The organism is Deinococcus arboris, from assembly GCF_009755355.1.
Classification (GTDB): domain Bacteria; phylum Deinococcota; class Deinococci; order Deinococcales; family Deinococcaceae; genus Deinococcus; species Deinococcus betulae.
In genome coordinates, this window is the sequence record NZ_WQLB01000010.1 from 1 (window position 1) to 55,668 (window position 55,668).

The window sequence follows — 55,668 nt, forward strand, 5'->3', positions numbered from 1 at the left end:
CTCATGCTCAGCGCCCGCTCCAGAAAGGCGTAAAGGTCAGCGGCCTGTTCAATGACCAGCGCTGTGGGCTTACCGGCCCCGTGCCCCGCGCGGGTCTGAATGCGCAGCAGGGTTGGGGCGGGGCCGCCCTGCGCCCGCTGCAAGGCCGCCCCGAACTTGAAGGAATGGGCCGGCACCACCCGGTCGTCGTGGTCGCCGGTCGTAATCAGGGTGGCGGGGTAGCGCTCGCCTTCTTTCAGGGTGTGCAGCGGTGAATAGGCGCGCAGCACGTCGAACATGGCCGGATCGTCGCTGCGGCCGTAGTCGCTGGCCCAGGCCCAGCCGATGGTAAAGAGGTGGTAACGCAGCATGTCCAGCACGCCGACATCCGGCAGGGCCGCTGCGAACAGGTCTGGCCGCTGGGTCAGACAGGCGCCCACCAGCAGGCCGCCGTTGCTGCCGCCCTGAATCGCCAGCCGCTGCGGCGAGGTCCAACCTGTGGCCCCCAGGTGTTCGGCACAGGCGATAAAGTCGTCAAAGACATTCTGCTTGCGTTCCCTGGTCCCGGCCAGATGCCACTCCTCGCCGTATTCGGCGCCGCCGCGCAGGTTGGCCTGCACATACACCCCGCCGCGCTCCAGCCACGCCAGCCGCGACACACTGAAAGTCGGGGTCAGACTGACGTTAAACCCGCCGTAGCCGTACAGCAGCGTGGGGTGGGTGCCGTCCCTGGGCAGGCCGCGCCGCGCCACGATAAACAGGGGCACGCGCGTGCCGTCCGGGCTGGTGGCAAAGTCCTGGGTGACCTCATAGGGCGAGGAGTCAAAGGGCAGGGTCGGCTCGGCCAGCGGCTCAAGGTCGCCGTCCGGCAGGGTCAGGCGGTAGGGGGTCGTGGGAGCCAGAAAAGACGTGAAGGTGGCGTAGACCTCCGGGTCATCCGGGTGGGTGTTCAGGGCCAGGGTGCCGAAGGTGGGCAGAGCGATCTCGCGCTGCAGCGTGCCTTCGCGGCCGTACAGGTGCAGGCGGTGGCTGGCATCCCGCAGGGTCACCGTCAGCAGGCCGCCGGACACCACGTGCACGGCTTCCAGGGTGTCGGGTCCCTGGGGAATCAAGGTGCGGCGCTCGCCCGTCACGGCGTTCCAGGCCAGCAGTTGCCCGCGTGGGGCGTCCTCGTCGGTCTGCACGAACAGGGTGTCGCCGTCACTGCCGACCATCCAGTAGGCGGCCCGGAACTCGGAAACCAGTTCGGTGAAGGGGCCGTCCGAGGCCAGAGGGCGCACCCACAACAGCCTGCGCGGGTCGGTCCCCAGCCAGACCTGAACCACCAGATACCGCGCGTCCTCGGTGACGGTCGCTCCAAACCCCCAGTCCGGCTGGTCGGGGCGGGCCAGGATCAGTTGATCCTCAGCCTGAGGGGTGCCTAGGCGGTGAAACATCAGGCGCTGGCCCCTATTGGTGCCGGTCAGGGCTTCGCCGGCGACGGGGGCGTCGTAGGCGCTGTAATAAAAGCCGCTGCCGTCGGGGTGCCAGGCCGCGCCGCTGAACTTGCTCCAGTCCAGCCTCTCGGCGCTGTCCTGGCCGCTGTCAATGTCCCGCACCTGCCAGCGCTGCCAGTCGCTGCCGCCGCTCTGGGTGGCGTAGGCCAGCTGGCGCCCGTCGCGGCTGACCGAGGCGCCCGCCAGCGCCACTGTGCCGTCCCCGCTGAGGGTGTTGGGGTCCAGCAGGGAGCGCCACGGGCCGGTGGGGGCCGGCGCCGTTTCCAGCACCGGCTGGTTCAGGAGGCCAGGGTTATATATCCGGAAAGACCGCCCGCCGCGCGTCCAGGGCGCACCCGGCTTGGCGTAGTCCCACAGGGCGCTCAGGCGCTGGCGGTAGTGGGCACGAGCGGGCAGGGCCGCCAGAAACGCCTCGGTGACCTCGTTTTGCTCGGCCACCCAGGCGCGGGTCTGGTCACTGTCAGGGTCTTCCAACCAGCGGTATGGGTCCGGCACCGGCACGGCCTCGCCGCGCGCGTTCGTGTACACGTCTACGTGGTCGCCCCGGAGAGAAACCGGAACGGGCCGTGGGTGGGTTGAGGTCACGCCCGCATTGTTTCAGGTGTGGCGGAGGCGCGCATCAGCATGTTCGCAGAGCTACTCGAAGGGCCACGCCTTCTGAACGACGTGGCTCCTCTTCGGCTCCTTTTTTTATTCCCTATACGCGCCCAGTTTGCGGAAGCGGGCCGCACGGCTGGTCTTCAGGACCTCAGGAGTCTGCGCCATCAGGTCGCGCAGGTGACGGCTGACCGCCTCGCCCACCGCTTCGGCTGCCGCGTCGGCGTTGCCGTGGGCGCCGCCCAGCGGCTCGGGAATAACCTCTTCCACGATGCCCAGGGCCAGCAGGTCGGGGGCGGTCAGTTTCAGGGCCTCGGCGGCCAGAGGGGCCTTGCTGGCGTCTTTCCAGATGATGCTGGCCGCGCCTTCAGGCGAAATCACCGAGTACCAGGCATTTTCCTGAATCAGGACGCGGTTACCCACACCCACCGCCAGCGCCCCGCCACTGCCGCCCTCGCCAATCACCACATTGATGACAGGCACGCGCAGGGTCAGCATGCGGCGAATGCTCTCGGCAATGGCCCAGCCCTGGCCGCGCTCCTCGGCCTCCAGGCCGGGGTAGGCGCCCTGGGTGTCTACCAACGCCACCACCGGCAGGCCAAATTTGTCGGCCAGGTCCATCAGGCGCACGGCCTTGCGGTAGCCTTCAGGGTTGGCGCTGCCAAAGCGGCGCTTGATTTTGCTCTTGGTGTCGCGGCCCTTTTGTTGCAGCAGCAGCATGACCGGTACGCCCTGCCAGCGCGCCGGCCCGCCAATCAGGGCGGGGTCGTCGCCGTAGCGGCGGTCACCGTGCAGCTCGGTGAATTCGGTGCACAGGCGGTCTACATAGTCCAGGGCGGTGGGGCGGCCCTGGGCGCGGGCCAGCTGCACCCGCTCCCAGCGGCTGACCGGCTGCTGGGCCTGCTCGGTTTGCAGGCGCTGCACCTCGGCGCGCAGGGGATGAATGGCGGCGTCCAGATTCTGACCGGTCTTCTGCGCGGTGGCTTCCAGGTCGCGCACCCGCGCCTCCAATTCCCGCAGGGTGTCTTTCAGGGCGGTCATGCACTGGCCTCGCGTCTGGTGAGCAGCCCCAGCAGAGAGGCCAGGTAACTGCGCTGTTCACGCCGGTCCACCACGGCGTCCACCATGCCGTGTTCCAGTAGAAACTCGGCGCGCTGAAAGCCCTCAGGCAGATTCTGGCGGATGGTCTGCTGAATGACGCGCGGCCCTGCGAAACCAATCAGGGCGCCCGGCTCGGCCACAATCACGTCAGCAATCGTGGCGAAACTGGCGGTCACGCCCCCGGTCGTGGGGTCGGTCAAGATGCTGACATACGGCAGGCCACGCTCGGCCAGGGTTTCTAGCGCCACGGTGGTCTTGGCCATCTGCATCAGGGACAGGGCGCTTTCCTGCATGCGGGCGCCGCCGCTGGCGGTCACGATCAGCAGCGGCGTACCGGCTTCAGCAGCGTATTCGGCCGCGCGGGCAATCTCCTCGCCCACCACGCTGCCCATGCTGCCGCCCGAAAAGGCAAAGTCCATCACGGCGACGGTGACTGCCTGCCCCAGCAGGGTGCCGCGCCCAGTCAGGATGGCGTCGGGACGGCCCGTCTTTTTCTGCGCGCGGCGTAGACGCTCAAGGTAGCTCTCGGTGTCTACAAAGTTCAGGGCATCGGTGGGCTGAACCCGGCCCGAGTGCTGGACAAAGCTGCCCTCATCCAGCAGGACGCTGACGCGCTGCGCGGCGTCCAGCCGCAGGTGATGGCCGCACTTGGGGCACACAAAGGCGCTGGCTTCCAGCTCACGGTTATACAGCCCTTCTTTGCAGGCGGGGCACTGGGTCCACAGATCAGGCAGGTCGGTGCCCGGCTGCACTTGCGGGCGGCGACGGCGAAAGAAACGGTCAAGGGCCATGCGGTCAAACTCCTCGTCAGAAGGGTGAAAAACAGCGGCTGTGTGTCAAACAGTGCCGGTACAGGTGAAAACACAGACTTCCGGTGTGGCTTGTCCTGGCGCACCCGCCAGGCCGAACTTCCTACCCGCGCATTCTAGGGTGCCCCCTGCGGCTGCATTGCACCGGGTTCAAGGCGCGCGCCTAGCCCAGCTTGCCTTTCAGGTAGTCGTCCAGCTGCGCCAGTTGCAGGTTCAGGTCGCGGCTCAGGGCGTCCACACGCGCACTCAGGGCCGCCACCTCGCCGGCATTCTGGCCTGGTCCCAGGGTGTGAAACCGGGCGTCCAGATGCTCCTGCAATTGGGCAAAGCGGCTGCCTTCCTGGCTGTCCAGGCTGACCCGCAGGGCTTCCATATCGCGCAGCAGCCGAGCGCTGTCGGCCTGGGCCCGCAGACCCGCAATTCCCGCCCAGGCGTAAAACAGCACCATCAGCAGGGTGCCCAGAATGAGCAGAATCAGCCCCATCGGCACGCCCTGATAGGTCACGAAGCCCAGGCTCAGGGTGTGCGGAAACATCAGCGCGTTGGTGTTCAGCAGGGCAAACAGCCCGAGCAGCACCAGTAGAACAATCAGGACCACCGTCCGCATAGGGGGCAGCCTACCTTGCAGCACCCCTGCCGCCACTTGTGGGAACGTTCACGCACCCTCTGCTCCTCATGCCGCCCCGGCGTATGCTGCACTTCTTATGTCACTTGTCGTGCTGGTCACCCTTCCCCCGGAACGGGCGCTGGATTTGGCCCGGATTCTCGTCAGTGAACACCTGGCTGGTTGCGTCAATATCGTGCCGGGTCTGCAAAGCGTCTACCGCTGGCACGGCGACGTGGCCGAGGACCCTGAAAGTCTGCTGCTGATTAAAACCAGCGGCGAGCAGTACCCCGACCTTGAGGCCCGAATCAAGGCCCTGCACCCCTATGAGGTCCCCGAGATTATTGCCCTGCAATACGACCGCGCCCTGCCCGAATTTCAGGCGTGGCTGCGCGGCGCCCTGGAACCGGGTTCAAGGTAAAGCCCAGGCAAAAAAGAGTCCCCCGGCCAGGTAGCCGGGGGGTTTTTGTTGGAAACCTCTTTCAGGAAAAGTCGGACAAGATGACCTTGGGGTTCTTGACCTTGAAGGAGATGGTGCAGCCGGCCAGGCTGTCCTTATCGGCGGTAATTTCAGCAGTGACGCTGGCCTGGTTGGGGCCGCCCTGGGTCAGCACCCGGATAAAAGCGTCGGTGTCGGCAGCGCCCGCTTTCACGCTGGCCACTGTGTCGGACACGGCGTAGGTGCCGGTCGCGCCCTGACGGGTCAGCGTAAAAACCGTGCCCGGCGCGGCGCTGAACATGGCCTTGCCCGAGGCGTCACTGACCTCGACCTTGAGCGACTTGAGGGTCACAGCTGCGGTGGCCGGCGCCGTCAGCAGGCAGGTCCCTGCCAGCGTGGCCTCACTGAAACCGGCCTGGAACTCCAGGGCGTGCGGGCGGATATCAAACGGCACGTCCTTGGGATAGGCGATGTCTGCAAAGGTTTCGCCGCGCGTGGAGTAACTGACGCTGCCCTTGACGGCGGCGGGTTGCAGCGCCGAGTCCGAGGTCAGGGTCTTGCCTTCCAGGCCAGCCGGGTTGGTCACGGTTTGCGGCGGCACGAAAGCGCCGACCACCTTGCCGCAGCTGGCAAGGGCGGCCATCAGGCTCAGAAGAGCAACGGTCTGGGACAGCTTGTTCATAGGGACTCCTTGCGAGGGACAGGGTCACGGAACTGACCTCTTGTCCATAAAGTTTAGCCAAAGCGGCCTCTCATGTCATCGGTCACGGTTCATGGAGGTCTTGAGGTTTCCGGGCACAGTCAGCTGCAAGAGTTCTGTCAGAGACGAGACCTGCACTCACTGTGGCCCCAGAGGCGAGCGGAGCCATGCAGTCGGACACACCGGCGATTCTCTGACATTGAGGTGGAGCTGCACCGCCTTCAAAGCAGCGCACAACCGCTGTCAGGCGCTTCCTCTTACTCTTCCAGATTCACGCTGGCCTTGGGCACCAGGACCACTCGCGTTTCGCGGAGTTCCTCGCCGCGCTGGTAGGTCAGGGTGACCGTGTCGCCCACAGCTAAGCGGCGCACCGCCTGAATGACGGCGTTGGCGTCGCGGGTTCGCTGACCATTGACCCGGACAATCACGTCGCCCAGGCTGACCAGCTTCCCCTGACCGTCACGCACGTTGCCGCGTAGCCCCGCCCGCTCCGCAGGACTGCGGCGGGCCACGCCGTCGATGACGCCGCCCGCCAGCTCGGTGCGGCCACTGTGGACCGTATCGAAAATCAGCCCCACCACCGGCACATCTTTCGTTTCTCCGGCTCTCAACGAGGCAATCAGGGCGTTGCCCTCAGTGACAGGCACGGCGTAGCTGCGCCGGGTCTGGCCGCTGACATCCACGCTGATGTAACTGACCACCCCGATGGCCTGTCCATTGCCGTCAATGATGGGGCCGCCGCTGTCCCCAGGCGCCAGCGGCGCCGTCATTTCGAGGGTGCCCTGCGGGAACGTCACGTCGCTGGACGGCGTGTCCAGGCCCAGCAGTTGCCCGCGCCGGGGCTGCAGGAAGTCACCCCCACTGTTGCCCACCGCCAGCACCGTTTCGCCCACGCGTGGCGGACGGGTGGCCAGCTTGAGGTAAGGAAAGGGGCCGCGCCCCCGCACCTGGAGCAGCGCCACGTCCGCGCTGGCGTCAAAGGCCGTCACCTGCGCCGAATACGAGCGCCCCGAGAGCGTGCTGACCTGAAATAGGCGGCCCCCGCTGACCACGTGGTAGGCGGTCAGGACCTGCCCGGTCTCGCTGATGAAAAAGCCCGTGCCGATGCCCGCGTTGCGGGTGCTGGGGTTCACGCTTTCCACGCGCACGCTGGCCGGGCGGCTTTTCTCGAAGAGGGCGCGTGTGGCGGCCGGAAGTTGATTGGGCAGGGCTGGGGCCGCAGACGGGCCGGGCACCGTGACCACCGGCGCCGGCTGAAACGGCAGCCGCAGGTCGGGCAGCAGGTAGGCGGCCAGCGCCAGCAGCAGCAAAACAGGAAGCCAGGGCGAAGCGCGCACGCAGTCAGTGTAGAGCGCCGGCCAAGCGGCGACGGTGGCGAAGGGCACGGGGTCAGCCAGGGCCACATCCTTAGTTGACAAGGTAGTGGGCGTTCACTACCTTGTGATGCAAGAGACTGCGGGAGGCCCCTGATGAACCCACTGAAATCTGGCACGCTTGACCTGGCCCTACTGGCCGCTTTGCAGGATCAGCCCCGCTACGGCCTGGACATTCTGAAACACGTCAACGGGCGCAGCGGCGGCCTGTTTGACCTGAAAGAAGGCAGCCTGTACCCGGCGCTGCACCGCCTGGTAAAAGCAGGCTGGGTCCAGAGCGAATGGCAGCCCAGCGACCGGGGCGGGGCGCCGCGCAAGGTCTACCGCCTGACTGAGGACGGCCGGCGCGCCCTGCACGCCAAGCGCCAGGAGTGGCAGACCTTACGCGGCGCGCTGGACGCCCTGCTGCTAGGGCGGCTGGCATGAGGGCCGCCCGCACACCCCGCCCGGCGCGCCGCGCCGCCCTGACCCTGGAAGCCTACCTGCGCCGCGCCACCCGTGGCCTGCCCGCCGCCGAGCGCCTGGACGCCGCCGCCGAACTCCGCACGCACCTGCTGGGCCGCGTGGCCGAACACCAGGCTCAGGGCTTTTCCCGTGAGGAAGCCGAGTTTCTGGCGGTGCGGGCGATGGGTGACCCACAGCCGGTCAACCGGGGCTTGCTGGGCCACGCCTTCACGCACCGCGCCGGCTGGTTGACCCTGGGCGCGCTGCTGCTGAGCGGCCTGGGCTGGGTGACCTACCGGGAGTGGCTGCCCCCACGTGAAGGCGCGCGGTTTGAGGCTGTCAATCAGCAGGATGTTGCCGCTCTTTTCGCCGCTTCGGATGCTCCGCGGGGCATTTATCAGGCTGTGACTCTGACCTTACCGAAGGGCACACAGTCGGTCATCTTCGCCCACCTCTCCGGGTCGGCTGGGGGCCGTCAGGACAACCTGATGGTCAACACCTATCCCGCCGCCAAAGTGACTGCTCAAAACATCCGGGGCCGCATTCCAGGCAGTTACCGCGACCAGCTTCGCCTGCTGCTGACCACACAGCGCCTGACTTGCGGGGGGCAGCCGCAGGCCAGGCTCTACGCAGCAGAGCGCCCCTGGCCTTCTCCTTTCTGGAACACCGGCGCCCACCTGAGTGGCGGCGCCGTGAGTGCGTCCACAGAGGCCTGTGACGATCCCAGGGTGCGCCTGCGTGAACGGGGCAATCTCTTCCGGACTGTGGTCAGGCCCGATGGAGAGAATGCGGTGCTCACCGGCCACCAGCCCCTCCACCTGAACGAATGGACGGTCCTGGCCCGCCTGATTGTTGATCCGCAGGCCGACCCCGATGCTTCTGGCTTGCCTGTTGGGGGCTACAGCAACCAGGCGCGTGGGAGTTACGTCGCCGTCATGCCGCTCAACAGGACAGCGGGGGCGTGGGACGGCTCCTCGGAGCGCCCTGGCCTGATCCGGTTGTCCACCGAGCGCGAACCGCTGCCCCCCCTACCGCCCGCCGTGCCCTGAGGCGCTCTCCCCTACCCTGAGGGGTATGCGGTACTGGCTGCTGAAATCTGAACCCGACGTCTTCGGCTACCCTGATCTAGAGCGCGCCGGACGCGAACCCTGGAACGGCGTGCGCAACTATCAGGCCCGCAATTTTCTGCGCGAAATGGCCGAGGATGATCTGTGTCTCTTTTACCACTCCAACGCCAAACCCCCCGGCGTGGCCGGCGTGGCTCGGGTGGTGCGCGCCGCCCACACCGACAACCTGCAATTTGAGGCCAGCAGTCCTTACTTTGACCCCAAAAGCACCCCAGAGGCCCCGCGCTGGAGCATGGTGGAGGTGGCCCCGGTGCAGGCCTTGCCCCGCGTGGTCACGCTGGACGAGTTGCGCGCCCTGCCCGAGTGGGCTGGGTCACCGCTGACTGGCAAAGGCTCGCGCCTCAGTGTGCTGCCGGTCACAGCCGAGCAGTGGCACAGCGCGCTGCTGGCCTCTGGCCTGGCGCCGGAGGACGCTGAACACCACTTACTGACCGCCGGTCTTTGAAAACAGGCCAGGGCAGGCGTACAGTTCAGGCGTTTAGCCACAATTCATCTGATGTTGAGACGTTTCGCACAAGTGACCGGGTCACTGTCACATGAACGTCAGATAAAGAAAGGGAGAATGCCGTATGGAATTGCTGCTGGCTTTGATGGTCATCATCGTGTCGCTCATGCTGGCGGCCTGGCAAGGCGGCCCGGCGCGGCCCAAGCGTTCAAAACACTAGGCGCCGGACCTGCCCGGCACCCCGCTTCCGCCTTAAAACCCGTGCGCTACCCTGCGGGGCATGACCGACGCTCGCCTGCATCTGCTGCTGATCGTGCCGCACCCCGACGACGAGGTGTACGGCGCCGCTGGCACCCTGATGGCCCACCTGGCCGCCGATGAGCCGTGCGGCCTGGTGACCCTGACGCGGGGCGAGGCGGGGCGCACCCTGGGGCTGTGTGATTCTCCAGAGTCCCTGGCCCGCATGCGTGAAGCAGAGCTGGGCGCCTGCCTGGACGTGATTGGCCTGACCTGTCACGCCGGCAGCACCTTTGAACACCATCACTTTCCAGACAAATACCTGGCGCAGCAGCCCTTTGACCCCCTGGTCGAAACGGCCCGCGAGGCCATCACCCGCCTGCGGCCCCGCATTGTGCTGACCTTTCCCCCCAATGGCAGCAACGGTCACCCCGACCACGTCACCACTCACCGCGCGGTTAAGGCCGCCTGGGAGAGCCTGCCCCAGCAGGAGCGCCCCCGCCTGTGGTACTACGCCAGCGACACGCCACCCGAGCAGGAGGCCCTGCGGCCCGAGTGGCTGCCGCCCAACGTGCGCCGGGACGTGACGCCATTTATCACTCGCAAGTTGCAGGCCATTGCCTGCCACCGCACCCAGGCCCTCAGCACCGTGGACTTTATCCGGCGCTTTCCGGGACGCATCACTGAAGAAACGTTCTACGAAGTGCCGCAGGAGGGCTAAACCGGAGGGTGTCGGCAACGACGACCTCCCTGGACAGGATTGGGAAGTCCACCTCCATCCGCCTCCTTTGACGCTCACTCTGAAGCCTCTTCTCTCAAGCTGCTTGAACGGTTCTGAGGTCAGTGTCTGTCTCTAGTCTTCCCACTCGCTGACCGGCACAAAGTCCAGATTCTCGCCTTCAGTGGCAGTCACGCGGTAGGCGCGGTCAAAGCGGACCAGCAGTTCCCCCCGGTCCAGATGCTGCGGGGACACCACCGGCTTGCGAAACAGAAAGCCGCCCTCGTCGGCGCCGATGTGGGCCCCTTTGGTAAAGCGGAACTCCACGAGCTCGCCGTGGGGCCGGGTTCTGACACGCACCCGGAACACCTGGGGACTGTCCTGTTTCACGTAGGGGCTGGGCTTGGGCTTGCGGAACAGGCTGAACATGGGGTCCTCCGGGGCGGCGGGCGCCCGCGCAGAATACCCCCCAGACAGCCTGTGAACCCTGCGGGCGCTGCGCGGTAGGGTAGGAGGTATGGAGCCGGGCGCGTCCATGACCCAGGACCTGCGGAGCGCGTGGCGGCGCATGTTGCTGCTGGGCCTACCGGCGGTGCAGCTGTCTATTGTGGCCGCGCTGGCGTTCTCACGCGGCGATACCTGGGACACGACCTACGACCCCCCGCTGTACGGGGTCATGAGCGCCATGCTGGTGGTCTGCTGGGTGGCGGTGCTGCGCGGCTGGGCGTCCATCCGGCAACTGACGCTGCTGATTACGGCAGGCAGCGGTCTGTTTTTAAATGCCAAGTTGCTGCTGCTGGGCCTGACCCTGGGGGGCCAGCGGGCGCAGGTGCTGGAGGTTCTGGAAACCCTGGTGTGGCTGCCCACCGTCATCACCTGGACCATGCTGACCGACCTGGCGCGCGAGGTTCGCCGCCTGCTGGGGGCGCTGCTGTGGGTGACAGCCGGCGTGAGCGCCTCTCTGGTGCTGTGGCCTCTGGCCCAGGGACAGCCCCTGACACCGGACCTGCCGCTGGCCCTGCTGCAAATCAACCTGGCGGCGGCCGTCAGTCTGTACGGCGCGTCCTTTTTCATGCAGCGCAACGACGCGCTGGGCCGCCTGCACGGCGAGCAGCGCGTCTTGCAGTCGCTGGTGTACACCGACCTGCTGACTGGCCTACCGGGCCGCGTGCGCCTGCACGAGGAGCTGCGCCGCCTGTCGGATGAGGTCGGCGCGCCCTTTGCCGTGCTGTTTGTGGACGTGGACGCCTTTAAGGTCGTCAACGACACCCTGGGCCACGCCGCAGGCGACGACCTGCTGCGGGGCCTGGCCGCTGAATTGCAGCGCCTGGCGGGCGCAGACGCCCAGGTGTACCGCCTCAGTGGGGACGAGTTCGTGGTGGTGCTGCCGGGGGCTGACCACAGGGCGGCCCAGGACACGGCCCAGCGCCTTCTGCAGACACCTGTGCTGCCCAGCCTGCGCATCGGGGTGGACACCACGGTCAGCATCGGTATCAGCCTGTATCCCGACGACGCCGCCCAGCCCGACGACCTGCTGCGCCACGCCGACAGCGCCATGTACGCAGTCAAGCGGGCCGGGCGGCGTCAGGTGCGGCGCTACCACCCCGAGCAGGACGCCGCCACCGAGCGTTTTCAGGTCTTGGCCCGCGACCTCGGGCACGCACTGGCGCGGCGGGAACTGTCGCTGCGTTTTCAGCCGGTGTACCGCCTGCGGGACCTCACGCCCGTCAAGGCCGAGGCGCTGCTGCGCTGGAGCCACCCTGCGCTGGGGCAAGTGTCGCCGGCCGAATTTATTCCGGTGGCTGAGCGCGTGGGCCTGATTGTGCCGGTGGGCGAGTGGGTGCTGCGCGCCGCCTGCCGCTCGGCATTGGGCTGGCCGGGGCTGGTGGTGAGCGTGAATGTCAGCCCAGTGCAGCTGCTGCATCCCGAATTCGGCGCCACCGTGCGCGGCGCCCTCCATGACACAGACCTCCCCCCTCATCACCTGGAGCTGGAGTTAACCGAGACCGCTGTCCTGTACGAGGACGACCGCGCCGCCGCCACCTTGCAGGAGCTGCGCGACCTGGGCGTGCGGGTCAGCATTGATGATTTTGGCTCGGGCTATTCCAACCTGGCGCGGCTGCGCACCATGCCCATTACTGGCATGAAACTGGACCGCTCGCTCACGGCGGACCTGACGAGCGACCAGGCCGGCTCTTTTGTCCACGCCCTGACGCGCGCCGCCCTGGAGATCGCCCGGAACATGCGCGCCGACCTGACGGCCGAGGGCATCGAGACCCCCGCCCACCTCAGCGCCCTGCGTGAATTGGGGTGCCCCCTGGGCCAGGGACACGGGCTGTGCCGCCCCATCACCGCGCCGGAACTGTCAGCGCTGCTGGCCGCCCCCCGCACCGCTCAACCAGAAGGCGCCTGACCGGAGAAAAGGAGAGGCGGCTCTATACGGAGTCCGTCTGTTCCGTTTACAAATCAGGAAAGAACTGTTGTGTAAATTCCACGCCCGGAACCCTCTCTATCTCGCTCCTCTCAGAGTTCATCTTTGATGCAGACGATTCAATGGGAGTCCGTATTAGTAGGTCTCTTTCCTACAGCTGTGAGACGGCCGGCCAGCTAGTGCACGACCACAGGATTGAGCAGGGCAAAAGTGCGGCCGACTGGGAATGGTAATTCTCGGTCTACGACGGCCTAAAACACTCTCATCATCGCGGAACAATAGACCCAGTCATGCCTTTGGTCATCCACTAGAGGCGTCGGCCATTCATCTACCAAGCTGTTTTCTGGGCTTCCCCAATTCATATTCAAAGAAGCAGCCACCCACAAGTCCATCAGCGGCGAAAGAGAACCCGTCAAGCCCCTGCTAGTTCACCTTGGACACCTACACCCTCTTCTGGCTTCTAAAACGTCCTGAGCAACTCGGTCAGCAGCTGAACGTGGCTGGGCCAGCGGTCCAGGCGCACATGCTCGTGGGCAGCGTGGGCGCCGTCGCCAGGCGCCCCCAGGCCGTCCAGGGTGGGGGTCAGGGGCGCCGTAAAATTGCCGTCGCTGCCGCCCCCCACCACCGCCCGGCCCAGCTCGAAACCCAGCGTCTGGGCCACACCGCGCGCCTGTTCGTACAGGACCAGGGTGGCCGGGCCTTCTTCAAAGGGCGGGCGGTTCAGGCCACCGGATACCTCAACTGTCACGCGCGGGTCCTTGGGGCGCCAGGCCAGGACAGCGGCCTCCACCCGCTCGGCCTCGGCCAGGGTGGACACGCGAAGATCGGCGTGCAGGGTGCAGTGGGCAGGAATGACATTCACAGCGCTGCCCCCACTGATGAGGCCCACACTGACCGTCGTGCCGGCCTCCGGGCGGGCCAGGGCGTGCAGCGCCAGCACGGCTTCGGCCCCGGCGCCGATAGCGCTGGCCCCTTCCTCGGGCTTGTTACCTGCGTGGCTGGCAATGCCGGTCAGGGTCAGGGTAAAGGTGCCGGTGCCCTTGCGCCCAGTCTTGAGGGCGTGGGTGTCGGCCACCGGCGGCTCCACGACCAGGGCCGCGCGGCTGGTCCGGGCCGCCGCCTCGATGTGGGCGCGGCTGCTCTCACTGCCGGTTTCCTCGTCGGGTGAGAGGAGTACCCGCACGCCGCCGCGTGGCCACTGAAGCTCCAGCGCCCTCAGGGCATGAATGAGGCCCACGATGCCGGCCTTCATGTCGTAGGTGCCGGGGCCGTAAAGCCGCTCGCCGTCCACACGCAGCGGCATCTGCTCCAGGGTGCCGCGCGGCCACACGGTATCGGCGTGCGTCAGGACCAGCAGCGGCGGCGCGGCGCCGTCTACCCCCAACTCGAAGGTGCGGGTGCCGCCGCTCAGGTGCGTTACCTGAGCGCCCAGGTCGCGCGCCCAGCCTTCGACTATGTCCATCACACGTTCAATGCCCTCTCTGTCTCCAGAGGGCGATTCAATCTCAGCCAGGCGGCGCAGGTCAGCCTGAAGGGCGCCCAAGTCAGGGGTCATGCCCGTCATGCTAGCGGCAAACGCAGACGCCCCGTCGGCAAAGGGGCGGGGCGCACGGACCTGTCTTCGCAGGCTCAGGTCAGCAGGGCGACTTGCTGGGCATCGACACGCAGCTTGGCGCTACCCTTGAGGTACAGGTCGTGGATAGCCTGCTTGCCAAACAGGCGCGCCAGGCGGGTGCTGGTCATTTCAACGGTCCGGCCGGCAAATTTCAAACGAACGACGTCAAATGTGCCGGGAACCCAGGTGCAGGACAGCTCTTGCATGGTGAACCTCCAAAAGCAGGAAAGAGACTGGGGACGGCGGCGGACAATCTGCCGTGAGGAAGCAGACAGAAAGGTGGGAACAGACCGGATTGGGCCGGTACAGTCAGGTTACGGTAAGCCTGTCTGGGAATGGGGAGACTTCTTCCATTCTGCGTTGGGAAAGTCATCATCAATGCCTGGGCAAACATCGGCTGGGAGCGTTTCCAGCGAAATTGGGTGATGGGCCCCGCGGTGTGCTTGATCAACGGTTGTGCTTGACTGATGCCCATGATTCAGCCCAGCTCGGCCCGGCCTGGCCCAGACAGTTTGCTGCACCTTCAGTTTCCGTCGGACCCGCAGGTCAGCCCCGACGGCCAGCGGGTGGCCTTCGTCCTGACCCGCACCGAGGAGGAGGACCCCCGCAAGCCCGACCCCGCCTTTGCCAGGCCGCGCTACAAGGGCCAAGTGTGGCTGGCAGACGAGAACGGGACCCGCCCCCTGACGCACGGCCCCGGCCGCGACGGGTCGCCGCGCTGGTCGCCGGACGGGCAGACCCTGGCCTTAACCCGCAAGGCCGGCGAGGGGGGCGCGCAGCTGTACCTGCTGCCCCTGTCGGGCGGCGAGGCCCGCCAGGTCACGCACCTGCGCGGCGGGGTGCAGGACGTGAGCTGGAGTCCTGACGGCGCGCACATCGCGTTCCTGAGCACCGCTGACGATGAGGACAAGCGCGATGAGCGCGGCGAAGCGCGGGTCATTACCCGGCCGCGCTACCGCTTTAACGGCCGCGACTGGCTGCCTGAACGCGCCGCGCGCCTCTTCCTGCTGACCGTGGCCAGCGGCGAGCTGCGCGAGTGGTACGCGCCTGAAGTTGAGGTCAGCACCTGCGCCTGGCTGCCAGACAGCAGCGGCGTGCTGCTGGTGGGCTCTGCCAGTCACCTGCACGCCGCGCAGTGGCAGCAGGAGGTCTGGCACCTGCCGCTGGGCGGCGAGGCGCGGCAGGTCACGCGCTGGAACTCAGCCATTCAGGCGGTGGTGCCGCACCCGGACGGCGCGCGCTTCGTGGTAGTCGGCCGCCCCGAAGGCCAGGGCAACACCGAACACGCGCACCTGTACCTGCTGCCCCTGGACGGCAAGGGAGACCCGCAGCGCCTGGACCCCGGTCACGACTCGCCGGTAGGCAACCTGGTCGGCGGCGACTGCCATGTGGGCGCCCTGCCCGAGCGGCCGGTGTGGCTGGATGAGCGCACGCTGCTGTTTTCCTCGACGGTGCGCGGCAGCTGCGGCCTGTTCAGGGCGGCGCAGGACAGCGCCGGGCAGTGGCAGGTGGCTGCCCACGACCATGACCCGCAGGCCGTGATTGCCGCCTTCACGGCGCGGGGCGGCGGCGTGGCCCTCATCCGGGAACGGGCTGACCGCTTTCCCGAGGTGGAGCTGAACGGCGTGACGGTCACCGACCTGCACGCCCGTCTCCCCTTCCCGGGCCGCACCCCGCAGCGCGTGGGCTTTGCCACCGAGCTGGGGGAAGGCGAAGGCTGGGTGCTGCTGCCCGGCGGCGAAGACCCGGCAAAGGTGCCGGCCCTGCTCAGCATTCACGGCGGCCCTCACACGGATTACGGCCACGCCTTTACGCATGAATTTCAGCTGCTGGCGGCGCGTGGCTACGGGGTGTGCTACAGCAATCCGCGCGGCAGCGTGGGCTACGGGCAGGCCTGGGTGGACGCCATTCATGGCCGCTGGGGCAGTGTGGACGCCGACGACCTGCTGAGCTTCTTTGACCGCTGCCTGGCGACCTTTCCGGTGCTGGACGACACGCGCACGGCGGTCATGGGCGGCAGCTACGGCGGCTATATGACCAACTGGCTGACCGGGCACACCACCCGCTTTCAGGCGGCGATCACCGACCGCTCTATCTGCAACCTGCTGTCGTTTGGCGGCACCAGCGACATCGGCCTGCGCTTCTGGGACGACGAACTGGGCCTGAATTTTCACCGCCGCGCCGACGCCCTGCGGCTGTGGGACATGAGCCCGCTGCAGTGGGCCGAAGACGTGCGCACGCCCACCCTGATCGTGCATTCGGTGCTGGACCACCGCTGCCCCATTGAGCAGGCCGAGCAGTGGTACGCCGCCCTGACGCTGCACGGCGTGCCGGCCCGCTTTGTGCGCTTTCCCAGCGAGGACCACGAGCTGTCACGCTCGGGCCGCCCGGACCGCCGCCTGACGCGCCTGACCGAATACCTGGCCTGGCTGGAGCAGTGGCTGGCACCAGAGAAAGTCTCGGCGTCGCCTGAAGCTGTGAGCCGGTAGGAGTTCTTCCTTCCAAGGGCAGGCGGTGCCGGAGGTTGCGGTGCCGCCTGCCCTTGTCCAAAGTCCATCTGCTCCGCACACATCCCAAGACCGGTGTATGGGCTCCAGGTCTGGAGCCCACCCTCCTTCCTCCCCGACTTACCGGCGCTTGCTCTGCCCGGCCGTGACCCGTTCGTAAATCTGTTCCAGCGCCCTGGCACGGCCGGCCAGGTCGTAACGGCCAGCGCTGGCCCGGGCACCGGCCTGTAAGCCCAGAAGGCGGTCCGGGTGCAGGGTGTCGAGCAGGCCCCCCGCCAGCGCGCTGGGCGAGGCGTCCCGAATGGTGCCGTTCACGCCTTCCTCGATCAGGTCCAGGGCAGCCGGGCTGCGGGCGGCCACCAGGGGCGCGCCGGCGGCCAGCGCTTCAATCATGCTCATGGGCAGGACCTCGCTGGTGCTGGCGGTCAGGAAGGCGTCGGCGGCGGCCAGGGCCTCGGGGACGCGGGCGTAAGGCACGGGGCCAGTAAAGGTCACGCCTTCGCGCGCTTCGCGTTCCAGGGCGGCGCGGCTGGGCCCGTCGCCCACCACCAGCAGGCGCAGTTCCGGGCGGCTGGCACGGGCCTGGTCAAAGGCGCGCAGCATCACGTCCAGATTCTTCTCGGGGGCCAGGCGACCCAGCGACACCACCAGCGGGGTCTCTGGGGCAATGTGAAACTGCGCGCGAAACGCCGCGCCGTCGGCGGCCTGAAACGAGGCGAGGTCCACCGGATTCGGAAACAGCTCGACCTCGCCTGCGTAACCGTACTCGCGCAGCATGTCCACCATCGCCTGACCGGGGGCCAGCACCGCCGAGACCCGGCGGGCAAAAGCGCCCACATGCGGGCGCAGCACCGCGCGGCCCACCCGCTTGGGCATAGGCGCGTAGTGCAGGTACTGGTCGTACTGGGTGTGCGCCGTGTACACCACCGGCGCCCCCGCCAGGCGCCCCCACTTGAGGGCCAGGCCCCCAGCCAGAAAGGGGTGCATGGTGTGCAGCACGTCCAGATCGCGCAGCGGCAGCCGGGACGTGAGCAGCGGCCCCGGCGCCAGCATGACCGGGTAGTCGGCCGGGGCGCCCAGCGCCCGCGCGCCGGCAAATGAGGAATTCAGGCGGTATACGCCGTCCTCGTGGGGGGGCATCTGGGGGTGACGCGGCGCAAAGATCCGCACGTCGTGGCCACGTTCACGCAGCCCCCGGGCAAACAGGGCGGTGCTGGTCGCCACCCCATTGCGGGAAGGCAGGTAAGTGGCCGTGACAATCCCAACGCGCACGGGGGCAGTGTAGCCTTCCCGCGCCGCACCTGTGGCTGGCCGCCCGTATCCTGGGGCCCATGAGCCTGCCGCCTGCCCCCCTCATCATTCCCTGCGTAGACATTCAGTCGGGCCGCGCCGTGCGCCTGTACGAGGGCGACCCCGAGCGCGAAACCGTGTATTTCGAGTCGCCGCTGGAGGCCGCGCGCCATTGGGCGGGCCTGGGGGCCGGGCTGGTGCATCTGGTGGACCTGGACGCCGCCACCGGGCGCGGCGAGAACCGCGCCGTCATCCGGCAGGTGGCCGCCGAGCTGGGCGTGCCGGTGGAGGTGGGCGGCGGCATTCGCAGCCGGGACGCCGCCGAGGAGCTGCTGGCGCTGGGCGTCGAGCGGGTGGTCATCGGCACCGCCGCCGTCAAGAATCCCGAGCTGGTCCGCGACCTGATTGCCGCCCACGGCCCGGAGCGCGTGGTGGTCAGCCTGGACGCACGCGGCCTGGAAGTCGCCACCCACGGCTGGGCGCAGGGCAGTGGCCTGGAGGTCGCCGAGCTGACCCCGGTGCTGGCCGGGGCCGGCCTGGAAACCCTGATTTTTACCGACGTGACCCGCGACGGCACCCTCAGGGGCCTGGACCGCGACCTGATGCGGCAGGTGCGGCAGCTCTGGACCAACACCCTGATTGTGGGCGGCGGCGTGGCTGACGTGGCCGACGTGGCCTTGCTGCAGGGGGAACGCATCGAAGGCGCCATCGTGGGCCGGGCCATCTATGAGGGGACCCTGCCCTATCCGGTGGAACTGGGCGTGGGCACGAGGCAGGAGGATTTGGGACAACTGGGGTGAGGGACAGGGGCAGTTCCCCAGCTGAGGGCGACGGTCGCGAGCACAGTCACCAGCAAGGCGGAGCGTGAGCCTCCTTCCCCTCGCTGCCTGTCAGAACACCTTGTCCCCTTTCCACGGCCCACGTCCTACTTTCCCTGCGCCCACCCCCGGCCCAGCCGCACCAGCAGCAGCAGCGCGAAGGCCACGGCCACCATCACGGCCGACAGCACCAGGGCCGGGGCCAGGTCCGATTCCAGGGCGCCGTAAATCGCCAGGGTGATGGTGCGGGTCTGCCCCTGAAGCGACCCGGCGAACAGGATGGTCGCGCCAAACTCGCCCACGGCGCGCGCCCAGGCCAGCACCAGTCCCTCGAACAGAAAGGGAAAAGCCAGCGGCCAGGTGATCAGGCGGAACACCGCCCAGCGTCCGGCGCCGTCGGTGCGGGCGGCGTCTTCCACCTCTGGCTCGACGGCCAGAAAACCCGCCTTGGCCGTGCGCAGATAAAACGGCGCCGAGACAAACAGCTGGGCCAGGACCACCGCAGCCGGCGAGAACGCCACACGGATTCCCGCCAGTTCCAGCGGCGGCCCCAGCAGGCCCTGGCGCCCGAAGACGAGCAGCAGCCCCACCCCGGCCACCACAGGCGGCAGGACGATAGGCAGGTCCAGCAGCGTTTCCAGCGCCGCCTTGCCCGGAAACTCGAAGCGGGCCAGCACCCACGCCACAGGCGTCACCAGCCCCACGACCAGCGCCAGCGTGCAGCCGGTGGTCAATAGGCTGACGCGCAGGGCATCCTGCACAGCGGGGCTCTGCACCGTGGGCAGAAAGTCGGGCCGCACGCCCCGCACCAGCAGCGCCAGCACCGGCAGTACCAGAAAAGCCACCAGCACCGCCCCCAACACGGCGGGCAGGACGGGAAGACGGGCGGGCTTTCGGCTCAGGGTCTGGCCGCCGGGGGCGCCAGAAAGCCCCACTTCTTCAGAATCTTCTGGCCATCGCTGGAGAGCACAAACGACACGAACGCCTGCGCCGCGCCTGCATTGGCCGACGCTTTCACCGTGCCGATGGGGTAACTGGCACTCTGGTTAAAGCGGGTGGGCAGCGGAATGACGCGCACGCTGGGTTTCAGCGCTGGGGTCACGTCGGTCTGGTAGACCACGGCGGCGTCGGCCTCGCCCAGCTGCACCTTGAGGGCCACCTGGCGCACGTTGGGTTCCTCGCTGACCACGTTCCTCAGGGCGCGCGCCGAGAAGTCGGTTCCGTAGGCGCGCGACCCGTCAACGGCGCTCAGCATCCGGCGGGTGTAGTCGCCCACCGGCACCGCCTTGTCGGCAATCACCAGTTTCACGCCGGGTCTGGCGAGGTCCTGCATGGTGGTCACGGCCGTGTTGCTCCTGGGCACAATAATCGCCAGGCGGTTGCTGACGAAGAACTGGCCTGGGTTCACGACCCCACTCTTGACCAGCGGGTCAAACTGCGCGGTGTTGGCGCTGGCGTACACGTCGGCCCGTGCGCCCTGGTCCAGCTGCGTGCGCAGCGCCTGAGACCCGGCGAACTGAAAGGTCGTCTTGTGGCCCGTGCGGGCGTCAAAGGCCCGGCCCAGTTCGGTGAAGGCGTCGGTCAGCGAAGACGCGGCAAATACAGTGAGGCTGGCGGCCTGGGCCGAGCCAGTCAGCAGCAGGGCGAGTAAAACAGTCGAGCGGGTCATGGGGTCTCCTTGGGGGGCTGGGGGGCGGGACCAACGGTTTGCCAGAGGTCGCCGGCGTGGGCCGGGTCGTAGCCGCCCAGCGCGCGCAGGTCGCTGCGAAAGGCCGGCTGACGCACGGCCGCCAGCAGGCGGTGCAGGCCTGGGTGGGCCAGAAATTCATCCGGCACCACCAGGTCAAAGCGCTCGGTTTGCAGGGGCACGAAGTCCAGCCCCAGTGCCAGGGCCGCCGAGCGGGGACCTGGGGCCACATCGGCAGCCCCCGCCGCCACCCGTTCAGCGGCGGCCAGCGGCGTGCCGACCTCATGGCCGTAGCCGGGCAGGGCCAGGCGGCGCTCCAGGCCAATTCCGGCCGCGTCCAGCCAACTGTCCAGCAGCAGGCGGCTGCCGGCGTCCGGCTCCCGGTTTTGCAGCCGCAGGCCAGGTCGCAGCAGGTCCCCTACCCCGGTGACGCCACAGGGATTGCCCGGCGCCACCATCAGGCCCTGCTCCCAGGTCCAGAGGGTCAGCAGGTGGACCGCGCGGCCAGGCAGAGCCCGCTCCACGAAGGGCAGGTTGGATACGCCGCTGCGGGCGTCATACAGGTGAATGCCCGCCGCGTGGGCCTCGCCAGCGGCCAGGGCGCGCAGGGCCGCCAGGCTGGACAGTGGACGCAGCAGCAATCGGCCCTCCTGGCGAGCGGCGTGGGTGCCCAGCAGCGTCAGGGCCGGGTCGCAGCCGGCCACCACCAGCGTCTGGGCCGCCCGCTGCGGGTCGCCCAGCAGCTCCACCTGGGCCAGGCCGCCTGCCACAGACTGGGCCAGGCCATCGGCGGCTTCTCCTAAACCCGCCTGACCAAGCAGGGGAAAGGCGAGCAGCTCAGGGCCCACCTGAGCCAGCCGGACGCGGGTGGGCGGCGGGGCCTCGCCCACCAGCCGGGCCTGCACCCCAGCGGGCGCCAGGACGAACAGGTCCTCTACACGGCACGACAGCACCCGCGCCAGTTGCAGAGCGGTCAGGGTGTTGGGCACGTAGGCGCCAGTTTCGATGGCGTGCAGTGCCTGCCGCGTGATGCCGGTCAGACGGGCACACTCGCCCGCCCGCAGCCCCAGCTGTTCTCGCCGCGCACGCACCTGGGGCGGCTGAGCTGTCGGTGGGGCGCTCAGCGGGACCCCCGGTGCAGGCAGCGCGAGTTCATAGACCCAGGGTAAAGTCAACCGGACAGGGCGTCAATGAAACCGGACAGAGCTGGCGGCCAGGTCCCTTCTGAGCTTTACCGCCGCTTGCCACCAGTCAGACCCAGGAGCCGCAGCACAATGACGGCCGGCACAGCCAGCAGGGCCAGCACGACGTTCCACAGCGCAGCGCGCACCGTGGGCAGGACGCGGCCCTCGTCACGGCGGGGCACCTGAGGCAACACGCGCGGCAGCCGGGGGACCTTGACCCCCAGCACCCGGCCCCGCGCGTCGCGGACCGGCTGGTCGGTGGCGTCCTTGGCCGCCCGCTCCTGGGGACTTTCGGCCGCGCTGATGGCCACGCCCTGCTCGACCAGCGCTTCTTTCTTGGCGGTGTTGGCCGCGCCGCCCGCGCGGGTGCCGAATTTCTGGGAATACACCCAGGTCACCTCGGCCCCAAAGAAGAAAATCATGGCCGAGTAATAGATCCACAGCAGCAGCAGCACCAGCGACGCCGCCCCCGCAAACACGCTGTTGGGCGCCGCCTGCCCGAGGTACAGCCCGATCCCCAGTTGCCCCAGCGTAAAGAGGGCCGCTGTAAAGATGCCGCCCACCCAGACCTCGCGCCATTCCAGCTTCACGTCGGGCAGCACCTTGTAGATGCCGGCAAAGACCGGCGAGAGAAACAGCGTAGAGAGCAGGGCCGTCCCCGCCCGCACAAAAAAAGCCCCGGCGCCGATGCGGTCCCCCAGCCCCTGTGCAATGGCCGAGAGGTATGTATTCAGGGCCAGAAAGGCAATCAGGATCAGCCCGATGCCCAGAATCATCAGGAAGGATTTCACCCGTGTCCACAGCACATGCACGAAGCCCTGCGGCGGCGGTGGGTCGGCGCCCCACATGGTATTCAGGGCGTCTTGAAGCTGCACGAAAAGGCCCGTGGCCCCCATGAACAGGGTGACAAACGCCACCACCGAGGCGATCACACTGCTTTTTTGCAGGCTCTCGGGCTTAATCAGGTCACGCAGGAAGGCAGCGGCTTCCTCGCCCAGATTCTGGGTAATCAGGCCCACCGGCCCAAACAACTGCTCCAAAAACGCCTCGTTGGTCAGAAAGCGGCTGGCCACCGTGACTGCCAGCAGCAGCAGCGGCGCCAGGCTGAACATGGCGTAGTAGGCGATGGCCGCCGCCAGCCGCGGGGCCTTGTCCTGCCCGAAGGCCAAGAAGGCCTCGCGCATCAGGGTGAACAGGTCGGCGGGCTTGAGCCTCATGGGGGGCAGTGTACGGAGGCGCGCCCTACCGTCCGGCAGGAATGGATTAACACTCTGTCCATAAAGCGCCGTGGCCCTTACCGTAGACCCCATGCGTCCCATTCCTGGCGGCTTCACCCAGACCCTGACCGTGCGCGTGACCAACGAGATGACGGTGGATTTCGGCGAACTGGGCCGGGTGCATCCGGTGTACGCGACCTACTGGATGGCCAAGCACTTTGAAGAAGCTGGACGCAAAATCATCCTGCCGTTTCTGGAAGAGGGTGAGGGCGGCATTGGGATGCAGGTGGAAGTCGTGCACACGGCTTCGGCGCTGCCCGGCATGACGGTGACGGTCACCGCCACCTTTCAGCGGCAAGAAGGCCGGCGCATTTACGCCTCCATGGTCGCGGTCAACGAGCTGGGGGACGAGATTGGGCGGGGCACCAGCCTTCAGGCGGTGCTGCCCCAGGAACGAATAGACGCCGGCTTTGAGGGCCTGCGTGAGCGCTGGGCGGCGCATCAGGCCGGGGGCACCGACCCCGTAAGTGGCCCCGAAGCGGCGAGATAAAGTTCACGGCCTGAACACAGGTGCGGCGCGGCCAGTCCGCCGCCGTACTTTTTGTCCATACCCGCCTCTGACCCTGAGACAAGCGCAGGCCGGTATGCTGTCAGCGCCATGCCGAAGTCTCCACCCGTGTCCCGCTACTACGACGTCAAGCGCGACCCCGAAGGCCAGCGCTACATCAACGTTCAGGTCACGGGGCTGGCCCTGCTGCAAAACCCGCTGCTGAACAAGACGACTGCCTTCACGCCCACCGAGCGGCGTGAACTGGAGCTCGAAGGCCTCATTCCGCCGCACACCAGCACCTTCGAGGAACAGAAGGAGCGCACCTACCTGCGCTACCTCAAATGCAGCACCGACCTCGAAAAACATGAGTACCTGCGCGCCCTGCAAGACCGCAACGAGGTGCTGTTCTACGCCATTCTGGAAGACCACCTCGAAGAGATGCTGCCGATCATCTACACGCCCACGGTGGGCGAAGCCGTGCGCAACTATTCGAGCAATTACCGCTACCCGCGCGGCTTTACCGTCAGCACCGGCGACATTGACCGCGTGGAAGACATGCTGGAAAACGTGACCGTCAACGACGTGCGCATGATTGTGGCGACCGATTCCAGCGCCATCCTGGGGATCGGCGACCAGGGCTTCGGCGGCATGGCCATCTCCATTGGCAAGCTGTCGCTGTACACGGCGGCGGGCGGCGTGGGCCCAGACAAAACCCTGCCCGTCGAACTGGATGTGGGCACCAACCGCCAGGACCTGATTGACGACCCGCTGTACCTGGGGGTTCACCACCCCCGCCTGACCGGGGACGCCTACGACGAGTTTCTGGACGCTTTTGTCGAGGCGGTGGCGCAGCGCTACCCCAAGGCCATCTTGCAGTGGGAGGACTTTAGCCGGGGCACGGCCTTCCGGGTCCTGGAGCGCTACCGCCGGGTGATTCCGTCATTTAACGACGACATTCAGGGCACCGGGGCGATGGCCCTGGCGGGCCTGATGGGCGCGGCGCGCATCAAGGGTGAGGCCCTGTCGGCGCAGGTCTTTGTGATTGTGGGGGCCGGGGCCGCCGGCATCGGCGTGGCGATGGCGATCCGGCAGGGCCTGCAAGCCGACGGCCTGAGCCCTGACGAGGCCAACGCCCGCGTCTTCGTGGTGGACCGCCACGGCCTGCTGATGGACGGGCAACCTGACCTGGAACCCCAGCAGGAAAGTTTCGTGCGCCGCCCAGGCGACCTGGCCGGCTGGACCTACGCGGGCGAGTACCCCGACCTGTACGAGGTCATCGTGAATGCGCGCGCCACTGCCCTGCTGGGCTTTACCGGCGTGCCCGGCCTGTTCCGGCAGGAGACTGTGGTGGCCATGCTAGAGCACACGCCCCGGCCCATCGTGTTTCCGCTCAGTAACCCCAGCAGCCATGTGGAAGCCCGCCCAGCCGACCTGATTCACTGGACGGGCGGCGGCGCCATCATCGCCTCGGGCAGCCCTTTTCCCGACGTGGACTACGAGGGCAAGCGTTATCCCGTGGGCCAGGGCAACAACGCCTTTATCTTTCCGGGACTGGGCTTCGGGGCGGTGGCCAGCCGCGCCCGTGAAATTACCGACGGCATGGTCATGGAAGCCGCGCGCACCCTGGCCGAATTTACCGAGCAGTACGGCGAGCGCGTCTACCCCCCCACCCGCGACCTGCGCGAGCTGAGCATTCAGGTCGCCGTCAATGTGGCCCTGCAGGCCATCCGCGACGGGGTCTGCGCCGAGCGCCGCATCCGCAACATGGACCGGGCGCAGTTGGAGGCCGTGATTCGGGACCGGGCGTGGCAGCCCCGCTACCTGCCCCTGAAAAGGGCCTAGCTGGGTAATCCCGAACGGAAAAACCCTGTCTGGCTGACCTTTTTCCCTCAACCCAACCTGCCTTACTGCGCCCCTGGCCTCCCGGCCTCTACACTACTCAGGTGAAGCGGCAAGTGGTTGAACAACAGCAGTTAAAAGCACGTAGGGCTGGCCATTTGTCTTTCCCACTTCCGACTTCCTCCTTTCCACACCCCGCCCCAAACCCGCAGAGCCGCGCCGCAGAGGGACGCCGATGAGCGCCATCTACCAGCGGGCCCGGCCGGTGCGCTGGGAAGACGTGATCGGCCAGGAACACGTCAAAGACGTGCTCAAGGCAGCGCTCTCGCAGGGGCGGGTGGGCCACGCCTACCTGTTTTCCGGCCCGCGCGGCGTGGGCAAGACGACCACCGCGCGCCTGATCGCCATGACCGCCAACTGCACCGGGCCGCTGCCCAAGCCCTGCGGCGAGTGCGAGAGTTGTCTGTCGGTGCGCGCCGGGTCCCACCCCGACGTGCTCGAAATTGACGCGGCCAGCAACAATTCCGTGGATGACGTGCGCGACCTGCGCGAGAAAGTCGGGCTGGCGGCCATGCGCGGCGGCAAGAAGATTTACATTCTGGACGAGGCGCACATGATGAGCCGCGCGGCCTTCAACGCGCTCCTGAAGACCCTGGAGGAGCCGCCGGGCCACGTCATCTTCATCCTGGCCACCACCGAGCCGGAAAAAATTATTCCGACCATTCTCTCGCGCTGCCAGCATTACCGCTTCCGCCGCCTGACCCCCGAAGAGATCGCCGGCAAGCTCACAGGGCTGGCCACCCGTGAGGGTGTGCGCGCCGACAGTGACGCCCTGCAGCTGATTGGCCGCCTGGCCGACGGCGCCATGCGCGACGGCGAGAGCCTGCTCGAACGGATGCTGGCCGCCGGCACCGCCATTACCCGCGCGGGGGTTGAAGAGGCGCTGGGCCTGCCGCCCGGCGAGCGGGTGCGCGGCGTGGCGGCGGCCCTGGTGGGCGGCGACCCTGGCGCGGCCCTGAGCGGCGCCTCGGCCCTGTACCGCGACGGCTTTGCAGCCCGGACAGTGGTCGAGGGACTGGTCTCGGCGCTGGGCGCGGCCCTGCACGCCGAGCTGGGCCTGGGCGGCGAGCGGTTAGAAGGCGCCGATGTGCCCCGCTTGCTGCGGCTGCAGGCGGCCCTGGACGAACAGGACGCCCGCTTTGCCCGCGCTGCCGACGGCCAAAGCCTGGAGCTGGCCTTGACCCACGCCCTGCTGGCTGCTGATGGTGCAGGCGGGGCGACTGCTGGGACAGGCGGCGCAGCCGTTCCTGCTGACCTGCTCCAGCGCCTGAACCGTCTGGAAAAGGAACTGGCTGGGCTGAAAGCCAGCGGCGTCAGGCCGGCCGGGACCGACGCCCCCCCACCGCGCGCGGCGGCTGGCCCCACGCCAGTACGCGCCGCTGTGCAGGCCGCCGCCGAGGAAGCCGGCGTGCCACTGCCCGCCGCGCAGGGCAACTGGGCCGATGTGGTCCGCCAGGCCAGCATGCAGCTGAAGGCTTTCTTGAAACCGGCACGCATGCACGCCGAAGCTGGCTATGTCAGCCTGAGTTACGACGAGCGCAACGCCTTTCATGCCAAGCAGGTCGCCAATAAGTTCGACGACATCGCCAAAATCGTCCTGAAAGTCTTTGGCCCGGTGACTTTTGAACTGATTGCCCCAGAAGGCGGGCGCCGACTGAAGTTGGGCGGCGCCAGCAGCGAGAACGGGGGTACGGCCCCAGCCTCTCCTGCGCCCGCTTCCCCCCGCACACCACCTCCAGCCGCTGCTCCGCCTGCCGACCTGGAGGTCGCGCCGTTTGACCCTGGCCGCAGCGCGCCGCCGCGCCGCCCCACCTCACGCGGGCCGGCGTTTGAGCCGGTGGAGTCGGCGGCGCCCCCAGCAGCGCAGACGGCTTCCCCCCTCCCTCAGGCCAGTGCGGTGCCGCCGCCTCGCCCGGCGGCCGTGGCCACGCTGCCCCCGCCCCTGCCCGGCCGGCCCGCGCCCGAACGCCGAGTGCCGCCCGCCAGCCCTGACGACGTGGCGCCCGCGCCGCTGCCAGTGGCCGATCTCCCCTGGGACGAGGCGCACGCCGCCGACCCCGCTCCAGCCCCAGCTGACGCCCAGGGGGGCGATCGCCTGCACCCGACCCGAGAGCCGTATCTCGTCGAAGCCATTACCGAGGAGCCCGACTGGGACGCCTTCGGGGGGCCGGTGGACGAGGCTGGCCCCCCGCTGGACGACGCGCCCTACGCCCAGTTCAGCGCCCCCAAACCGCCCCCCCGGCCGGTCCCGACCCCAGCGCCAGCAGCGCCCGCCGAGGCCAAGCCCGCCTCTGGTCGCCCCGGCGACATCCGCGCCCACCCCATGTATGAGGACATCCGGGGCCGCTTCGGGGGCCGCGTGCGCGAAATCGGCAAGAACCGCAACACCCCGGCCGCAACGCCCGCCAGCACCGATGACAGCGCAGAGGACGATGCCGAACGCTGACCGCAGGCCGCCTTTGTCGTGAGAGGCCAGCGGAAACATCCGACCACCGCTGGTCCGCCATAAGCCCACCCTCCTGCACAGCGGTGACAGGCCGCTCGGTCCCACGCCGCTGCGGGCTATCACGTTCCAGAGAGGCCGGTGCGCTAGCCTGCCCGGCACGACCATGACCACCCTGCTGCGCCGCGCCGCCCTGCTGTTGCCCACCCTTCTTGCGCTGGGCCCCGGCGCCCAGGCCGCTGCCCCACCCACTCCCACGGCGCTGACAGCCCAGCCCGGCGCAGGGCTGCGGGGCCTGTGGATAGACGCCTTCGGACCGGGGCTTTACACCCCCGCCCAGGTCAAGGCGACGGTCGAGGACGCGGCGCGCCTGGGGGTGAACACGCTGTTTGTGCAGGCCATTCGCCGCGCCGACTGCCTGTGCCTGAAAGCGGCGGTGCCGGCGGCGACCGACCCCGAACTGACGCCTGGATTTGACCCACTGGCCGCTGTCATCCATCAGGCACACGCGCGGGGCCTACGGGTCATCGCCTGGATCAGCGTGACGGGCGCCGCCAACGAGGCCCGGCCCAACACCCGCCTGACCCACGTCATGCGCACCCGTGGCCCGCAGGCGGGCGCGGCCTCGTGGCTGTCGCGCCGCCCGGACGGCACCTGGCAGGAGGGGCGCGACGCCTGGCTGGACCCGGCCATTCCCGAAGCCGCCGACTACATGACCCAGGCCGCCCTGAGTCTGGTGCGCCACTACGACGTAGACGGCCTTCAGCTCGACCGCATCCGTTACCCCGACGGCGGCGCCTGGGGCTACGACGCCAAGGTGCTGGCCCGCTACCGCGCCGAAACGGGCCGCGCCGGCACCCCCGCCGCCAGCGACCCGGCCTGGCAGACCTGGAAACGCCAGCAGGTGACCAACCTCGTGCGCCGCATCGCCCTGGAGGTCAAGGCGCTGAAGCCTGAGGTCTGGATCAGCGCCGCGACCATTACCTACGCGGCGGCGCCCACGGACCTGGCGGCCTTCCAGAAGACCCGCACGTACGCCGACGTGCTGCAAGACTGGTCCGGCTGGATGAAAGATGGCCTGCTGGAACTGAACGTCCTGATGAATTACAAGCGCGACGGCGTGGCCGAGCAGGGCGCGTGGTACGACGGCTGGAACGCCTTTGCCCGGCAGGTTACCATGCGGGCAGACGGCACGCAGGCGGCGGTGGCGGCGGGCAGCGCCATGTACCTGAACAGTCCGGCGGTCACGGCGGCCCAGGCGCGGCGCGCGGTGCAGGCAGGGCTGGGCTGGGTCGGATACTCGTACCGCACGCCCACCGCCGACGTGTACGGTCAGCGGCAGACCACAGCGCAGGGCTTTCAGGCGGCGCTGGCGCTGCTGCGCTCGCCGGGCGGCGCGCTGGCTCAGCCCCAGCCCTGGGGCGACACGGCGCCCACCACGCGCGGCCTGCTGGGGCGGGTCACCGGCAGCGCGGTGCCGGGGGGGCGGCGCGTACAGGCCTTCCAGGACGGACAGTTGGTGGCTGAGGGCCACACCGACGCGCTGGGCTACTACGGATTTGCCGCCCTGCGGCCTGGCCCCACCGAGATTCGGGTCAGTGGGCAGCGCTGGACCGACACAGTGCCGGTGCGCGGCGTAGTGCGCCTGCCCGACCTGCTGGTGCGCGACCTGGCCGCCGAGCCGCTGGCCCCCGTGCCGGCCCTGCCACCCGCGCGCCCCTGATACCACCTCCGATGCAGCCCGGCTAAAGGGGTGAGGAGCGAAGAAGGAAAATTCAGACAACGGTCTTATCAAGCACCTGAGGCGGAGCCTATTTGACGTCCTCCCGGAGATGTCGGAGATGGACGGCCGTCCATACAAGGCCGTCCCGTCTCTGTAGCCCGAACGTCCCCACAGACCTCAGCCTTTAAACTCGCCGCATGACAGACACGCAGAACGTGACCGGCGGCCTCTCTCCCCAGGAGTTCCGGCAGACCCTGGGCCGCTTTGCCAGCGGCGTGACCATCATCACCGCGGCAGACGGCGACACGCGCCGGGGCATGACCGCCAGCGCCTTCGTGTCGGTCAGTCTGACGCCGCCTCTGATTCTGGTCAGCGTGGACCACCGCGCCCATATGCACGCCCTGCTGGCGCGGCCCGAGGTCACGCATTTTGGCGTCAGCGTGCTGTCGGCCGCGCAGCGCCACCTCAGTGATCACTTTGCCGGGCGCCCCGGCCCCGACGAACTGGTCCCCTGGTTTGACCACGAGGGCCTGCCCCTGATTGGCGGCGCTGTGGCGCAGCTCGTGTGCCGTAAGCACGAGGTGATTGAGGCCGGTGACCACACCCTGTACGTGGGCTTCGTGGACTACAGCCGCTACACCGACGACGACCCCCTGGTGTATTTCCGGGGCCAGTACCACGAGCTGGGCTAAGGGGGCCTCTCATACAGATTCCGATTGAATCGAGCAGAGGGCTCGATGAAATCTGAGCGTACTTGGAAAGCTGCGCAGCAGACTTGAAAAGCGCCGCACGAGAGCGAGCAGGAACAGCTGCGGATTGCGCGATATGGAAGCGCAGACGATGCCTTTCTTTGCTGTACGGCAATGAAGCGGAATCCATGTCACACGGACTCCACCTGTTTCGTTGACCTATCGGAACAGTACTGCTAGGCAACCTCCACGCCCGTCAGCCCGCTTGAACTCCTTTTCCCTCTGCCCCGCAGCTTTGCCAGTGCGGCCAGAGGGAATCACCATTGCAAACGGTTTTGCCGCAGTCCGCCTCACCTGACCGGGCGCCCGGCAGGGGCTGGGCTAGACTCGGGTGCATGATTCGCCTCGCCATCCTCGCGGACCTGCACGCCAACCTGGCGGCCACGCTCGCGGTTCACGCAGACATTCAGCGGCGCGGCCTTTCCGACATCTGGGTGCTGGGTGACCTCGTGGGCAAGGGCCCCCGCCCCCGCGAGGTCGTGGACTGGACCCAGGCCCACGCCACGCGCGTGATTCAGGGGAACTGGGACGCCCGCGTGGCCGGCGCCACCCACCGCCCGCAGGACCTGTGGCCACGCAGCAAACTCAGCCCCGAGGCCCTGACCTACCTCTCGGGGCTGCCCTACGGCATTGAGGAGCAGTTTGGCGGCGCGTGGTGGCGCTTTGTGCATGCCAGCAGCCGGGGCCTGTTTCACCGCCTCTACCCCCACAGCAGCCTGCACGATCAGCTGGACGCCTTTGCGCCCAACCCGCAGTTTGGCCTCAAAGAACACGCCGACGCGCTGGTCTACGCTGACATGCACGAGGCCCTGATGCTGGATGTCGAGGGCCGCCCTCTGATGAACTGCGGCAGTGTGGGCAACCCGCTGGACTCCACCCTGCCGTGCTACCTGGTGCTGGAGTTTGACCCCCACGGCCCGGCCCACAGCGCCACCTATGTGCGGCTCACCTACGACCGGGACGAGGAAATCTCGGCGGCCGAGGCCAGCGATATGCCTTTTACCCGTGAGTACATCGCAGAGCTGCTGACCGGGGCGTATCAAAAGCGCCGGGCGAGAACGGGAGAGTAAAAACAAAGACAGAAAGCGTGTGGACCAGAGACAAGTTTCTTGACCGTTCGTATAGAGCGCGCTCAGGCTGTTCGCAGCCCACGGTCCACAGCCCTCCTTTACAATGCCCCCCATGACCACCTACCAGGACGACGGCTTTACCTCCACGCCCGAACTGAGTGCCGAGCGCCAGACTCGCTTTTCGCAGGCCCCAGAACTGGGCGCGGGCATTGAACCTGGCAAGCAGTACCGCGCCATTCTGGAGACCAGCAAGGGCCGCCTGGTTGTGGAGCTCTACCCCGACGACGCGCCCATCACGGTCAACTCGTTTGCGTACCTGCTGCGCCACCACTACTACGACGGCATCAAGTTTCACCGCGTCATCGACGGCTTTATGGCCCAGGGCGGCGACCCCACCGGCACCGGCTCGGGCGGCCCCGGCTACGACTTTGAAGACGAGCCCAACAGCCGCCGCCACCAGGGCAAGGGCGTCCTGAGCATGGCCAACCGTGGCCCCAACACCAACGGCAGCCAGTTCTTCCTGACGTTTGTGGACACGCCCCACCTGGACGGCCGCCACACGGTCTTCGGCAAGGTCGTGGAGGGTCTGGACGTGCTGGACCGCCTGACCCGCATTCAGCCGGGCATGGGCGGCACGCCCGACGTGATTGAAACGGCCTACCTCGTCGAGAAGTAAGCACTGCTCACCGGGCGGCACCAGAGAGGGACGGGAGAAATCACCTGTCCTTCTCTTTTTACCCAGCCGCGCCGTGGCGACAGTCCTGGCTCTTGAGGTCAACGTTCATTTGAATGCCCCTGATTGACGGCAGCATCAGGACGAGGCCAGCTTCAGACCGCAGAGCCCTTAGCTCTCTCTGTGATCCTGCTCAGAGCCGCCGCGTACTGTACCGCTGAACCTCAACTTCACAAAGGAGGCCCTGATGCAGACCCGCGCTATCAGCCTGATGACCCTGAGCCAGAACCCCGCCGAGGGTGCCCGGTTTTACCAGCAGCACTTCGGCTTTCTCCCTACGGCGGAACTGCCGTGGTTTGTCAGCTTGCAGCACCCTGACCATCCACAGTTCAACCTCGACCTGATTCAGAAGGACCACGAGGCCGCCGGGCCCTTTTTGCAGGGCAAACGCACAGCCGCCGTGATGCTGGCCCTGGTTGTGGATGATGTTGACGCCGAAGCGGTGAGGCTCCAGCAGGCCGGCCTGACTTTCCTGATGCCGCCCACCGCCGAGCCGTGGGGCCAGAAGCGGCTGCAAGTGCTGGGGCCAGACGACGTGGTGGTCGAAGTGCTTCAGATGACCGCGCCCGATCAGGACTGGTTGAAGCAGCAAGTTTGAGGCGGCCTGATCTCGGAAGCCTCTAGCCCACTCCTTCAGACCTCTTGGACCGCCAGTCCCCTACCCTATGAAAAAGGCAGATGGTTGGGAAACTCCCGGCCATCTGCCCTTCTCCTCAGCTAAACGTCAGTTCTTGCTGCCGCCCTCAAAGGCCGACTTGAATTTCTGAAGATCCTCGGCAATCTGCTGGCTGGGTTCCTCGCCAAACAGCTTGGCCACGGCGGCCCCCAGAGGCCCAGCGGGCGGGCGGTATGACAGCGCCACATGGACGCGGGTGCCGCCGTTGGGCAGTTCCTCGAACTGCACGCTGCCAGCATTGTCGACCGTTGCGCCGGGCAGCGAGTGCCAGCCGATGCGCTGGCCGGGCTTGTCATTGACGATCTCGGCTTCCCACTCCACATGGGTGCCCAGGGGCGCTTTGGCCACCCAGCGGCTGCGCTTTTCGTCCAGGGCCGTCACGCTTTCCAGGTGGCTCATGACCTGGGGCAGGTTTTCCAGCTTGCGCCAGTAGTCGTAGACCTGCTGCGCGGGGCGGTCAATCACCACGCTGTGTTCCACAAAGATGGGCTTGGTGGCCACAGCGCCCCCGCCCAGGCCAGCGGCGGCCATCACAGGGTCGTTGCCCGTGGCGGCGCGGTAGGCCAGGTAGCCGCCCACGGCGGCCAGACCCAGGCCCAGGACGCCGCGCTTGCGGAGCCCCAGCAGCAGCAGGGCGCCGCCTGCTGCGCCACTGATCATGCGGCTTTGGTCCATACCGGCCAGTCCAGAAGTGTTGCTGTCGTTTGTCATGTCGTTCCCTCCGTGGGGGCAGTGTATGGGGTGCCTTGCGGGTTTCGCGTGAAGCGTCCCCCAACCCAGATTAAGGCCCGCGGCCCTCTTTCTGGGCGCAGACATGACAACCCGGCCCGCTTTACTCTGCTTGGTCCCGTTCGTGCGCGTCCTGAATGGCCTGCGCCGCCCTCTGATCGTCTGGGGTAGAGGGGCCGCCCTGCAAGTTGGGGTCCAGGTTGGTGTTGGCACCGTGGGTGCTGTGGTCGTTTCCAGTGTGGTGGTCCATCGTTTCGGGGGTGCTGGCCGGGGTGGTCGGGGCCGTGTCTTTGGGGTCCGTCATGGCTGAGCCTCCTGTGCGCCTATGCTCTGGGCCGCGCGGGGGGCGCGGGTGTGGGGCGCGCCGGGGGTCTTCTTAATCTGCCGGGGCGCTCTATGCTGGCGGGCGTATGCGCGCGCCCCCTGTGCCTGGCCGTCTGGACGCCCTCTCGCTGGGGGCCATTCTGGTCACGGTTGTGTTCTGGGCGTCGGCGTTTGCAGGGATTCGCGCGGGGCTGGAGGCCTTTTCGCCGGGGCACCTGACGCTCTACCGCTTTCTGGTGGCGGGGGCGGCGCTGGGGCTGTACGCGCTGGCGGCGCGCCTGCCGGTGCCGCCCCTGGCTGACCTGGGACGCATTGCCCTCCTTAGCTTCTCGGGCATCACGCTGTATCACCTGTGCCTGAATTACGGCGAGGTCAGCGTGCCCGCCGGCACCGCCAGCCTGATTATCGCGGCGGGGCCGGTCATCACGGCGCTGCTGGCCACCCGTTACGGCGGCGAACGCCTGAACAGCTTGGGCTGGCTGGGGACCCTGGTCAGCCTGGGCGGAGTCGTGCTGATCGTGCTGGGCGGCGGCCAGGGCGTGCAGTTTACCCAGGGCGCGCTGCTGATCCTGGCGGCGGCGCTGTTTACCAGCCTGTACTTCGTGTTTCAAAAGCCGCTGCTGGCGCGCATGAATCCGCTGCATTTCACGGTGTGGTCGCTGCTGCTGGGCACCGTGCCCCTGCTGGCCTTTTTGCCCGGCTTCGGCACCGAACTGGCCCGCGCGCCGCTGGGGGCACACCTGGCCGCCGTCTACATCGGGCTGTTTCCGGCGGCCCTGGCCTACCTGACCTGGACCTTCGCCCTGGCGCGGGTGGGGGCCAGCACGACCACCTCTTTCCTGTATGTCTCCCCGGTGTTTGCGGTGCTGATCGCCTGGCTGTGGCTGGGCGAGGTGCCCACGCCGGTTACGCTGCTGGGCGGCGCGGTGGCGGTGGCGGGCGTGGTGCTGGTGAACACGCGCGGGCGGCCCCGGCCTGCTGCGGTGAAGGCATGAGCGCGCCCGGTGACCGGCCCCCCCTGGCCGTGCAGGACGTGACGGTGCGGCTGGGCGGCGAGGTCATCTTGAACAGCGTGAGCCTGGAGGTTCGCCGGGGCGAATTCCTGGCCCTGATTGGGCCGTCGGGCGGCGGCAAAAGCACCCTCCTGCGGGTGTTGGCCGGGCTGCTCAGGCCCGAACGCGGCGCGGTTCACAGCAGCACGCCGCCTGCCCTGGTCTTTCAGGATTACCGCCTGTTGCCCTGGCGCACCGCCCTGCGGAACGTGGCCCTGCCGGCCGACCTGGGCGCGGGCGGTGGCCTGGCCCCCCAGGAGGCCCTGAAGATGGTGGGCATGGAGGCGTATGGTCCCTACTTTCCAGCCCAGCTGTCGGGGGGCATGCGGGCGCGGGTGGCCCTGGCACGCGCGCTGGCCCAGAGCGGCGACGTGCTGCTGCTGGACGAACCTTTTGCCGCCCTGGACGCCCTGGTCCGCGAACGCTTTAACGCCGAGCTGCGCCACCTGCACGAGAAAACGGGGCGCACGACCGTGCTGGTCACCCATTCCATCCGGGAGGCCGTGTGGCTGGCCGACCGGGTGGCCGTGTTGCAGGGCGGCCAGATTGTCGAGGTGCTGGACACGCGCGGCGAGGGCCGCGTGAGCGCGTACACCGACGGCCTGGAAGCCCACCTGCGCGCGGTGCTGGGCACTGGGGACAGCACCCGCCTGCGCGCCGAGACCGCCGGCACCCGCAGCCGCTCGGGCTGGCTGCCAGCGCTGGCCGTGGCCCTGGCCCTGCTGGGCTGGCATCTGGGCGCTTCGGCCCTTAACCAGCCTTTTTTGGTGCCCACGCCCGGCGCGGTGTGGCAGGAAGCGGTGAAAACAGCCCCCGCGCTGGCCGCCGCTTTCTGGGTGACGGTGCGGGCGGCGCTGCTGGGCACCCTGTTGGGGGCGCTGGCCGGGGTGCTGATCGGGTATCCCCTGGCCAAGTGGCGGGCGCTGGAACGCTTTCTCAGTCCGTTTCTGGTGGCCTCGCAGAGTACGCCTATCGTGGTACTGGCCCCGCTGCTGGTGTCGTGGCTGGGCTTTGGGCTGCTGCCAGCGGTCGTCGTGTCGGCCCTCAGCGCCCTCTACCCCATGCTGATCGCCACACTGGTGGGCGTGCGCGAACTGGAAGGCACCTACCACGAACTCTTCAGCACCCTGCGCGCGTCCCGCTGGCAGCGCCTGACCCGTCTGGAATTGCCCGGCGCGCTGCCCGTCCTCCTGGGAGGGCTGCGCCTGGCCGCCAGTCTGGCCCTGATTGGCGCGGTGGTCTGGGAATTCGTGGACCCCAACCAGAAGGGGCTGGGCCTGGCCGTGCAGGTGGCCGGCGTGTACCAGAACAAGGCCGCGCAATTTGCCGCTATTGCCCTGCTGGTCGGTTACGGCGTCCTGGTCTACACCCTGATTACGGCCCTGGAACGCCAGGTTATGCGGCGTCGGGGCCGGTAAGCATTCGTCCCCCCCGGCTGTCAGGCCCGCCCTGTAGGCTGGGCAGGATGAACAGACCGCTGGTGTGTGTGGGGGCGCTGGTGTGGGACAAAGGTGGCCGGGTGCTGCTGGTGCGCACGACCAAATGGCGCGGGCTGTGGGGCGTGCCCGGCGGCAAGGTGGAATGGGGCGAGACCCTGCTGGCCGCCGTGCAGCGCGAGTTTGCAGAAGAGGTGGGGCTGCGTCTCCACGACCTCCGCCTGGCCCAGACCCAGGAGGCTGTTCTCAGTCCGGAATTCCACAAGGACGCCCACATGCTGCTGGTGGACTTTTTTGCTGGAACAGACGGCCACGAGATCACCCCCAACGAGGAAATCGAGGCCTGGGCCTGGGTCACGCTGGACGAGGCGCTGACCTACCCCCTCAACACCTACACCCGCACGCTGGTGCACCTGGCCCAGCGGGAGGAAGCGTGACCCGCCAGCGCGGCACCGCCCTGGTGACGGGCGCAGCGCGCGGTATTGGCCGGGGCCTGGCCCTGGCTCTGGCCGCCGAGGGCTTTGATGTGGCGGTGCATTACCGCCGCAGCGAGGCCGACGCCCAGGAGACCGCGCAGCAGTGCCGCGCCCTGGGCGTGCAGGCCGTGACCCTCGCGGCCGATGTCACGGTGCCCGCGCAGGCCCGCGCCCTGGTCGGGCAGGCCCACGCGGCTTACGGCGGCCTGGCCGTCCTGGTCAACAACGTTGGCAATTACGTTCACCGTCCCCTGCTGGACACCACAGATGCCGAGTGGCACGACATGCTCAGCAGCAACCTGACGGCCACCTTCGCCACCTGCCAGGAGGCGGCGCCGCTGCTGCGGGCACGCGGCTGGGGCCGCATCGTCAATCTGGGGTATGCGGGGGCCGGGCAACTGGTGGCGCGCCCCGGCATCGTGCCGTACGCCATTGCCAAGGCGGGGGTGGTGCAGCTGTCGCGCTCGCTGGCGCAGGTGCTGGCGGGCAGCGGTGTCAGCGTCAACGTGGTCAGCCCCGGCGTGATTGAAACGAGTGTCAGCCAGCCGCTGGCCCAGATTCCCGCCGGCCGGGTGGGCACCGTGCAGGAGTTGGTGGACGCCGCGCTGTTTTTTGTCCGCGCCAGCGATTACGTCACCGGGCAGGAACTGGAAGTGGCGGGCGGCTGGCATCTGTAGCTGGGACAGTGGAGAAGATGGCCCTACAGCGCCCTGGCGACCCTCCGCTGCTCTTTCAGTGGATTAAACACCGCGTCACCCCCTCTGCGGCATGGCTTTGCCTGGCTGACGTGCCCATCCTGCTGAGGAAGAAACCTGGGTGGCTCTAGCTTCTACTCTCTGCTGACCACCAGAGATAAAGGCGCGTGACACGGTCAGAAAGGCACTCCATGTCCTCGGACACATAGAGAAGGGAGCATTACTCGGCCTCCCTCCTGCGGTCATGGCTGCTGCGACTTAGGCCCAGGCGATATGAACAGCCCCTGCTCTGGGCAGCTAAAGCTCCAGATCGAGATACGTCTTTATGTTCAGCTGGCACGCTCCGCAGTCGGTCTGAGCAGACATAGAGAGGACTCAAAGCTCCTTCGAAACACTTTGCCTTCGCTCTGCCCTCAGACCACTCCGCTGCAAGACCTGACCTCCCTGACATTTTTCTGACAGTCTCATGTATGGACGCTGTGCCAGACGCACTCAATTCCTGGGCGTATCTCATGTATAGACAGCGACAAAGATCCTCAGTTCTACCATTCTGCTCTATGACTGAACCTTTTAAAAGCCGATGTACAAAGGAAAACTCAAACGCAAGTCCGAAAGCCTGTTTTCCCCTCAAACGACAGATTGTGAGCTTTTTGGTTTTATGTGTTTTATGAGTATACACTCATAATAAGGTGGGTTAAGTGCCCCTGTCTCTTATATCAAGACGCCAGGAACAGGTGTCCAATGCGCGGTTTTTCTGTCATTTTGAACTCCCAACGTACAAATCGCACTTCATCTCCAGGGCATTCATCTAACGTGGCTTACAGGTGCGTATCATCAGCGAAGTTCCCAAATTTACTTGACAGAAGTGTCTGGTCGTGCCTAGTCGCGCCCCGGATGACACGACTTCGCCGGTCAGGTCGTGGAACGACCCAGGAGGACTCCCATGAATGCACGCATTGCTTTCGGTACCCTTGCGCTGACCCTCCTTCTCGCGGCCTGTGGTGGCCAGAATGCCGCCACCCCCCAGGCCAGCGACGTGGCCCGCACGCGCACAGAAGCCCCCCTGCTGGGCACCAGCAACCCCGAAGCCATTCCTGGGCAGTACATCGTGGTCTTCAGCGAAGGCGCCGGCAACAGCCTGGCCACCCAGAGCGCCAGCAGCCTGATCAGCAGCCTGAACCTCGACCCCCAGGGCGTCACCATCCAGCACCTCTACAGCGCGGCCCTGAGCGGCTTCGCGGCCAAGCTGAGCGCTCAGAACCTCAGCACGCTGCGCTCTGACCCCCGCGTCAAGTACGTGGAGCAGGACGGCGTCGTGAAGATGAGCGCCACCCAGACGGGCGCCACCTGGGGCATTGACCGCATTGACCAGCGCGACCTGCCCCTGGATGGCAACTACACCTATAACTCCACAGCCAGCGGCGTCAAGGCGTACATCATTGACACCGGCATCAACACGGCGCACACGAACTTCGGTGGGCGCGCCACCTGGGGCACGAACACCACGGGCGACGGCAACAACAGCGACTGCCAGGGGCACGGCACGCACGTGGCCGGCACGGTGGGCAGCAGCACCTACGGCGTGGCCAAGGGCGTGAGCCTGGTGGCCGTGAAGGTCCTGAACTGCCAGGGCTCGGGCAGCAACTCGGGCGTGATTGCGGGCATCAACTGGGCCGTGACCAATAAAGGCAGCGCCACCGCCGTGGCCAACATGAGCCTGGGCGGCGGGGCCAGCCAGGCCACCGACGACGCCGTGAACAACGCCGCCAGCAAGAACCTGATCATGGCCGTGGCCGCCGGCAACGAGAATCAGAACGCCTGTAACGTGTCCCCCGCCCGCGCCGCCAGCGCCATCACGGTGGGCAGCACCACCCGCACCGACGCGAGGAGCAGCTTCTCCAACTTCGGCACCTGCGTGGATATCTTTGCCCCCGGCAGCGACATCACCAGCACCTGGAACACCAGCAACACCGCCACGAACACCATCAGCGGCACCAGCATGGCGACCCCCCACGTGGCCGGCGCCGTGGCCCTGCTGATTGCGGCTGGCAACACCACCAACAGCGCCGTGACCAGCGCCCTGATCAACGCCTCGACCCCCAACAAGGTCACGGGCGCCGGCACCGGCAGCCCCAACCGCCTGCTGTTCACCGGAACGGGCACGACCAACCCGAACCCGAACCCCGGCACGACCTACACGGGCAGCGTGACCAACCGCGGCACCTCCTACAAGCCCGGCACCGCCGGCTTTAGCTACGCCGGCGGCACCCTCAAGGGCAGCCTCACCGGCCCCAGCGGCACCGACTTTGACCTCTACCTCCAGAAACTGAACGGCAGCACCTGGACCGACGTGGCTTCCAGCGAAGGCGCCACCAGCACCGAAAGCATCACCTACAACGCCGCCAGCGGCACCTACCGCTGGGAGGTCTACAGCTACTCCGGCAGCGGCAACTACACCCTGGTGGAAAACAAGTAACCCCGCCTCTGGCCCGCCGCTCTTCCCTCTTGGGCGGCGGGTTTTGTTGACCCTACAGACCCCGTGTCTGCTTTGACCCTGTGTCCTGAGTCCCTGGAGAATTGATGAAACGCACCCTGCTTTCCCTGTCCCTGCTGACCGCCGCCCTGTCCGCCTGTGGCACCACCGGCCCGACCTCTGCCCCCGACAGCGTGACCACCCTGCGCGCCGACAAGGCCAATCAGGGCGCCCTGCAACCGCTGATCGTGGGCGGCACGGTCTCGGCACGCGGCGCGCGGCCCTACCAGGTGGCCATGACCGACACCACCGGCTTTCAGTACTGCGGCGGCACCCTGCTGTCGAGCACCTGGGTTCTGACCGCCGCCCACTGCGTGCAGGGCACGTCGGCCTCCAGCATCCGCATTCGCGCTGGGGTCAACAAACTGAGTGACAGCAGCCAGGGTCAGACCGTTGGGGTCAGCACCGTGACCGTGCACCCAAGCTACCGGGGCGTGTCCTCGGGGTACGACATTGCCCTGCTGAAGCTCAGCACGGCGGTCAACAACTCCTACGCCGCGCCCGCCAAGCTGCCCAGCAACGCGGTCGAGGCGGTGCTGGACGTGCGCGGTAAGTCCGCCGTGGTGAGCGGCTGGGGCCTGACCCAGGGCAACAACAACAACAGCGCCAGCAACGACCTGCGCGAAGTCAGCATTCCCGTGACCCCCAACCCCGGCAGCTGCGGCGGCAGTGGCGTGCCCGGCAACACCATCTGCGGCGAATACAGCGCGGGCAAGGATTCGTGCAACGGCGACAGTGGCGGGCCTCTGGCACAGACCTACAACGGCAGCTTCTATGTGCTGGGCATCGTGTCCTACGGGCCGCCCCAGTGCACCGGCAACGGCGTGTACACCCGCGTCAACGGCTACCTGAGCTGGATTCAGCAGGTCAGCGGCCTGACCCCCGACGGCACGACCAACCCGAACCCGAACCCCGGCACGACCTACACGGGCAGCGTGACCAACCGCGGCACCTCCTACAAGCCCGGCACCGCCGGCTTTAGCTACGCCGGCGGCACCCTCAAGGGCAGCCTCACCGGCCCCAGCGGCACCGACTTCGACCTCTACCTCCAGAAACTGAACGGCAGCACCTGGACCGACGTGGCTTCCAGCGAAGGCGCCACCAGCACCGAAAGCATCACCTACAACGCCGCCAGCGGCACCTACCGCTGGGAGGTCTACAGCTACTCCGGCAGCGGCAACTACACCCTGGTGGAAAACAAGTAAACCGGTTCGCTAAGGCTTTCTCCTCTTCCTTCTCTCTGTTCTCCCCGAGGTCTGTCATGTTGAAACCGCTGCATGCTGTTCTGTCCGCCCTGGGTGTTCTCGCGCTGTCGGCCTGCTCCACGCAAACCGCCCCGGAGATGGCCGCCGCCCTGCCCCAGGAAACCCTGACGGTGACGGGCACCGAGAAGGCGTTCAGTGAAGACCTCAGTGCCCAGATTGTCTACGGCACCGTGACCAACGTGACCAACCGGCCCTATCAGGTCAGCGTGACCCCCAGCAACTACCTCTCGGGCGGCTGGTGCGGCGGTACCCTGATCAGCTCGACCTGGGTGCTGACGGCCGCGCACTGCGTGGACGGCTACAGCGCCTCGCAGATGCGGGTGCGCGCCGGGATTAACGACCTGACCACCAGCACCGGGCAGCTGCGCACCGCCGCGCAGATCATCAAGCACCCCAGCTACAACACCAGCACCAGCGCCAACGACATCGCCCTGATCCGGGTGTCGGCCTTTACCCTGGGCAGCACGGTGCAGCCGGCCGCCCTGCCCAATAACGCCACCGAAAGCGTGCTGGACGTGAACGGCAAGTCGGCCGTGGTCAGCGGCTGGGGCAAGACCGAAACCGGGGCCTCCAGCCCCCGCGCCCTGCGTGAAGTCAGCATTCCGATTACGCCCACCGGCAGCGACTGCGGCAGCCGCCCCGCCAACACCATCTGCGGCAAGTACAGCGCGGGCCGCGACTCGTGCAACGGCGACAGCGGTGGCCCTCTGGCCGCGCGGTACAATAACAAGTTCTATGTACTGGGCGCCGTGTCCTACGGCCCAGCCGAGTGCCGTGGCTACGGGGTCTACACCCGCGTGAACGGCTTTATCAACTGGATTGCCCAGAACACGGGCATCAGCGCGCAGTAACCATCACCGCAGCTTCTGCTGCACGACCGCCCGGCCACCACAGGCCGGGCGGTTTTTTGTGGGGTCTGGCGGCGCGGCCGCTGGGGAAGTGCCCGACAATGGGGTCATGGCCGCGCCCCCCAGTCCTGCCCTGACCACCCACGCTGAGGCCATCACCCACCTCTCGCTTGACCCGGTGATGGCCGCCGTCATCGCCCGCGTGGGCGACCTGCCTGTCCTGCCGCCGACCCCTGACCCCTTCACTACGCTGGTGCGCAGCGTGACGGGCCAGCAACTGAGCGTGAAGGCCGCCGCCAGCATCTACGCCCGCGTGCAGACCCTGCTGGGCGCCGTGACCCCCGAAACGCTGCTGGCCGCTGACCCCGAGGCCCTGCGCGGCGCGGGGCTGTCGTGGGCCAAAGTCAGGACAGTGCAGGCCATCGCGGGCGCGGCGCAAAGCGGCGCCGTAGAATTTGCCCACCTGGGTACCCAGGACGATGAGGCCGTGATTGCGGCGCTGCTGCCCCTGCCGGGCATCGGCCGCTGGACCGCCGAGATGTTTCTGATGTTTGGCCTTAGCCGCCCGGACGTCTTCAGCCTGGGCGACCTGGCGCTGCGCCAGGGGCTGGCCCGGCTGTACCCGGAGACCCCGCCCGCCGAGGTGCTGGCCGCCTGGGCGCCGTACCGCACCCTGGCCGCGCGCTACGTCTGGGCGGACAAGGCGCTGGCCAGGGCCGGCGGCGCGCCCGTTTAGGGGCCGCCCCTGCTAGCCTGCGGCCATGCCTGAGCATCCCAACTGGGCCACCCTGACCGAGGACGACGCGCAGCCCTGGCAGACCCTGGAATCCAGGGTGCTGGTCAGCGGCTTCCGCACCGTCTACGAGGACCGCGTGCAGGTCAGCAGCGGGGTGGAGACCCTGTACCAGTACCGCCCGCGTGGGCCGCGCGCCGTCTTCGTGCTGCCCGTGACCGCGCAGGGCGAGGCCGTGCTGATTCGGCAGTACCGTTATCCCCTGCGCGCCACCGTGACCGAAGTGGTGGCAGGCGGCGTCGAGCGCGGCGAGGAGCTGCACCACGCCGCCGAGCGCGAATTGCAAGAAGAGGTGGGCGGCGTGGCGGCCGAGTGGCTGGCGCTGCCCGGCTTCTATCCGCAGCCCAGCATCAGCGGGGTGGTGTTTTATCCTTTTCTGGCGATGGGCGTGACCCTCGGAGACACCGCGCACGAGGCCACCGAAACCATCGAGCGCGTGGTCCTGCCGCTGCGCCAGGCCTATGCGCTGCTGGAAACGGGCGGTATTCAGGACGGCGCCAGCAGCCTGACCCTGTGGCACGCCCGCGCGGCCCTGACGGCGCGGGGGCTGCTCTGACGGCAGACCTCCCGGCGCCCTACACGACGCTGGCCGGGCCCTGGCGCGAGGACCTGCTGGCCGAGAACAGCGAGTTTCTGGCCTTCGCCGACCGCGCCGAGAGCCCGGAGGAGGCGCTGGCGCAGTTGGCCGCCTTTCGGGCGCGCTACCCGGACGCCACCCACCACTGCTGGGCCTACCGCATCGGGCGCCTGTACCGCTTTCACGATGACGGCGAGCCGGGCGGCACGGCAGGCGCCCCCATCCTGAAAGCCATCGAGGGCCAGGGGCTGGACCGGGTGATGACCGTGGTGGTGCGCTATTACGGCGGGGTCAAGCTGGGCACCGGCGGGCTGGCCCGGGCCTACGGCGGCGCGGCGGCCGCCTGCCTGCGCGCGGCCCCGAAAACAGAGGTGCGGCCCCGGCTGACACTGTGGGTCACCGTGCCGTTTGACCACCTGAGCCGGCTGTACCACCTGCTGGGCAGCCTGGACGCTGTGCGCGGCCAGGACACCTACGGCGCGGCGGGCGTGACGCTGGAAGTATCTGTCTTTCCCGAGGACGCCCCCGACTTTGTGGCGGCGCTGCAAGACGCCACGCGCGGTGCGGCCACCGCCGACCCCCACCCCCCGGCCTCTTAAGCCCCCTGTGCCCGCCGCCTGCCCACCGCTCCCCCTGCCCCGCCCCTGCGGCGCGCTACCATGAGAGGCGTCCCCAGCCAATGTCTAACCTTTCCTTTCCCCCCTCTCCCCTGCTCCAGCCTGCGCCGGTCACGCTCCGCACCCTGGGCGACCTGCACCTGGGGGACTTCCGGAAGGTCAAATCGCTGCTGATGCTGGCCATCGTGGCGCTGGACGGCCCCACCAGCCGCCGCCACCTGGCGGCGCTCCTCTGGCCGCGCGCCGCCAAGCCTGAAGCCAGCCTGCGCGTGGCGCTGCACGCCCTGCGGGAGTCCTGCCCCGGCGCCCTGTCCGGCGAGGAGCGGCTGGATACAGCCCTGCCCTGCGACGCAGCGGCGCTGCTGACCCTGCGCGGCGAGGCGGCGGTGCAGGCGTACAGCGGCGCCTTTCTGCCGGACCTAAAGGTCGAAGGGGTCTCAGCCGAGTTCGAGGAGTGGGTTGAAGGCTGGCGCCAGCGCCTGGCGCGGCACGTGCAGAGCGAGGCCCTGCTGCTGGCCGAGCGCAGCGAGCCCGGTCAGGCGGCGCAGTGGGCGGCACGCGCCTACGACCTGCCGGGCGCCCCCCCCGCCGAGCCAGATACCCTGCGCCGCCTGCTGGCCCTGAGCGCCCCGGCCAGCGCCCTGGAGGCCGCGCTGCGCACCGAGCTGCGCGAGCTGACCGGCCGCCGCGCCACCGACAGCCTGCCCGCGCCCCGGCGCGCCACACGCATGATGGGCCGCGAGGCCGAGCTGGACACCCTGCTGGCCTGGGCCACGCAGGCGGGCGGCGGGGTGGCGGCCGTGACCGGCCCCGGCGGCATCGGCAAATCCACCCTGGCCCGCGCCCTGCTGCGCGAACTGACGGTGCTGGGCCGCGCCGTGACCCTGGTCGACACCGAGGGCGTGACCCATGCCAGCGAGGTCGCCGCCCGCCTGGCCGCCGCGCGTGGGCAGCCCGGCGGCGACTGGGCCGCCCTGGGGGGTAGCCTCAAGGAAGGCGCCGTGGTGCTGCTGGACGGCCTGGATGACCTGGACGACCTGGAGGACCTGCGCCGGGGCCTCACGCAGCTGCCGGGCACGCGCTGGGTGCTGACCGGACGCCGCTCGCGGCTGGGCCGCACCACGGCTCCGCAGGCAAGAGGCGACCTGCTGCTGGCCCTGGGCGGCCTGGAGCGGCCGCCCCCCGAAGCTTCGTGGCTGGACGTGGGGGTGTGCAGCGCGGTGCAGGTGTTTGTGCGCGAGGCCGCGCGGGTGCGGCGCGACTTTGTGCTGAACGCCCAGAACGCCGGCCTGGTCGCCAGCCTGACCCGCCGCCTGATGGGTCACCCCCTGGCGCTGACGCTGGCCGCGTCGTGGCTGCGCGTCGAAGATCTGGACGCCGTGCATGCCCGCATGCTTCAGGAAGCCGGCGCCCTGCGCACCGCCGACGGCGACGGCGACGGCCGGCGTGGACTTCAGGTGGCCGCGCAGCGGTCGTGGGCCATGCTCAGCCCGGCCCTGCAGGCGGCGGCCCTGCGCCTGAGTGCCGGCGCCGACTTTGACCCCGCCGACAGCGCCGCGCTGGGTGTGCCCGCCGACGCCGTAGACGCCCTGCTGGGCCACGCCTTTCTGGAAGCCTACCTGCCCGGCAGCGAGCGGCTGCGCCTGTACCCGGCCCTGGACGGTCTGATGGGCGCGCAGGCGGCCCTGCACCCCGCACTGTACCGCGAGGCCCAGGCGGCGCACGCCCAGCACCACCTGGGCCGCTTTCTGGCCCTGGCCCCTGAAGACCCGGCCACCGACCCTGAACGCAGCAACCTACACCTGGCCATGCAGGCGGCCCTGCGCGGCGGCACCTTAGCGGCCGCCCACGCCGAGCATCTGCTGGCCCACTATGACCGCCGGGGCATGCACGCCGCCGGCATGGACGCCCTATTTGCCCTGAGCGACCTGGCTGAAGAGGTCAGCGCCCCGCCCGAGGTCCAGGCGGCGCTTCAGGTAGGCTGCATGTGGCTGGCCTACCGCGCAGGCCGCTTGCTGGACGCGCAAACGCTGGCCGCCGCCTTCTTGCAGGGGCCGCTGGCGACCCTGCCGGGCAGCCGTATGAAGGTGCTGAACACGTTGGCGTCGGTGCGCGGCGTTCAGGGCCAGATGCGCGCCTCGGCGGACCTGACCCGACAGGCCCTGAGTCTGGCTCAGAGCTTAGGGGATGAGGCGCGGGAGCGCTTCTACCGCCTGAGTCTGCTCAGTTCTCTTTCCTTTCTGGGAGAAGAAGAGGAACTTCAGCGGCAAATGCAGGTGGTTGAGGCGGGCTTGTCCGAGCTGCCCGAGGCGCAGGCCTGGCAGACCCGGCAGACCCTGCTCCACCTGCGCGCGCTCTCCCATGTCGCGGACGCAGCCCTCCTGAGGGAAGCGGAGGCCATTGCCCAGTGGGCCGCCGATCGGGGGCATGTCTTTCTCAGTGTTCATGCCCTCCTCAATGGGACTGCCGCTGCTCTCACCCTGACCCAGTGGCGAGACGCCGAAAGGTGGCTTGAGCAGGCGCGCCGCCTGGTGGACACCACCCAGCCCTCCGAACTGGCCGTAGAATTGCTGCGCTTTGACGCACAGGTGAAATATGCCAAAGGGCGCAGCCCCCAGGCTCGCCGCGCTGCCCGTGACGCTGCAGCGCTGATTCGGCAGCGGGGCAACCCCTGGGAAGCCTACGAACTCCTGTTGGTCACCGCTCCAGACCTCTCCAGCTGTGGCCCAGAGCCGCTGGGGACCTTCCTCTGCCAATTGGCCGGGTCACCGAATGTCCATATGGAGCAGCGGCGACGCGCTCGGGCCTTACTCACCGGATTGTCCTGGCCAGTCCCTGTTCTGTCCTCAGAAGCCGCTGCGCCACTTCACCAGACCTTGACGGCCTGGCTTGAACAGCAGTTGAGCTGATCAGGGCCCCCAGACTGGCGGCGGAAATCCGCCTACGTCCCCATCGCCACCGGGCTCTGTGGTGTTTGTTGGTGCGTCTGGCGGGTTCATCCCCACCCTTGCCGGCTGGAACATCGCGGGCTGCACGTCGCTGGCCCCCGAAGCAGGTATCCCCGGCACGTAGTATAGCGGCCAGCCCTGGTACAGCATCTGCTCCCAGGGCCGCACGGGGTCGCCTTCGCGCGCCTGACTGGTGATGTGCTTTTCGAGGTCATCGGGCAACTGGTCAGGGGACAGCACCGGCATGGGCACGTACTGCAGGACAAAGTCCTGGTTGTACTGCGGCCAGCTGGGCGCAAAAGGAACCTCGTACTGGCCCCCGTACGCCTGGGCCAGCGGGGCAAACACGTACAGGGCCAGCGGCTCGCCTGCGTGGCTGACCGCGTACAGACGGCCGTCGAAGGTGGTCAGGGCCAGAAACTTGAGGGGCTGCTCGGTTTGGGTCATAGCACTCCTGGAATGGAAAGAGGTTTAGGGGCCGTGCCGCTCGGCGCCCGGAGGGGGCAGCGGGGCCTGGGTGGCCAGCACCGGCTCAAACAGATGCGCCGCCACCCCGCCCGGCGGGCGGCCAGGGTGGTCGTAGGCATAGAGATACAGCGGCCAGCCCTGGTACGTCACCTGGTCCCAGGTGCGTAGCCCGTACAGGTCGCGCGCCTGCGCGCCCACCAGCGCGGTCACGCTGGCCTTGACCGGCAGCGGCGCTGGCAGCGGGACGTAACTGTAGACAAACAGTTTCAGGTGTTCGGGCCACTGGGCGGCGTAGGGCACGCGCTCGCCGCACAGCACCGCCGCCTGCAGCGGCACAAACCGGTAAACCGGCAGCGGCCCGCGCGGCGTGGCCACGTGCAGCGCGCCGCCGTGCAGGCACAGTTCACGCAGGTCGGCGGGCGGCAGCGGGCGCAGCCGGGCCAGGCCCAAGCCGCGTCCACTGGTGCGGGCGGCCCCAGGCGCGGCATAGATTCGGCTCAAGGGGTCACCAGATGGGTGCGGCGCGGGTCAGGTGCAGGCGACTGCGCCGGGCGCCCCTGCCGCAGCAGATGGCCCAGTTCGGCGGCCAGCCCACCGCGCCGCGTCCAGCGCTGGCGGCCCAACCGGCGCTCGGCGGCGCCGAGCAGGTCTGTCAGGGTGGTGCCGTCGTGCGGCGCGTGGGCCAGCGCGAAGGCAAAGGCGCTGCGCCGCAGCCGCCCCGGCACCCCCAGGGTGGCCAGTTGCCCGCCAAACGCCGCCTGAAGCGGATGCAGGTGCCCAGGCTGAAGCCGCTGCGGCGAACACAGCACGAACGAGTCGCCGCCCAGCCGGTACACCTGCGCCGGCCAGTTGCGCGCGGCGTGGGCCAGCACCCCGGCCAGCGCGCACAGCACCTGGTCGCCGGCCGCCTGGCCGCTTCGCCGGTTCAGCGCCGCCAGGCCGTCAATGTCCAGCAGCGCCAGGGTGGCGGGGGCCGGAGCGTCGGCGGCGTCCAGCAGCAGGGCGCGGCGGTCAGGCAGACGTGTCAGGGGGTCGGTGTGGTACGCCTGCACGTCTTCCAGCACCGCCAGACGCTCGCCGCCCGGCAGGGTCCTGAGCAGCATGCGGCACACCCGCCGCTCGCCATTCGGGGTGGTCAGACGGGTGTGGTGCGCGCCGTCGGGGCGCTCAAGCAGTGGGGCCGGCAACGGACCATGCCCAAACACCCGCACGAAGGCGCGGTTCAGCCGCGCGGGGTGCCCGGTCACCCAGTACACGGCGGGCAGCGGCAGGTGTTCAAACAGGTCGTTGTCCATGTGTTTCATTCGCGGCGTCCCCCTGTGACCTGCAGCGTGCCGGGCGGCGCGTTACCGCAGCGTTAACGCGGCTCTAGACTGCGCCCCATGTCTGTCCTGCCCTTCCGAATTGGCTACGGAGAAGATGCCCACCGCCTTGAAGTGGGGCGGCCGCTGGTGCTGTGCGGCGTGCCGGTGCCCCACGCCGAGCTGGGCGCTGTGGCCCACAGCGACGGTGACGCCGCCCTGCATGCGGTGGCCGACGCGCTGCTATCGGGGTTAGCCCTGGGCGATATCGGGCAGTATTTCCCCGACACGGCCCCGGAGTGGCGCGGCCTGGACTCGCGCCAGATCGTGGCGCGCGCGCTGGAGCTGGTGCAGGCGCGCGGCTACGCTCCGGCCAACGTGGCGCTGGTCGTCACGCTGGACCGGCCCAAGTTGGGGCCGCTGCGCGCCGAGCTGGCCCGCACCCTGGCCGAGTTGCTGGCGCTGCCCGAAACCGAGGTCGGCGTGAGCTTTAAGACCTCCGAGGGCCTGGCCCCGGCGCACGTTCAGGCGCGGGCGACCGTGCTGCTGACGCAGGTGGCCGGATGAGCGAGGTGCCGCCTCCCCTGCTGCGCGCCGTGCTGTTTGAACCCGAAAAGGCGGGCAACGTGGGCAATGTGGCGCGCACCTGCGCCGTGCTGGGCGCCGAGCTGCACCTGATCCGGCCATTCGGCTTTCACCTGCACGACCGCGAGTTCCGGCGCGCGGTGATGGACTACCTGCAGGGCGTCGAGCTTCATGAACACGCGAGCTGGACGGCCTTTCAGGGCACGCTGGCGCCAGACGCACGGGTCTGGGCCTTCAGCACCCACGCGCAGACCCTGCACACCCGCGCCGGGTTTGTGCGCGGCGACTACCTGCTGTTTGGCCCCGAGTCGCGCGGCCTGCCCACCTGGCTGCGCGGCGCCCTGCCTGCCCTGAAACTGCCGCAGCCGGGCGGCGGACGCAGCCTGAACCTCTCGGTGGCGGTGGGCGTCGCGGCGTTTGAAGCTGGGCGCCAGATCGAAGGCTGGTAAGCCACACGGCTCATTTCGACAAATATCGAATTGTTCAAAATGATTCGAGGAGGCTCGAAATGACCGAGGCGATGGAACGTATGAACAGGCAATACCGGCACATTCTTCAGGGCTTACAGGCCAATGCCGAGCGGGACGTGCGCCTGGCGCGGGCCGCAGGGGACCTGCAAGCCACAGCCAAAGCCCAGGCGCGTCTAGACACGCTGCGCGCCGCGCTGGACATCTACGCGGCGTCGCATCTGGTGGCACATGGCACGCGGCCCTGGCCCCCACCAGAGCGCCCGTGAGCGCCGAACTGACCCGCACGGCGGCGCTGTTCCGCGCCCTGTCGCACCCAGCCCGCCTGAGCCTGCTGCGTCTGGTCTGGACCCAGGAAGCCAGCGGCGAGGGGCTGGCGCGCCTGATGAATCTGGCGCCGGCCACCGTCAGCCACCACCTCGCGCAACTGACGGAAGCGGGGCTGCTGACCACGCGCCAGGACGGGCATCACCGCCTGCACCGCGCGGCCACCGCCACACTGGACCTGCCTCTGGGTGACCTGGTACGCGGGGCCGCCACCCCGCCCTCCAGCAGCGATCCCTACGAAGGGCGCGTACTGCGCGCCTTTTTCAAGGAGGGCCGCCTGACGGTCCTGCCCGCCCAGCACAAGAAGCGGGACGTGGTGCTGCGCGAACTGGCCAGCCTGTTTGACCCAGGCCGCCGCTATCCCGAGCGCGAGGTCAACGCCGTGCTGGGCGAGGTCTACAGTGACGTAATGACCCTACGCCGCGAGCTAGTGGGCCTGGGCGTGTTGGCACGCGAAGCTGGGGTGTACTGGCGCCCTGAGGCCACGCCCCTGGCATAGACGGCACGCAGAGGCTTGAGTGCCTGAATGTTTTAGAAAGCTGGCGCCTACCCAGCGCGAGCAGCCCCTCCGCCGACCGTCACAGACAGCCCAGAAACCCAGATCATGAGCGCCAAGCCCTGGGCGGTCTGCCAGAGGCCGGTGCTCCCGGCACCCTGCGCTTCCCCGCACCGCAGCAGGAGACCGAGCGCCCGCCCAAGCCAGGACAGCAAGCAGTGGCTTGAAGGTGACTGCGCCCCACCTCATCACAGAGGCGGCTCTGGAGTTGTGCAGAGCCTGGCGCACCCTCCACTGGACCGCTGCGGTCCTCTGGCCTCACGCCGCTAGAGTAAAGGCCATGACACAACCCAACTTCGACACCCTGCTTGCCCGCTACGCCGACCTGCTGGTCCATACCGGCGTCAACTTGCAAGCCGGCGGCAAGGTCCGGGTCAGCGCGCCGGTGGAGGCCGCGCCTCTGGCCCGCTTAGTGGCGCGCGCCGCCTACCGCGCGGGCGCCGCCGACGTGCGCGTGGTGTACGAGGACGCCCACCTGGCCCTGGCCCTGTACGAGGACGGCCAGGACGAGGCAGTCAGCTTTGTCCCCGAGTGGTTCTCGCGCGAACGTGAAGCCATGATGGACGACGGGTACGCCTCAATTGCCATCGTGGGCGAGGATCCTGGGCTGCTGGCCGGGGCTGACCCGGCGCGCGTCGGGGCCCGCAGCAAGGCGCTGGCCCAAGCCCTGCGGCCAGTCAGTGAGGCGGCGGCCAGCTTCCGCATTAACTGGACGGTGGGCGCGGTGCCCACCCCGGCCTGGGCGGCGCGCGTCTTTCCAGAGCTGTCCCCGGAAGAGGCCGTCGCGCGGCTGTGGACCGATATTTTCACCGTCACCCGCGCCGACCAGCCCGACCCGGTGGCCGCGTGGGCCGCGCACACAGAGCGCCTGGCCCGCCTGACGGACCTGCTGAACGCCCGGCAGTACGCCGCCCTGCACATCCGCAGCGAGCTGGGCACCGACCTGACGGTGGGGCTGGCCGACCATCACGTCTGGCAGGGCGGCGCCGAAACCGCCCAGAACGGCGTCCGTGCCGTGCCCAACCTGCCCACCGACGAGGTGTTCACGGCCCCCCACCGAGAGCGGGTGGACGGCTGGGCGGTGGCCAGCAAGCCCCTGAGCGCCCGTGGCCAGGTTATTGAGGGCATTCGCATGCGCTTTGAAGGAGGCCGAGCGGTGGAATTCAGCGCCCGGCAGGGCGAGGACACCCTGCGGCAGCTGATGGCCACCGACGAGGGCGCGCTGCGGCTGGGCGAGGTGGCCCTGGTGCCCGCCTCGGCGCCCGTGGCGCGCACTGGCACACTGTTCCTGAACACCCTGTTCGACGAGAACGCCGCTTCTCATATCGCCCTGGGCCGCTGCTATCCCACTAACGTGCAGGGCGGCCAGACCCCGGAAACCCTGCGCGCCGCCGGGGGCAACGCCGACAGCCTGATTCACGTGGACTGGATGATCGGCACCGCCCAGACCGACGTGGACGGCATCACCGCCAGCGGCGAGCGCGAAGCCCTGATGCGCGGGGGCGAGTGGGTGCTTGCACTGGACTGATCCAGCCTCCGATTGAACCGAGCAGAATGTCGGGTGGAATCCGAGCAGAGAGAGAAGGAACCGATGCGGATTGCGCGATCTAGAAGCTTTCCGGGTGTGCTGCAATTCAGCGGCACACATATGAAGGCCCTGACGACCCGACCAGCACAGCAAAAGGGCGCGCAGATTTCTCCGCGCGCCCCCTTTTTGCCGCCGCTGGTTACAGGGCGAGAATCTGGCTGAAGTCGCCGCTGAGGCCGTCGGGGAAGAAGCCGCCCTTGACGGCGCCGGGGGCCAGGAACACGATGTTCCCCACCTGACGAGGCGTGCGGCTGTAGGCGATGCCGTTGCTGTCGGCCAGCACGATGTTCGCCGCGCCCGCTTCCACGATGCCCTGATCGGTGTCCAGGGCGCCGTCCACGCTGTCGCGCAGGTTGCTGATGGCCTGCACCACATCGGCCACCTTCAGGGCAGAGGTCACGTCCGTGTTGCGCTGCTGGTACAGCAGGGTGCGGATCATCCCGGCGTGGTACGCCTCGACGGCCAGAATGCCCGCCGCATTTTCCAGGTTGCCGCCCGCACTGGTGTCGGTCAGCAGGCGCGCGGCGCCCTTGTAGGCGCTGACGCCCACGTCCTCGAAGATAAAGGCGCCGTGCAGGAAGAACAGGTCGTTGGCAAAGGGGTTAAAGCCGGTGATGGCTCCGCCCGACGCCGCCGCGCCCGCCGCCGCAAAGGCCGGCCCCAGGTCCAGGGTGGGCTGCGCCACAGCGCCAAAGCCCAGTACCTTGCGGATGATCTTGACGTGGTTCAGCTCGTCGGTGGCGACCTCGTTGGCGTAGGCGCGCACATCGGCCGACTCGAACTTCACGCCGTCGCCGTTCTTGCCAGTAAAGCCAGCGGGCAGGATGACCTTGCTGCTGTTGCCGCCAGCCGCGTCCAGTTCCTGCAAGCGGCCCACGGCGGCCAGATAGAACGCGGCTTCTAAGTATTCGAGGTTCAGGGCAAAGTTGAAGATGGTGCCGTCCAGGTTGGGCCGGGCGCCCATGCCCATCGCGGGGGCGCAGCCCGCCAGCAGACCGGTAGCGGCGGTCGCGCCGGCCACGCCAAGAAACTTGCGGCGGTTAAACGTGTCGTTGCTCATGGGAATCCTCCAGCGAAAAAGGGAAGTCGAAAGGCCGATGAAGCAACAAGGACACCCCAGCCGTCCGGGTCGGACAGCCCTGTGTGATGTCGGTTCTCCGTTCAGCCTTATGCCGCTTGCCTCTGGTTGGATTGCGTCGGGGTGAGGTGTGAAGGGAGCGTGAAGGGTCAGCTGGGCAGCTCTGGAACAGGCTGACCAGCTAGAGCCACCGCCAGCGCGCGGGCCTGTTCCAGTTGCTGGACGAGGGTGACCTGCTTTTCTTCCAGCCGGGTGATTGCCGCCTGAACCTGGGCCAGCACGGTGGTTTTGAGCTGCTGGACCTGTTCGGGGGTGGGCTGATCTGCCTGCCGGTACACAGACATCATCCACTCGCCCTGTGTGGCCAGCCCGACAAGCCGCTGTCCATTCAAGAAGGCGCGCACCTCGTCCAACGTCAGGCCCAGCGCCTGCCACTCCTGCACCCCACGCAATTCAATGACGTTGTGCAGCAGAAACCGGAACCGGCTGCCCACCCGCAGCGGATGGAGCAGGTCTTCGCGCAGCAGGTGACGCACGGTGGTCACCGGCAGGGTCATCAGGGCGGCAAAGCGGCCAATACCGACCCCGCGCGGGTCCAGCAGGGCTTCAAAAACCTCAGGCCCGCCGCAGAGGGTCTCCAGCCCGGCGCGCGTTGCCGGGGGCAACTGGGCCAGATTGTCTCTGGAAAAGGCCACCAGTGTACGGAACTGCGCTTCAGTCAGGGCCATTACGCCAGCCGCCGAAGAGGCACGATGACCTGCCAGTGGGGGCAGCGCAGGTGAGAGAGGCGAAGACGGGTCATGCGGATTCCGCTGAATTGCCGCACAGCCGGACAGGCACCGTCTGCGCTTTCATATCGCGCAATCCGCATCTGTTCCTGCTCGCTCTCCTGCGCAGCTTTCCAAGTCCACTCGGAGTGCATCGGGGTCCGTATCCGTCGAGCTTGCCGCGCGGCCTCGTGCCGGGCCAGCAACGCCGGCGTCCAGTTCGGTTCAATCATGCAAACCCTCCGGCCCCCAGCGTCAAACGTGCAGTCCACTGCATGTCAAGCCCGGTCGCTGAGCACAGTGAGCTGATACCCGGCCCACTCCAGCCAGAAAGCGTGCAGGGCACGCAAGCAGGTGACTTCCGCTTCTTGGGTCTGGGCAGAGGGCCGGCCTGCCAGCCACGCCTGGCCGAGTTGAGCCTTCGCTTGCAGAAAGGCGCTGTGATGCCCCGCCGTACCGCCGATGTTCTCCTGCACGGCCTCCCAGTCAAAGGCGAAGTGGGCCCGGAGCCACTCATTCAGGCGGTCTTGCAAGTCAGGGTGGGGGCCGCTGGGCAGCAGTGCCGTTACGTCCTGCTCCAGCCAGCGGGCAAAACGGGCTTCGAGTGCAGCGCGGCGTTCTGGGGAGGGCATGGCCTCAGCACAGCATAGCCAGAGGCCGTCAGCACGCGGCAGTCAACAAAAAGAGCGGCCCCACATCGGAGCCGCCCCTCTTGCCTGCTGCCTGCTTTACTTCACCAGGCCGAGTTTGCGCACTTCATCGCGCTCTTCTTCCAGTTCCTTGGCGGTGGCGTCCATCTTGCCCCGGCTAAAGTCGCTGACGTCCAGGCCCTGCACAATTTCGTACTGGCCGTTCTTGCAAGTGACGGGGAAGCCGTAGATCAGGCCTTCGGGCACGCCGTAGCTGCCGTCACTGGGAATTCCCATGCTGACCCACTCACCCTCAGGGGTGCCCAGCGCCCAGTCGCGCATGTGGTCAATGGCGGCGCTGGCGGCGCTGGCGGCGCTGCTCAGGCCACGGGCTTCAATGATCGCGGCGCCGCGCTTGGCGACGGTCGAGATATAGCTGTTCTCGTACCAGTCGCGGTCCACCTGGTCCAGGGCGGGCTGACCGTTCACGGTGGTCTGCGACAGGTCGGGGTACTGCGTGGAGGAGTGGTTGCCCCAGATCGTCAGGTTCTTGATGCTGCTTACAGGCTGCCCGGTTTTCTCGGCCAGCTGCGAGATGGCGCGGTTGTGGTCCAGACGCACCATCGCCGTGAACTGCTTCGGGTCCAGGTCGGGGGCGTTCTGCTGGGCAATCAGGGCGTTAGTGTTGGCGGGGTTGCCCACGACCAGCACCTTCACGTCCCGGCTGGCCACCGCGTTCAGGGCCTCGCCCTGCGGCTTGAAGATGCCGCCGTTGGCGCCCAGCAGGTCGCCGCGCTCCATACCGGCCTTACGGGGCATGGCGCCCACCAGCAGGGCGTAGTCGGCGTCCTTGAAGGCCACCATGGGATCGTCACTGGTCACGATGTCCGCCAGCAGAGGGAACGCACAGTCGCGCAGCTCCATGACCACGCCGTTCAGGGCCTTGAG

Annotated in this window: 56 protein-coding genes (1 of these 56 only partly in view); 32 read left to right on the forward strand and 24 right to left on the reverse strand. The window is 68.1% G+C overall.

Annotated elements, in window-relative coordinates:
* From GO986_RS23420 to GO986_RS09230, 4 genes are all read right to left on the reverse strand, one after another.
* Window positions 1-2,060 (reverse strand): prolyl oligopeptidase family serine peptidase (locus GO986_RS23420; protein WP_369409261.1); only part of this gene is annotated, 2,060 nt, incomplete at its 3' end.
* Window positions 2,061-2,165: 105 nt separating this feature from the next.
* Window positions 2,166-3,113: an acetyl-CoA carboxylase carboxyltransferase subunit alpha gene (locus GO986_RS09220; protein ID WP_157459005.1), complete on the reverse strand. Its 948-nt coding sequence runs from the start codon at window positions 3,111-3,113 to the stop codon at window positions 2,166-2,168.
* Entirely contained in the window at window positions 3,110-3,964 is an 855-nt protein-coding gene (accD, locus tag GO986_RS09225; protein WP_157459006.1) for an acetyl-CoA carboxylase, carboxyltransferase subunit beta, read from the reverse strand. The genes GO986_RS09220 and accD overlap by 4 nt, the downstream gene beginning before the upstream one ends.
* Before the next feature lie 181 nt (window positions 3,965-4,145).
* Window positions 4,146-4,589, reverse strand: coding sequence for a LapA family protein (locus GO986_RS09230; protein WP_157459007.1), 444 nt, complete (start codon window positions 4,587-4,589; stop codon window positions 4,146-4,148).
* Window positions 4,590-4,686: 97 nt separating this feature from the next.
* Between GO986_RS09230 and cutA the strand changes: the two genes are divergently transcribed.
* Window positions 4,687-5,007, forward strand: a complete 321-nt coding sequence (gene cutA, locus GO986_RS09235; protein ID WP_157459008.1) for a divalent-cation tolerance protein CutA — start codon at window positions 4,687-4,689, stop codon at window positions 5,005-5,007.
* A 61-nt stretch (window positions 5,008-5,068) separates the two neighbouring features.
* On the opposite strand, the gene GO986_RS09240 is transcribed toward cutA, so the two are convergent.
* Window positions 5,069-5,707 (reverse strand): hypothetical protein, encoded by a 639-nt coding sequence (locus GO986_RS09240; protein WP_157459009.1) that lies wholly within the window; start codon window positions 5,705-5,707, stop codon window positions 5,069-5,071.
* A 275-nt stretch (window positions 5,708-5,982) separates the two neighbouring features.
* Window positions 5,983-7,062, reverse strand: coding sequence for a S1C family serine protease (locus tag GO986_RS09245; protein WP_369409262.1), 1,080 nt, complete (start codon window positions 7,060-7,062; stop codon window positions 5,983-5,985).
* Between the two features lie 132 nt (window positions 7,063-7,194).
* Between GO986_RS09245 and GO986_RS09250 the strand changes: the two genes are divergently transcribed.
* The 4 genes from GO986_RS09250 to GO986_RS09265 all read left to right on the forward strand — a co-directional run bounded on the left by GO986_RS09250 (window position 7,195) and on the right by GO986_RS09265 (window position 10,072).
* Window positions 7,195-7,524, forward strand: coding sequence for a PadR family transcriptional regulator (locus tag GO986_RS09250; protein WP_157459010.1), 330 nt, complete (start codon window positions 7,195-7,197; stop codon window positions 7,522-7,524).
* On the forward strand, window positions 7,521-8,591 hold the full coding sequence (locus GO986_RS22575; protein ID WP_198170554.1) for a permease prefix domain 1-containing protein: 1,071 nt from the start codon (window positions 7,521-7,523) through the stop codon (window positions 8,589-8,591). The genes GO986_RS09250 and GO986_RS22575 overlap by 4 nt, the downstream gene beginning before the upstream one ends.
* A 25-nt stretch (window positions 8,592-8,616) precedes the next feature.
* Window positions 8,617-9,114, forward strand: coding sequence for an EVE domain-containing protein (locus GO986_RS09260; protein ID WP_157459011.1), 498 nt, complete (start codon window positions 8,617-8,619; stop codon window positions 9,112-9,114).
* Window positions 9,115-9,394: 280 nt separating this feature from the next.
* The gene (locus GO986_RS09265; protein ID WP_157459012.1) at window positions 9,395-10,072 is read left to right on the forward strand and encodes a PIG-L deacetylase family protein; all 678 of its coding nucleotides are present in this window, start codon (window positions 9,395-9,397) and stop codon (window positions 10,070-10,072) included.
* Between the two features lie 132 nt (window positions 10,073-10,204).
* Here the strand turns inward: GO986_RS09265 and GO986_RS09270 are convergent, their stop codons facing one another.
* Window positions 10,205-10,498, reverse strand: a complete 294-nt coding sequence (locus tag GO986_RS09270) for a hypothetical protein (RefSeq protein WP_157459013.1) — start codon at window positions 10,496-10,498, stop codon at window positions 10,205-10,207.
* Window positions 10,499-10,586: 88 nt separating this feature from the next.
* Here GO986_RS09270 and GO986_RS09275 point away from each other — a divergent pair, with 88 nt between their 5' ends.
* Window positions 10,587-12,482 carry a putative bifunctional diguanylate cyclase/phosphodiesterase gene (locus GO986_RS09275; RefSeq protein ID WP_157459014.1) on the forward strand — a complete coding sequence of 632 codons (1,896 nt, stop codon included), beginning with the start codon at window positions 10,587-10,589 and terminating at the stop codon, window positions 12,480-12,482.
* Between the two features lie 478 nt (window positions 12,483-12,960).
* Here GO986_RS09275 and GO986_RS09280 read toward each other — a convergent pair whose 3' ends face one another.
* A complete protein-coding gene (locus tag GO986_RS09280; RefSeq protein ID WP_157459015.1) occupies window positions 12,961-14,064 on the reverse strand; it encodes a M20 family metallopeptidase in 1,104 nt (367 codons plus the stop codon).
* 65 nt (window positions 14,065-14,129) lie between these two features.
* Entirely contained in the window at window positions 14,130-14,321 is a 192-nt protein-coding gene (locus GO986_RS09285) for a hypothetical protein (protein ID WP_157459016.1), read from the reverse strand.
* Between the two features lie 267 nt (window positions 14,322-14,588).
* Between GO986_RS09285 and GO986_RS09290 the strand changes: the two genes are divergently transcribed.
* Window positions 14,589-16,604, forward strand: a complete 2,016-nt coding sequence (locus GO986_RS09290) for a S9 family peptidase (RefSeq protein ID WP_157459017.1) — start codon at window positions 14,589-14,591, stop codon at window positions 16,602-16,604.
* A 138-nt stretch (window positions 16,605-16,742) separates the two neighbouring features.
* On the opposite strand, the gene GO986_RS09295 is transcribed toward GO986_RS09290, so the two are convergent.
* Window positions 16,743-17,894: a glycosyltransferase family 4 protein gene (locus tag GO986_RS09295; protein ID WP_369409263.1), complete on the reverse strand. Its 1,152-nt coding sequence runs from the start codon at window positions 17,892-17,894 to the stop codon at window positions 16,743-16,745.
* 59 nt (window positions 17,895-17,953) lie between these two features.
* Here GO986_RS09295 and hisA point away from each other — a divergent pair, with 59 nt between their 5' ends.
* The gene (gene hisA / locus GO986_RS09300; protein ID WP_157459018.1) at window positions 17,954-18,712 is read left to right on the forward strand and encodes a 1-(5-phosphoribosyl)-5-[(5-phosphoribosylamino)methylideneamino]imidazole-4-carboxamide isomerase; all 759 of its coding nucleotides are present in this window, start codon (window positions 17,954-17,956) and stop codon (window positions 18,710-18,712) included.
* A gap of 125 nt (window positions 18,713-18,837) precedes the next feature.
* On the opposite strand, the gene GO986_RS09305 is transcribed toward hisA, so the two are convergent.
* From GO986_RS09305 to GO986_RS09320, 4 genes are read right to left on the reverse strand one after another with little or no spacing between them, the layout of a single operon-like run.
* Window positions 18,838-19,665 (reverse strand): ABC transporter permease, encoded by an 828-nt coding sequence (locus tag GO986_RS09305; RefSeq protein WP_369409264.1) that lies wholly within the window; start codon window positions 19,663-19,665, stop codon window positions 18,838-18,840.
* Window positions 19,629-20,399 carry a molybdate ABC transporter substrate-binding protein gene (modA, locus tag GO986_RS09310; protein WP_157459019.1) on the reverse strand — a complete coding sequence of 257 codons (771 nt, stop codon included), beginning with the start codon at window positions 20,397-20,399 and terminating at the stop codon, window positions 19,629-19,631. The genes GO986_RS09305 and modA overlap by 37 nt, the downstream gene beginning before the upstream one ends.
* Window positions 20,396-21,592: an XRE family transcriptional regulator gene (locus GO986_RS09315; protein WP_157459020.1), complete on the reverse strand. Its 1,197-nt coding sequence runs from the start codon at window positions 21,590-21,592 to the stop codon at window positions 20,396-20,398. The genes modA and GO986_RS09315 overlap by 4 nt, the downstream gene beginning before the upstream one ends.
* A 56-nt stretch (window positions 21,593-21,648) precedes the next feature.
* On the reverse strand, window positions 21,649-22,818 hold the full coding sequence (locus tag GO986_RS09320; RefSeq protein ID WP_157459021.1) for a YihY/virulence factor BrkB family protein: 1,170 nt from the start codon (window positions 22,816-22,818) through the stop codon (window positions 21,649-21,651).
* A gap of 91 nt (window positions 22,819-22,909) precedes the next feature.
* Between GO986_RS09320 and GO986_RS09325 the strand changes: the two genes are divergently transcribed.
* The 8 genes from GO986_RS09325 to GO986_RS09360 all read left to right on the forward strand — a co-directional run bounded on the left by GO986_RS09325 (window position 22,910) and on the right by GO986_RS09360 (window position 32,583).
* A complete protein-coding gene (locus tag GO986_RS09325) occupies window positions 22,910-23,368 on the forward strand; it encodes a thioesterase family protein (protein ID WP_157459022.1) in 459 nt (152 codons plus the stop codon).
* Between the two features lie 108 nt (window positions 23,369-23,476).
* Window positions 23,477-25,210 carry an NAD-dependent malic enzyme gene (locus GO986_RS09330; RefSeq protein ID WP_157459023.1) on the forward strand — a complete coding sequence of 578 codons (1,734 nt, stop codon included), beginning with the start codon at window positions 23,477-23,479 and terminating at the stop codon, window positions 25,208-25,210.
* A 232-nt stretch (window positions 25,211-25,442) separates the two neighbouring features.
* Window positions 25,443-27,713: a DNA polymerase III subunit gamma/tau gene (gene dnaX, locus GO986_RS09335; protein ID WP_157459024.1), complete on the forward strand. Its 2,271-nt coding sequence runs from the start codon at window positions 25,443-25,445 to the stop codon at window positions 27,711-27,713.
* A 163-nt stretch (window positions 27,714-27,876) separates the two neighbouring features.
* Window positions 27,877-29,433 carry a glycoside hydrolase family 10-like protein gene (locus GO986_RS09340; protein WP_157459025.1) on the forward strand — a complete coding sequence of 519 codons (1,557 nt, stop codon included), beginning with the start codon at window positions 27,877-27,879 and terminating at the stop codon, window positions 29,431-29,433.
* A gap of 197 nt (window positions 29,434-29,630) precedes the next feature.
* Window positions 29,631-30,125 carry a flavin reductase family protein gene (locus GO986_RS09345; RefSeq protein WP_157459026.1) on the forward strand — a complete coding sequence of 165 codons (495 nt, stop codon included), beginning with the start codon at window positions 29,631-29,633 and terminating at the stop codon, window positions 30,123-30,125.
* 392 nt (window positions 30,126-30,517) lie between these two features.
* Entirely contained in the window at window positions 30,518-31,252 is a 735-nt protein-coding gene (locus GO986_RS09350) for a metallophosphoesterase family protein (RefSeq protein ID WP_157459027.1), read from the forward strand.
* Window positions 31,253-31,355: 103 nt separating this feature from the next.
* A complete protein-coding gene (locus GO986_RS09355; protein WP_157459028.1) occupies window positions 31,356-31,928 on the forward strand; it encodes a peptidylprolyl isomerase in 573 nt (190 codons plus the stop codon).
* 244 nt (window positions 31,929-32,172) lie between these two features.
* Window positions 32,173-32,583: a VOC family protein gene (locus GO986_RS09360; protein ID WP_157459029.1), complete on the forward strand. Its 411-nt coding sequence runs from the start codon at window positions 32,173-32,175 to the stop codon at window positions 32,581-32,583.
* Window positions 32,584-32,709: 126 nt separating this feature from the next.
* On the opposite strand, the gene GO986_RS09365 is transcribed toward GO986_RS09360, so the two are convergent.
* Together GO986_RS09365 and GO986_RS09370 are read right to left on the reverse strand one after the other, a co-directional pair.
* Window positions 32,710-33,372, reverse strand: a complete 663-nt coding sequence (locus tag GO986_RS09365) for an SRPBCC family protein (protein WP_157459030.1) — start codon at window positions 33,370-33,372, stop codon at window positions 32,710-32,712.
* A gap of 121 nt (window positions 33,373-33,493) precedes the next feature.
* A complete protein-coding gene (locus tag GO986_RS09370; RefSeq protein ID WP_157459031.1) occupies window positions 33,494-33,694 on the reverse strand; it encodes a hypothetical protein in 201 nt (66 codons plus the stop codon).
* Window positions 33,695-33,800: 106 nt separating this feature from the next.
* Here GO986_RS09370 and GO986_RS09375 point away from each other — a divergent pair, with 106 nt between their 5' ends.
* From GO986_RS09375 to GO986_RS09425, 11 genes are all read left to right on the forward strand, one after another.
* Window positions 33,801-34,709, forward strand: a complete 909-nt coding sequence (locus tag GO986_RS09375; RefSeq protein ID WP_157459032.1) for a DMT family transporter — start codon at window positions 33,801-33,803, stop codon at window positions 34,707-34,709.
* Window positions 34,706-36,184, forward strand: coding sequence for an ABC transporter permease subunit (locus GO986_RS09380; protein WP_157459033.1), 1,479 nt, complete (start codon window positions 34,706-34,708; stop codon window positions 36,182-36,184). The genes GO986_RS09375 and GO986_RS09380 overlap by 4 nt, the downstream gene beginning before the upstream one ends.
* A 47-nt stretch (window positions 36,185-36,231) precedes the next feature.
* Complete coding sequence (locus tag GO986_RS09385; RefSeq protein WP_157459034.1) at window positions 36,232-36,639, forward strand: NUDIX domain-containing protein; 408 nt, start codon at window positions 36,232-36,234, stop codon at window positions 36,637-36,639.
* Window positions 36,636-37,355, forward strand: coding sequence for a bifunctional dihydropteridine reductase/dihydrofolate reductase TmpR (gene tmpR, locus GO986_RS09390; RefSeq protein ID WP_369409265.1), 720 nt, complete (start codon window positions 36,636-36,638; stop codon window positions 37,353-37,355). Before GO986_RS09385 ends, tmpR begins: the two co-directional genes overlap by 4 nt.
* A gap of 961 nt (window positions 37,356-38,316) precedes the next feature.
* Window positions 38,317-39,849, forward strand: a complete 1,533-nt coding sequence (locus tag GO986_RS09395) for a S8 family peptidase (protein ID WP_157459035.1) — start codon at window positions 38,317-38,319, stop codon at window positions 39,847-39,849.
* A gap of 104 nt (window positions 39,850-39,953) precedes the next feature.
* Window positions 39,954-41,111: a trypsin-like serine protease gene (locus tag GO986_RS22890; protein ID WP_157459036.1), complete on the forward strand. Its 1,158-nt coding sequence runs from the start codon at window positions 39,954-39,956 to the stop codon at window positions 41,109-41,111.
* Between the two features lie 56 nt (window positions 41,112-41,167).
* On the forward strand, window positions 41,168-42,022 hold the full coding sequence (locus GO986_RS09405; protein ID WP_157459037.1) for a serine protease: 855 nt from the start codon (window positions 41,168-41,170) through the stop codon (window positions 42,020-42,022).
* 106 nt (window positions 42,023-42,128) lie between these two features.
* Complete coding sequence (locus GO986_RS09410; RefSeq protein WP_157459038.1) at window positions 42,129-42,755, forward strand: DNA-3-methyladenine glycosylase family protein; 627 nt, start codon at window positions 42,129-42,131, stop codon at window positions 42,753-42,755.
* Window positions 42,756-42,780: 25 nt separating this feature from the next.
* On the forward strand, window positions 42,781-43,368 hold the full coding sequence (locus GO986_RS09415) for an NUDIX domain-containing protein (RefSeq protein WP_157459039.1): 588 nt from the start codon (window positions 42,781-42,783) through the stop codon (window positions 43,366-43,368).
* Complete coding sequence (locus tag GO986_RS09420; RefSeq protein WP_369409266.1) at window positions 43,326-43,988, forward strand: IMPACT family protein; 663 nt, start codon at window positions 43,326-43,328, stop codon at window positions 43,986-43,988. Before GO986_RS09415 ends, GO986_RS09420 begins: the two co-directional genes overlap by 43 nt.
* Window positions 43,989-44,068: 80 nt before the next feature.
* Window positions 44,069-46,915, forward strand: coding sequence for a hypothetical protein (locus GO986_RS09425; protein ID WP_157459040.1), 2,847 nt, complete (start codon window positions 44,069-44,071; stop codon window positions 46,913-46,915).
* Here GO986_RS09425 and GO986_RS09430 read toward each other — a convergent pair whose 3' ends face one another.
* From GO986_RS09430 to GO986_RS09440, 3 genes are read right to left on the reverse strand one after another with little or no spacing between them, the layout of a single operon-like run.
* Window positions 46,916-47,401, reverse strand: coding sequence for a hypothetical protein (locus tag GO986_RS09430; protein ID WP_157459041.1), 486 nt, complete (start codon window positions 47,399-47,401; stop codon window positions 46,916-46,918).
* Window positions 47,402-47,425: 24 nt separating this feature from the next.
* Window positions 47,426-47,923, reverse strand: a complete 498-nt coding sequence (locus tag GO986_RS09435) for a COG4315 family predicted lipoprotein (RefSeq protein WP_157459042.1) — start codon at window positions 47,921-47,923, stop codon at window positions 47,426-47,428.
* A complete protein-coding gene (locus GO986_RS09440; RefSeq protein ID WP_157459043.1) occupies window positions 47,920-48,726 on the reverse strand; it encodes a diguanylate cyclase domain-containing protein in 807 nt (268 codons plus the stop codon). Before GO986_RS09440 ends, GO986_RS09435 begins: the two co-directional genes overlap by 4 nt.
* Before the next feature lie 78 nt (window positions 48,727-48,804).
* Between GO986_RS09440 and ispF the strand changes: the two genes are divergently transcribed.
* From ispF to GO986_RS09465, 5 genes are all read left to right on the forward strand, one after another.
* Window positions 48,805-49,290 carry a 2-C-methyl-D-erythritol 2,4-cyclodiphosphate synthase gene (ispF, locus tag GO986_RS09445; protein ID WP_157459044.1) on the forward strand — a complete coding sequence of 162 codons (486 nt, stop codon included), beginning with the start codon at window positions 48,805-48,807 and terminating at the stop codon, window positions 49,288-49,290.
* Window positions 49,287-49,757: a tRNA (cytidine(34)-2'-O)-methyltransferase gene (locus GO986_RS09450; RefSeq protein WP_157459045.1), complete on the forward strand. Its 471-nt coding sequence runs from the start codon at window positions 49,287-49,289 to the stop codon at window positions 49,755-49,757. The genes ispF and GO986_RS09450 overlap by 4 nt, the downstream gene beginning before the upstream one ends.
* Before the next feature lie 59 nt (window positions 49,758-49,816).
* Window positions 49,817-50,044, forward strand: a complete 228-nt coding sequence (locus GO986_RS09455) for a hypothetical protein (protein WP_157459046.1) — start codon at window positions 49,817-49,819, stop codon at window positions 50,042-50,044.
* On the forward strand, window positions 50,041-50,601 hold the full coding sequence (locus tag GO986_RS09460) for a DUF2087 domain-containing protein (RefSeq protein ID WP_157459047.1): 561 nt from the start codon (window positions 50,041-50,043) through the stop codon (window positions 50,599-50,601). Before GO986_RS09455 ends, GO986_RS09460 begins: the two co-directional genes overlap by 4 nt.
* Window positions 50,602-50,938: 337 nt before the next feature.
* Complete coding sequence (locus tag GO986_RS09465) at window positions 50,939-52,186, forward strand: aminopeptidase (RefSeq protein WP_157459048.1); 1,248 nt, start codon at window positions 50,939-50,941, stop codon at window positions 52,184-52,186.
* A gap of 199 nt (window positions 52,187-52,385) precedes the next feature.
* Here GO986_RS09465 and GO986_RS09470 read toward each other — a convergent pair whose 3' ends face one another.
* The 5 genes from GO986_RS09470 to GO986_RS09490 all read right to left on the reverse strand — a co-directional run.
* On the reverse strand, window positions 52,386-53,306 hold the full coding sequence (locus GO986_RS09470; RefSeq protein ID WP_157459049.1) for a ferritin-like domain-containing protein: 921 nt from the start codon (window positions 53,304-53,306) through the stop codon (window positions 52,386-52,388).
* 167 nt (window positions 53,307-53,473) lie between these two features.
* On the reverse strand, window positions 53,474-54,052 hold the full coding sequence (locus tag GO986_RS09475; RefSeq protein ID WP_157459050.1) for a MerR family transcriptional regulator: 579 nt from the start codon (window positions 54,050-54,052) through the stop codon (window positions 53,474-53,476).
* A complete protein-coding gene (locus tag GO986_RS09480) occupies window positions 54,052-54,324 on the reverse strand; it encodes a hypothetical protein (RefSeq protein ID WP_157459051.1) in 273 nt (90 codons plus the stop codon). The genes GO986_RS09475 and GO986_RS09480 overlap by 1 nt, the downstream gene beginning before the upstream one ends.
* Before the next feature lie 45 nt (window positions 54,325-54,369).
* On the reverse strand, window positions 54,370-54,723 hold the full coding sequence (locus tag GO986_RS09485; RefSeq protein WP_157459052.1) for a hypothetical protein: 354 nt from the start codon (window positions 54,721-54,723) through the stop codon (window positions 54,370-54,372).
* Between the two features lie 96 nt (window positions 54,724-54,819).
* Window positions 54,820-55,668: the 3' portion of a malate dehydrogenase gene (locus GO986_RS09490; RefSeq protein ID WP_157459053.1), read on the reverse strand. Its footprint extends 144 nt past the window's final position; 849 of the gene's 993 nt are visible here — the last part of the coding sequence; its start codon lies off the right edge, out of view; it ends in the stop codon at window positions 54,820-54,822.

Coding starts and splice junctions, on each gene's coding strand:
- GO986_RS09220 (WP_157459005.1), bottom strand. CDS start 3,113: ATGACCGCCCTGAAAGACACCCTGCGGGAATTGGAGGCGCGGGTGCGC.
- accD (WP_157459006.1), bottom strand. CDS start 3,964: ATGGCCCTTGACCGTTTCTTTCGCCGTCGCCGCCCGCAAGTGCAGCCG.
- GO986_RS09230 (WP_157459007.1), bottom strand. CDS start 4,589: ATGCGGACGGTGGTCCTGATTGTTCTACTGGTGCTGCTCGGGCTGTTT.
- cutA (WP_157459008.1), top strand. CDS start 4,687: ATGTCACTTGTCGTGCTGGTCACCCTTCCCCCGGAACGGGCGCTGGAT.
- GO986_RS09240 (WP_157459009.1), bottom strand. CDS start 5,707: ATGAACAAGCTGTCCCAGACCGTTGCTCTTCTGAGCCTGATGGCCGCC.
- GO986_RS09250 (WP_157459010.1), top strand. CDS start 7,195: ATGAACCCACTGAAATCTGGCACGCTTGACCTGGCCCTACTGGCCGCT.
- GO986_RS22575 (WP_198170554.1), top strand. CDS start 7,521: ATGAGGGCCGCCCGCACACCCCGCCCGGCGCGCCGCGCCGCCCTGACC.
- GO986_RS09260 (WP_157459011.1), top strand. CDS start 8,617: ATGCGGTACTGGCTGCTGAAATCTGAACCCGACGTCTTCGGCTACCCT.
- GO986_RS09265 (WP_157459012.1), top strand. CDS start 9,395: ATGACCGACGCTCGCCTGCATCTGCTGCTGATCGTGCCGCACCCCGAC.
- GO986_RS09270 (WP_157459013.1), bottom strand. CDS start 10,498: ATGTTCAGCCTGTTCCGCAAGCCCAAGCCCAGCCCCTACGTGAAACAG.
- GO986_RS09275 (WP_157459014.1), top strand. CDS start 10,587: ATGGAGCCGGGCGCGTCCATGACCCAGGACCTGCGGAGCGCGTGGCGG.
- GO986_RS09280 (WP_157459015.1), bottom strand. CDS start 14,064: ATGACGGGCATGACCCCTGACTTGGGCGCCCTTCAGGCTGACCTGCGC.
- GO986_RS09285 (WP_157459016.1), bottom strand. CDS start 14,321: ATGCAAGAGCTGTCCTGCACCTGGGTTCCCGGCACATTTGACGTCGTT.
- GO986_RS09290 (WP_157459017.1), top strand. CDS start 14,589: ATGATTCAGCCCAGCTCGGCCCGGCCTGGCCCAGACAGTTTGCTGCAC.
- hisA (WP_157459018.1), top strand. CDS start 17,954: ATGAGCCTGCCGCCTGCCCCCCTCATCATTCCCTGCGTAGACATTCAG.
- modA (WP_157459019.1), bottom strand. CDS start 20,399: ATGACCCGCTCGACTGTTTTACTCGCCCTGCTGCTGACTGGCTCGGCC.
- GO986_RS09320 (WP_157459021.1), bottom strand. CDS start 22,818: ATGAGGCTCAAGCCCGCCGACCTGTTCACCCTGATGCGCGAGGCCTTC.
- GO986_RS09325 (WP_157459022.1), top strand. CDS start 22,910: ATGCGTCCCATTCCTGGCGGCTTCACCCAGACCCTGACCGTGCGCGTG.
- GO986_RS09330 (WP_157459023.1), top strand. CDS start 23,477: ATGCCGAAGTCTCCACCCGTGTCCCGCTACTACGACGTCAAGCGCGAC.
- dnaX (WP_157459024.1), top strand. CDS start 25,443: ATGAGCGCCATCTACCAGCGGGCCCGGCCGGTGCGCTGGGAAGACGTG.
- GO986_RS09340 (WP_157459025.1), top strand. CDS start 27,877: ATGACCACCCTGCTGCGCCGCGCCGCCCTGCTGTTGCCCACCCTTCTT.
- GO986_RS09345 (WP_157459026.1), top strand. CDS start 29,631: ATGACAGACACGCAGAACGTGACCGGCGGCCTCTCTCCCCAGGAGTTC.
- GO986_RS09350 (WP_157459027.1), top strand. CDS start 30,518: ATGATTCGCCTCGCCATCCTCGCGGACCTGCACGCCAACCTGGCGGCC.
- GO986_RS09355 (WP_157459028.1), top strand. CDS start 31,356: ATGCCCCCCATGACCACCTACCAGGACGACGGCTTTACCTCCACGCCC.
- GO986_RS09360 (WP_157459029.1), top strand. CDS start 32,173: ATGCAGACCCGCGCTATCAGCCTGATGACCCTGAGCCAGAACCCCGCC.
- GO986_RS09365 (WP_157459030.1), bottom strand. CDS start 33,372: ATGACAAACGACAGCAACACTTCTGGACTGGCCGGTATGGACCAAAGC.
- GO986_RS09370 (WP_157459031.1), bottom strand. CDS start 33,694: ATGACGGACCCCAAAGACACGGCCCCGACCACCCCGGCCAGCACCCCC.
- GO986_RS09375 (WP_157459032.1), top strand. CDS start 33,801: ATGCGCGCGCCCCCTGTGCCTGGCCGTCTGGACGCCCTCTCGCTGGGG.
- GO986_RS09380 (WP_157459033.1), top strand. CDS start 34,706: ATGAGCGCGCCCGGTGACCGGCCCCCCCTGGCCGTGCAGGACGTGACG.
- GO986_RS09385 (WP_157459034.1), top strand. CDS start 36,232: ATGAACAGACCGCTGGTGTGTGTGGGGGCGCTGGTGTGGGACAAAGGT.
- GO986_RS09395 (WP_157459035.1), top strand. CDS start 38,317: ATGAATGCACGCATTGCTTTCGGTACCCTTGCGCTGACCCTCCTTCTC.
- GO986_RS22890 (WP_157459036.1), top strand. CDS start 39,954: ATGAAACGCACCCTGCTTTCCCTGTCCCTGCTGACCGCCGCCCTGTCC.
- GO986_RS09405 (WP_157459037.1), top strand. CDS start 41,168: ATGTTGAAACCGCTGCATGCTGTTCTGTCCGCCCTGGGTGTTCTCGCG.
- GO986_RS09410 (WP_157459038.1), top strand. CDS start 42,129: ATGGCCGCGCCCCCCAGTCCTGCCCTGACCACCCACGCTGAGGCCATC.
- GO986_RS09415 (WP_157459039.1), top strand. CDS start 42,781: ATGCCTGAGCATCCCAACTGGGCCACCCTGACCGAGGACGACGCGCAG.
- GO986_RS09425 (WP_157459040.1), top strand. CDS start 44,069: ATGTCTAACCTTTCCTTTCCCCCCTCTCCCCTGCTCCAGCCTGCGCCG.
- GO986_RS09430 (WP_157459041.1), bottom strand. CDS start 47,401: ATGACCCAAACCGAGCAGCCCCTCAAGTTTCTGGCCCTGACCACCTTC.
- GO986_RS09440 (WP_157459043.1), bottom strand. CDS start 48,726: ATGAAACACATGGACAACGACCTGTTTGAACACCTGCCGCTGCCCGCC.
- ispF (WP_157459044.1), top strand. CDS start 48,805: ATGTCTGTCCTGCCCTTCCGAATTGGCTACGGAGAAGATGCCCACCGC.
- GO986_RS09450 (WP_157459045.1), top strand. CDS start 49,287: ATGAGCGAGGTGCCGCCTCCCCTGCTGCGCGCCGTGCTGTTTGAACCC.
- GO986_RS09455 (WP_157459046.1), top strand. CDS start 49,817: ATGACCGAGGCGATGGAACGTATGAACAGGCAATACCGGCACATTCTT.
- GO986_RS09465 (WP_157459048.1), top strand. CDS start 50,939: ATGACACAACCCAACTTCGACACCCTGCTTGCCCGCTACGCCGACCTG.
- GO986_RS09470 (WP_157459049.1), bottom strand. CDS start 53,306: ATGAGCAACGACACGTTTAACCGCCGCAAGTTTCTTGGCGTGGCCGGC.
- GO986_RS09475 (WP_157459050.1), bottom strand. CDS start 54,052: ATGGCCCTGACTGAAGCGCAGTTCCGTACACTGGTGGCCTTTTCCAGA.
- GO986_RS09480 (WP_157459051.1), bottom strand. CDS start 54,324: ATGATTGAACCGAACTGGACGCCGGCGTTGCTGGCCCGGCACGAGGCC.
- GO986_RS09485 (WP_157459052.1), bottom strand. CDS start 54,723: ATGCCCTCCCCAGAACGCCGCGCTGCACTCGAAGCCCGTTTTGCCCGC.